This window comes from Pseudoalteromonas shioyasakiensis (assembly GCF_022398475.1).
Lineage (GTDB): Bacteria > Pseudomonadota > Gammaproteobacteria > Enterobacterales > Alteromonadaceae > Pseudoalteromonas.
On record NZ_JAKEVM010000012.1, the window covers coordinates 1 to 55,053 of the forward strand.

At 41.6% G+C, this 55,053-nt stretch carries 50 protein-coding genes; 27 read left to right on the top strand and 23 right to left on the bottom strand.

The features are described from left to right. The first annotated feature begins 61 nt into the window (after window positions 1-61). From L1D51_RS04125 to L1D51_RS04155, 7 genes are read left to right on the top strand one after another with little or no spacing between them, the layout of a single operon-like run. Complete coding sequence (locus tag L1D51_RS04125; protein WP_062564205.1) at window positions 62-832, top strand: DUF3450 domain-containing protein; 771 nt, start codon at window positions 62-64, stop codon at window positions 830-832. 6 nt (window positions 833-838) lie between these two features. Then, entirely contained in the window at window positions 839-2,203 is a 1,365-nt protein-coding gene (locus L1D51_RS04130) for a MotA/TolQ/ExbB proton channel family protein (protein ID WP_054561743.1), read from the top strand. After that, complete coding sequence (locus L1D51_RS04135; protein ID WP_054551558.1) at window positions 2,203-2,727, top strand: MotA/TolQ/ExbB proton channel family protein; 525 nt, start codon at window positions 2,203-2,205, stop codon at window positions 2,725-2,727. Before L1D51_RS04130 ends, L1D51_RS04135 begins: the two co-directional genes overlap by 1 nt. Window positions 2,728-2,741: 14 nt before the next feature. Then, window positions 2,742-3,146: an ExbD/TolR family protein gene (locus L1D51_RS04140; RefSeq protein ID WP_054551557.1), complete on the top strand. Its 405-nt coding sequence runs from the start codon at window positions 2,742-2,744 to the stop codon at window positions 3,144-3,146. Continuing rightward, entirely contained in the window at window positions 3,146-3,763 is a 618-nt protein-coding gene (locus tag L1D51_RS04145) for an energy transducer TonB (protein ID WP_054561742.1), read from the top strand. Before L1D51_RS04140 ends, L1D51_RS04145 begins: the two co-directional genes overlap by 1 nt. A gap of 11 nt (window positions 3,764-3,774) precedes the next feature. Continuing rightward, complete coding sequence (locus L1D51_RS04150; RefSeq protein WP_055021542.1) at window positions 3,775-5,034, top strand: tetratricopeptide repeat protein; 1,260 nt, start codon at window positions 3,775-3,777, stop codon at window positions 5,032-5,034. A gap of 56 nt (window positions 5,035-5,090) precedes the next feature. Then, window positions 5,091-6,095, top strand: a complete 1,005-nt coding sequence (locus tag L1D51_RS04155; protein WP_054561740.1) for a hypothetical protein — start codon at window positions 5,091-5,093, stop codon at window positions 6,093-6,095. Window positions 6,096-6,109: 14 nt separating this feature from the next. Here L1D51_RS04155 and L1D51_RS04160 read toward each other — a convergent pair whose 3' ends face one another. Together L1D51_RS04160 and L1D51_RS04165 are read right to left on the bottom strand one after the other, a co-directional pair. Next, window positions 6,110-6,445 carry a TraR/DksA family transcriptional regulator gene (locus tag L1D51_RS04160; RefSeq protein WP_054561739.1) on the bottom strand — a complete coding sequence of 112 codons (336 nt, stop codon included), beginning with the start codon at window positions 6,443-6,445 and terminating at the stop codon, window positions 6,110-6,112. A 51-nt stretch (window positions 6,446-6,496) separates the two neighbouring features. Then, window positions 6,497-7,474 carry a tRNA-dihydrouridine synthase gene (locus tag L1D51_RS04165; protein WP_062564203.1) on the bottom strand — a complete coding sequence of 326 codons (978 nt, stop codon included), beginning with the start codon at window positions 7,472-7,474 and terminating at the stop codon, window positions 6,497-6,499. A gap of 173 nt (window positions 7,475-7,647) precedes the next feature. Between L1D51_RS04165 and L1D51_RS04170 the strand changes: the two genes are divergently transcribed. The 10 genes from L1D51_RS04170 to adk all read left to right on the top strand — a co-directional run bounded on the left by L1D51_RS04170 (window position 7,648) and on the right by adk (window position 17,066). Continuing rightward, window positions 7,648-8,136: an HvfA family oxazolone/thioamide-modified RiPP metallophore gene (locus tag L1D51_RS04170; RefSeq protein ID WP_058585242.1), complete on the top strand. Its 489-nt coding sequence runs from the start codon at window positions 7,648-7,650 to the stop codon at window positions 8,134-8,136. A gap of 54 nt (window positions 8,137-8,190) precedes the next feature. Continuing rightward, window positions 8,191-9,054, top strand: coding sequence for an HvfB family MNIO-type RiPP peptide maturase (locus L1D51_RS04175; protein WP_054561736.1), 864 nt, complete (start codon window positions 8,191-8,193; stop codon window positions 9,052-9,054). After that, window positions 9,047-9,805, top strand: coding sequence for an HvfC family RiPP maturation protein (locus tag L1D51_RS04180; protein ID WP_338127926.1), 759 nt, complete (start codon window positions 9,047-9,049; stop codon window positions 9,803-9,805). Before L1D51_RS04175 ends, L1D51_RS04180 begins: the two co-directional genes overlap by 8 nt. A gap of 85 nt (window positions 9,806-9,890) precedes the next feature. Further along, a complete protein-coding gene (locus L1D51_RS21720) occupies window positions 9,891-10,013 on the top strand; it encodes a hypothetical protein (protein WP_254907726.1) in 123 nt (40 codons plus the stop codon). A gap of 161 nt (window positions 10,014-10,174) precedes the next feature. Continuing rightward, the gene (gene apt, locus L1D51_RS04185) at window positions 10,175-10,720 is read left to right on the top strand and encodes an adenine phosphoribosyltransferase (protein WP_054551549.1); all 546 of its coding nucleotides are present in this window, start codon (window positions 10,175-10,177) and stop codon (window positions 10,718-10,720) included. 3 nt (window positions 10,721-10,723) lie between these two features. Beyond that, window positions 10,724-13,162: a DNA polymerase III subunit gamma/tau gene (dnaX, locus tag L1D51_RS04190; RefSeq protein ID WP_054561735.1), complete on the top strand. Its 2,439-nt coding sequence runs from the start codon at window positions 10,724-10,726 to the stop codon at window positions 13,160-13,162. A gap of 59 nt (window positions 13,163-13,221) precedes the next feature. Then, window positions 13,222-13,548, top strand: coding sequence for a YbaB/EbfC family nucleoid-associated protein (locus L1D51_RS04195; RefSeq protein ID WP_054551547.1), 327 nt, complete (start codon window positions 13,222-13,224; stop codon window positions 13,546-13,548). A gap of 10 nt (window positions 13,549-13,558) precedes the next feature. Further along, window positions 13,559-14,167: a recombination mediator RecR gene (gene recR / locus L1D51_RS04200; RefSeq protein WP_054551546.1), complete on the top strand. Its 609-nt coding sequence runs from the start codon at window positions 13,559-13,561 to the stop codon at window positions 14,165-14,167. Window positions 14,168-14,328: 161 nt separating this feature from the next. Next, the gene (gene htpG / locus L1D51_RS04205; protein WP_054561733.1) at window positions 14,329-16,242 is read left to right on the top strand and encodes a molecular chaperone HtpG; all 1,914 of its coding nucleotides are present in this window, start codon (window positions 14,329-14,331) and stop codon (window positions 16,240-16,242) included. Window positions 16,243-16,421: 179 nt separating this feature from the next. After that, window positions 16,422-17,066, top strand: coding sequence for an adenylate kinase (gene adk / locus L1D51_RS04210; protein ID WP_036967590.1), 645 nt, complete (start codon window positions 16,422-16,424; stop codon window positions 17,064-17,066). Window positions 17,067-17,142: 76 nt separating this feature from the next. Here adk and tpx read toward each other — a convergent pair whose 3' ends face one another. Then, a complete protein-coding gene (tpx, locus tag L1D51_RS04215; protein WP_239962786.1) occupies window positions 17,143-17,724 on the bottom strand; it encodes a thiol peroxidase in 582 nt (193 codons plus the stop codon). A gap of 205 nt (window positions 17,725-17,929) precedes the next feature. Between tpx and L1D51_RS04220 the strand changes: the two genes are divergently transcribed. Then, complete coding sequence (locus tag L1D51_RS04220; RefSeq protein ID WP_054561731.1) at window positions 17,930-18,934, top strand: response regulator; 1,005 nt, start codon at window positions 17,930-17,932, stop codon at window positions 18,932-18,934. A gap of 3 nt (window positions 18,935-18,937) precedes the next feature. Next, window positions 18,938-19,900, top strand: coding sequence for a sensor domain-containing diguanylate cyclase (locus tag L1D51_RS04225; RefSeq protein ID WP_054561730.1), 963 nt, complete (start codon window positions 18,938-18,940; stop codon window positions 19,898-19,900). 55 nt (window positions 19,901-19,955) lie between these two features. Here the strand turns inward: L1D51_RS04225 and L1D51_RS04230 are convergent, their stop codons facing one another. The 5 genes from L1D51_RS04230 to L1D51_RS04250 all read right to left on the bottom strand — a co-directional run bounded on the left by L1D51_RS04230 (window position 19,956) and on the right by L1D51_RS04250 (window position 26,435). After that, window positions 19,956-20,837 carry a universal stress protein gene (locus tag L1D51_RS04230; protein ID WP_055196816.1) on the bottom strand — a complete coding sequence of 294 codons (882 nt, stop codon included), beginning with the start codon at window positions 20,835-20,837 and terminating at the stop codon, window positions 19,956-19,958. A 6-nt stretch (window positions 20,838-20,843) separates the two neighbouring features. Continuing rightward, window positions 20,844-22,358, bottom strand: coding sequence for a SpoVR family protein (locus L1D51_RS04235; RefSeq protein WP_054561728.1), 1,515 nt, complete (start codon window positions 22,356-22,358; stop codon window positions 20,844-20,846). A 20-nt stretch (window positions 22,359-22,378) separates the two neighbouring features. Continuing rightward, window positions 22,379-23,665 carry a YeaH/YhbH family protein gene (locus L1D51_RS04240; protein ID WP_054561727.1) on the bottom strand — a complete coding sequence of 429 codons (1,287 nt, stop codon included), beginning with the start codon at window positions 23,663-23,665 and terminating at the stop codon, window positions 22,379-22,381. A 26-nt stretch (window positions 23,666-23,691) separates the two neighbouring features. Then, window positions 23,692-25,614 carry a PrkA family serine protein kinase gene (locus L1D51_RS04245; protein WP_239962788.1) on the bottom strand — a complete coding sequence of 641 codons (1,923 nt, stop codon included), beginning with the start codon at window positions 25,612-25,614 and terminating at the stop codon, window positions 23,692-23,694. 239 nt (window positions 25,615-25,853) lie between these two features. Beyond that, complete coding sequence (locus L1D51_RS04250) at window positions 25,854-26,435, bottom strand: superoxide dismutase (protein ID WP_054551537.1); 582 nt, start codon at window positions 26,433-26,435, stop codon at window positions 25,854-25,856. Between the two features lie 264 nt (window positions 26,436-26,699). On the opposite strand from L1D51_RS04250, the gene L1D51_RS04255 reads away from it, so the two are divergent. Then, window positions 26,700-27,038, top strand: a complete 339-nt coding sequence (locus L1D51_RS04255) for a Grx4 family monothiol glutaredoxin (RefSeq protein ID WP_054551536.1) — start codon at window positions 26,700-26,702, stop codon at window positions 27,036-27,038. A 55-nt stretch (window positions 27,039-27,093) separates the two neighbouring features. Here L1D51_RS04255 and L1D51_RS04260 read toward each other — a convergent pair whose 3' ends face one another. The 6 genes from L1D51_RS04260 to L1D51_RS04285 all read right to left on the bottom strand — a co-directional run bounded on the left by L1D51_RS04260 (window position 27,094) and on the right by L1D51_RS04285 (window position 34,311). Next, window positions 27,094-28,386, bottom strand: coding sequence for a sensor histidine kinase (locus tag L1D51_RS04260; RefSeq protein WP_239962790.1), 1,293 nt, complete (start codon window positions 28,384-28,386; stop codon window positions 27,094-27,096). Then, complete coding sequence (locus tag L1D51_RS04265; RefSeq protein WP_209326473.1) at window positions 28,386-29,714, bottom strand: sigma-54-dependent transcriptional regulator; 1,329 nt, start codon at window positions 29,712-29,714, stop codon at window positions 28,386-28,388. Before L1D51_RS04265 ends, L1D51_RS04260 begins: the two co-directional genes overlap by 1 nt. Window positions 29,715-29,795: 81 nt before the next feature. Next, window positions 29,796-31,001, bottom strand: a complete 1,206-nt coding sequence (locus L1D51_RS04270; RefSeq protein ID WP_063527443.1) for an ABC transporter permease — start codon at window positions 30,999-31,001, stop codon at window positions 29,796-29,798. Window positions 31,002-31,012: 11 nt separating this feature from the next. Then, window positions 31,013-32,326, bottom strand: a complete 1,314-nt coding sequence (locus L1D51_RS04275) for an ABC transporter permease (protein ID WP_054561720.1) — start codon at window positions 32,324-32,326, stop codon at window positions 31,013-31,015. Between the two features lie 2 nt (window positions 32,327-32,328). Then, a complete protein-coding gene (locus tag L1D51_RS04280; protein WP_054551528.1) occupies window positions 32,329-33,036 on the bottom strand; it encodes an ABC transporter ATP-binding protein in 708 nt (235 codons plus the stop codon). A gap of 21 nt (window positions 33,037-33,057) precedes the next feature. Then, window positions 33,058-34,311, bottom strand: coding sequence for an efflux RND transporter periplasmic adaptor subunit (locus L1D51_RS04285; RefSeq protein ID WP_239962814.1), 1,254 nt, complete (start codon window positions 34,309-34,311; stop codon window positions 33,058-33,060). A gap of 696 nt (window positions 34,312-35,007) precedes the next feature. On the opposite strand from L1D51_RS04285, the gene gltB reads away from it, so the two are divergent. From gltB to L1D51_RS04305, 4 genes are all read left to right on the top strand, one after another. Further along, window positions 35,008-39,465, top strand: a complete 4,458-nt coding sequence (gltB, locus tag L1D51_RS04290) for a glutamate synthase large subunit (protein WP_239962792.1) — start codon at window positions 35,008-35,010, stop codon at window positions 39,463-39,465. 9 nt (window positions 39,466-39,474) lie between these two features. Then, window positions 39,475-40,890, top strand: a complete 1,416-nt coding sequence (locus L1D51_RS04295) for an FAD-dependent oxidoreductase (RefSeq protein WP_054561717.1) — start codon at window positions 39,475-39,477, stop codon at window positions 40,888-40,890. A 424-nt stretch (window positions 40,891-41,314) separates the two neighbouring features. Next, window positions 41,315-41,527 (top strand): hypothetical protein, encoded by a 213-nt coding sequence (locus L1D51_RS04300; protein WP_235575464.1) that lies wholly within the window; start codon window positions 41,315-41,317, stop codon window positions 41,525-41,527. 13 nt (window positions 41,528-41,540) lie between these two features. Next, window positions 41,541-42,233, top strand: coding sequence for a response regulator (locus L1D51_RS04305; protein ID WP_239962794.1), 693 nt, complete (start codon window positions 41,541-41,543; stop codon window positions 42,231-42,233). Between the two features lie 22 nt (window positions 42,234-42,255). Here L1D51_RS04305 and L1D51_RS04310 read toward each other — a convergent pair whose 3' ends face one another. The 6 genes from L1D51_RS04310 to nadK form a co-directional block, all read right to left on the bottom strand. After that, window positions 42,256-42,717, bottom strand: coding sequence for a hypothetical protein (locus L1D51_RS04310; RefSeq protein WP_239962796.1), 462 nt, complete (start codon window positions 42,715-42,717; stop codon window positions 42,256-42,258). Between the two features lie 66 nt (window positions 42,718-42,783). Beyond that, window positions 42,784-44,826: an ATP-binding protein gene (locus L1D51_RS04315; RefSeq protein WP_239962798.1), complete on the bottom strand. Its 2,043-nt coding sequence runs from the start codon at window positions 44,824-44,826 to the stop codon at window positions 42,784-42,786. A gap of 66 nt (window positions 44,827-44,892) precedes the next feature. After that, window positions 44,893-45,291, bottom strand: coding sequence for a hypothetical protein (locus tag L1D51_RS04320; protein ID WP_239962800.1), 399 nt, complete (start codon window positions 45,289-45,291; stop codon window positions 44,893-44,895). Window positions 45,292-45,338: 47 nt separating this feature from the next. Continuing rightward, a complete protein-coding gene (gene recN, locus L1D51_RS04325; RefSeq protein ID WP_054561711.1) occupies window positions 45,339-47,012 on the bottom strand; it encodes a DNA repair protein RecN in 1,674 nt (557 codons plus the stop codon). 68 nt (window positions 47,013-47,080) lie between these two features. Next, a complete protein-coding gene (locus L1D51_RS04330; RefSeq protein WP_055196799.1) occupies window positions 47,081-47,644 on the bottom strand; it encodes a hypothetical protein in 564 nt (187 codons plus the stop codon). A gap of 94 nt (window positions 47,645-47,738) precedes the next feature. Next, a complete protein-coding gene (gene nadK / locus L1D51_RS04335; RefSeq protein WP_054561709.1) occupies window positions 47,739-48,623 on the bottom strand; it encodes an NAD(+) kinase in 885 nt (294 codons plus the stop codon). Between the two features lie 120 nt (window positions 48,624-48,743). Between nadK and L1D51_RS04340 the strand changes: the two genes are divergently transcribed. Together L1D51_RS04340 and grpE are read left to right on the top strand one after the other, a co-directional pair. Further along, window positions 48,744-49,688: an HrcA family transcriptional regulator gene (locus tag L1D51_RS04340; RefSeq protein WP_055022172.1), complete on the top strand. Its 945-nt coding sequence runs from the start codon at window positions 48,744-48,746 to the stop codon at window positions 49,686-49,688. A 58-nt stretch (window positions 49,689-49,746) separates the two neighbouring features. After that, window positions 49,747-50,355 carry a nucleotide exchange factor GrpE gene (gene grpE / locus L1D51_RS04345; RefSeq protein ID WP_239962802.1) on the top strand — a complete coding sequence of 203 codons (609 nt, stop codon included), beginning with the start codon at window positions 49,747-49,749 and terminating at the stop codon, window positions 50,353-50,355. 67 nt (window positions 50,356-50,422) lie between these two features. Here grpE and L1D51_RS04350 read toward each other — a convergent pair whose 3' ends face one another. Further along, entirely contained in the window at window positions 50,423-51,613 is a 1,191-nt protein-coding gene (locus L1D51_RS04350) for a Bcr/CflA family efflux MFS transporter (protein WP_239962804.1), read from the bottom strand. A 192-nt stretch (window positions 51,614-51,805) separates the two neighbouring features. Between L1D51_RS04350 and L1D51_RS04355 the strand changes: the two genes are divergently transcribed. Further along, on the top strand, window positions 51,806-52,603 hold the full coding sequence (locus tag L1D51_RS04355; RefSeq protein WP_054561706.1) for a M48 family metallopeptidase: 798 nt from the start codon (window positions 51,806-51,808) through the stop codon (window positions 52,601-52,603). Between the two features lie 94 nt (window positions 52,604-52,697). Here L1D51_RS04355 and L1D51_RS04360 read toward each other — a convergent pair whose 3' ends face one another. Further along, window positions 52,698-53,480 carry an outer membrane protein OmpK gene (locus tag L1D51_RS04360; RefSeq protein ID WP_054561705.1) on the bottom strand — a complete coding sequence of 261 codons (783 nt, stop codon included), beginning with the start codon at window positions 53,478-53,480 and terminating at the stop codon, window positions 52,698-52,700. A 92-nt stretch (window positions 53,481-53,572) separates the two neighbouring features. After that, window positions 53,573-54,886, bottom strand: a complete 1,314-nt coding sequence (locus L1D51_RS04365; RefSeq protein WP_239962816.1) for a Na+/H+ antiporter NhaC family protein — start codon at window positions 54,884-54,886, stop codon at window positions 53,573-53,575. Window positions 54,887-55,053: the final 167 nt, after the last annotated feature.

A 55,053-nucleotide genomic window follows, 5' to 3' on the forward strand; every position in this document is an offset into this window, starting at 1 on the left:
GTTGTCCTCTTCGGAGGATAATTAAATTATAAAAGTAACATTACTTAATTGGTTGGGAACTATGTCTGTTAAAATCAGAAAGAGTCTTGTAGCATCAGCGTTGGTTGGCGCTTTTGCATTTGCAAGCAGCAATGTGATTGCAGATCCTTTGAAAGATGTGCAAGATGCAGGTCAACAAATTCAAAAGGCTGCTGTTAAGTCTCAAACTAAAATTGACAATGTATATGGTCAAACTCAAGAGCTAATCGCTGAGTACCGTAGCATTGTTGACGAAACTGAGCTAATGAAGGTTTATAACGATCACGTAGCACGTTTGGTCGCTGACCAAAACGCTTCAATCGAATCGTTTGACCGTCAAATCGCAACTATCGATAACACGAAACAAAACGTTGTGCCTTTGATGTATCGCATGATCGATACGCTTGAGCAATTCATCAAAGCGGACGTTCCGTTCAATCTTGAAAACCGTCTTGCACGTGTTGAAAGACTTCGTGACATCATGGCGTCAGCATCAGTTACTACATCTGAAAAATTCCGCCAAGTTCTTGAAGCTTACACTGTTGAAACTGCATACAGCTCAGCTGTAACTGCTTCTCAAGGTACTCTTGAGATTGATGGTAAGAGCATCAACGTTGACTTCGGTCGTTTAGGTCGTATCACTTACGTAGCTCAGTCTTTTGACCTTAAGCACGCGTGGGTGTGGGATAACAACACTAAACAGTGGAAAGAATTAGGTGAAGAATACCTAAAACCTGTTAAAGAAGTTATCCGTATGGCGCGTAAACAAGCGACATTAGAACTTGTTAAACTACCAATTTTTGGCGCGGAGTAATCAATAATGAAGAAACTATTTAAAGGTTTTGCTGTTGCAGCAGTACTATCTGTTTCTGCAGGTACCGCGCTTAATGCACACGCAAACACTGATGCTTTAGACAAAATTCTTGAGCAAGTTAAGCAAGAACGTATCTCTGAAGGCAAATTAAATAAGCAACGTGAACAAGAGTTCCTTTCAGCTCGTGCTGACAAGCAAGCGTTACTTAACAAAGCTAAAAGCGACCTAGCTGCTGAAAAAGCACGTGGTGACCGTTTAGCTAAAGAATATGCTCAAAACGAAAATACTTTAGCTGAAAAAGAGCAAGCTCTTTTAAACGCTCAAGGTACATTAGGTGAGATGTTCGGTGTTGTACGTCGTGCAGCTGCTGATGCAATCGGTTCAATCGAAGCATCACTTGTTTCTGCTGAAAAACCAGGACGTGCTGAAGTACTTCGCTCACTAGCTGCTGCGAAAGAACTTCCAACTGTTCGTGAACTAGAAGAGCTTTGGATTTCTCTTCAAACTGAAATGACTGAGTCAGCTAAAGTTTCAACTTTCGAAACTGAAGTTGCAGGTCTTGACGGTTCATCTTCTGTGAAGAAAGTAACTCGTATCGGTAACTTCAACTTAGTAACTGACGACGGTTATTTAATCTACTCTCCAGAAACTAAAGCGATTCAACCTCTAGGTAAGCAACCTGATAGCTACATCCTAGCTGGTATCAGCGATTTAGAAGGTACTTCTGCAGATAACTATGCTGGCGTATACATCGACCCGACTCGTGGCGCGATCTTACGTATCAACACGCAGAAGAAATCACTAATGGAATACTACGAGCAAGGTGCTGAAGTAGGTTACATCATCACATTACTATTAATTGTTGGTCTACTTATCTTCATCGTTCGTTTCATTGATCTTGCGCTTACTAGCACTAAGATTAAGAGCCAGCTTAAAAACCTTTCTACTCCGAATACAAACAACCCACTGGGTCGTATTCTTAAGGTATACGCTGACAACAAGAATCAAGACGTTGAAAACCTTGAGCTTAAACTTGACGAAGCAATCCTACGTGAAACGCCTCGCATCGAAGCTGGTATCAACATCATCAAGATCTTGGCAGCAATCGCTCCATTACTAGGTCTACTAGGTACGGTAATCGGTATGATCCTTACGTTCCAAACAATCACATTGTTCGGTACAGGTGATCCGAAGATCATGGCTGGTAATATCTCTCTAGCACTTGTTACTACAGCGTTAGGTCTAATTGCAGCTCTACCACTTATTCTACTTCACTCAATTGTTGCGGGTCGTAGTAAGTCGGTTCTACATGTCCTTGATGAGCAAAGCGCTGGTATTATCGCTGCTCACGCGGAGAAGGAGAAAGCCTAATGCTAGTCCTGATGGAGATCTGGGAATCTATCAGGGATTTTGTTGGCACAGGCGGCCAGGTATTATACGTGGTCGCGATAGCACTCTTTCTTATGTGGGTTTTAATGATTGAGCGCTATTGGTTCCTACTAGCTGAGTTTCCTCGTATGACGAAGAACATTGTAGCTCAGTGGGATGCCCGCCAAGACACTACGTCTTGGTACGCACACAGAATCCGTGAAGCATGGATTTCTGAAGCGTCTGAAAAATTAGATCAGCGTATGTTGTTGATTAAGACATTAGTAGCTGTTTGTCCTTTAATCGGCTTATTAGGTACTGTAACGGGTATGATCGCGGTTTTCGAAACCATGGCTACTCAAGGTACTGGTAACGCACGTTTAATGGCATCAGGTATTTCAATGGCAACAATCCCAACAATGGCTGGAATGGTTGCGGCACTATCTGGAGTATTCTTTAGCTCACGTCTAGAAGCGAGAGCGAGAATGGCGAAAGCTAAACTTGTAGATAGCATGCCTCATCACTAGAGAGAGAATTAAATATGGCACGTAAACAACGTTTTCGTGAAGAAGAAGAAGCAGCGGTTGACATGACGCCAATGCTTGACATCGTATTTATCATGCTTATTTTCTTTATCGTAACTACATCGTTCGTTAAAGAGGCTGGTATCGAAGTCAATAAACCTAAAGCAGCTGCAGCTACGAAGCAAAAAAATGCAAACATTTTTGTTGCTATCCGCGCTGACGGTGCGATCTGGATTGATAAACAACAAGTAGACGTTGAGCGTGTATCAGCTAAGCTTGAAAGTTTATTAGCAGAACAACCTACTGAAGTTGTAATTTTGCAAGCTGATAAAGAAGCAAAACATGGCGTAGTAGTTAAAGTTATGGACCAGATCAAAGCGACGGGTGATAACCTTAAAATTTCAATAGCTGGAGATCAGTAATGATTCGTTTTCTGTTTTCACTGATTGCAGGTGGGGCAGTTACTTTCGGCTTGTTCTACTTCATGGCGTACCTCATCTCCGGTGGAGCTGATCGTGCGACTGAACAAAAAGAACAGATTGTAGTCGAAATTATGACGAATCCGCCTGAATCTAAGGTGCAGGAGAGGAAGCGTGTTCCGCCTCCGCCTCCGCCACCGCCAAAGCAGCCGCCTAAGCCGCAGCCGCCTCAGCCGGAAAACAGCAACCCGAACACTGGTGGTTTGTCATTTAATATGCCAAGCATCGATGTGGGTAGCACAGCTGGTGGCCTAAGTGGTCCAGGTGCATTTGGACGTGATGGTGACGCGACACCTATCGTTCGTATTGAACCAAAATACCCTACGCAAGCAGCGCGTGATGGTAAAGAAGGTTGGGTACAACTTTCATTCACTATCAATGAAGTGGGTGGTGTAGAAGATGTTCAAGTGATCGACGCAGATCCTAAACGTATCTTCGACCGCGAGGCTAAACGTGCGCTACGTAAGTGGAAATACCGTCCGAAAATCATCGATGGTAAACCACAGAAGCAATTTGGTCTTCAAGTACAATTAGACTTTAAACTTAACCAAGGCAACTAAGGAGGCGAGTAATGAGAAATTTATCTAAAGTAACTGCACTTGCGCTTCTTATGTCTCTATCAGGTGTAGCTTTCACTGCACCTGCTTTAGCGGCGCCAGATTACGCGAAAATTGAAGCGCGTAAAAAAGCAAAAACTAAAGTTATGGGCGAGCGCGTTGGTAAGAAAGTTATTAAAGCGTTTGACTTGTACAATGAAGATAAGCTTGATGAAGCGATTGCACTACTTAAAGAAATTGATCCTTCAGATGATTTCGATAAGGCAACAGTTGATCGTTACTTAGGCCAAATGTACGCTCAAAAAGAGCAGTACCAATTGGCTATTAAGCACATCTCAGCGGCAGTTAAGCCTGACGTTTTAAACTTTGCTGACCAAGAGCAAGGCCTAAAACTTCTAGGTGATATGTACGCGGGTACTGAGCAATATGCAAAAGCAAAAGAAGCTTATGCAGCTTGGATGGACTTCACAGGTGAGGAAGACGACAAAGTTTATACACGTATTGCGCAAGCAAACTACGAGCTAAAACTTTACAAAGACGTACTTCCTGCTGCAGACAAAGCAATCGAATTGGCAAAAGAACCTGCTAAAGCTTCTTACCAATTAAAGTTAGCTGCCTATTTTGAACTTAAACAGTACAAAAACATGGTAGCAGTAGCTGAAGAGATTGTTCGTGTTTGGCCTGAAGACAAAAAAGCCTGGGTTGGTTTAGGTAAATACTACCTACAAACCGAAGACTTCAAGAAAGGTCTAGCGACCATGGAAGTTGCCTACAAAAATGGCTATTTTGAAAACGAAGTTGAATACAAAGTACTTTCTAACTTCTATTCGTTAAATGATATTCCTTACAAAGCAGCAGTCGTGCTTGAAAAGGCAATCAACGAAGAAAAAGTTAAGCGTAACAAGCAAAATATCAGTGCAGTGGCATCTAACTACCACCGTTCTAAAGATATTGAAAAAGCAGCTAAATACTATGAAGAAGCGGCTAAATTTGATGACGATGCAGAGCTTTATCGCAAAGCGGGTTCATTACTTTTACAATCGCAAAACTATAGTGCAGCCGTTGTTCGTTTGAACAAGGCATTAGAGTTAGGTTCTGACAAAAAAGGAACTATCTACTCTGATTTAGCTGAAGCTTATTACTACCAAGAGAAGTACAAGCAAGCTTACAACGCTATCACTAAAGCAATGGATGATCCGCGCACGCGTCGTTTCGCGAAGAGCTGGTCAACCTTCATCAAAGATAAAGCCGCTCGTAACGGTGTAAAAATCTAATTGATGTTGTTTTAAATTAAAAAGCCCCTCTGGGGCTTTTTTTATGGAATTTTAAAATGCTAAGACAGATCGTATTATTAGTTGTCGCAAGTGTGATGCTGATAGCTTGCTCTGAGCAAACATCAGGTTTCAAAACATTTCGTGAAGGGCAGCAAGCGCTGCAAACTATTAATAATTTATTATCGACTCAAGAACAGCAAAGTGAAGCTGCTAGCTGGCCTTTCTCAGAAAGTTATTTGCAAGCGCGTCATCAAGCTTATCAAGGACTAAAAGCGATTAAGTTAGATGTGTCACAACAGGCGCAATTAAATTATTTAATTATTGCTGAGCGTTATCCTGAGCGTTACTTTGTATGGCCTGTACAACGTGATGTTATTAGCCAAGCTCGTTCATTAGATGACTACTCAGTAAATGCACTAGCTAACTGGCTAGAGTTAGTTGAAACGCAGTTAATTGCAGCTGAGCAAAGCAATCTGAAATTAAATAAAATCGAATTAACGCTTTTACATAATATGGTCAAATCGCACCTTGATAATAGCGATGACAGTGTACAAGCAGCACTAAACAAACTTAATCAATATTTAACTCAGTATAAACCGCGTACAAAACTTGGTTTAGTTGGTTTGGCAAACGGTAAAGATTGGTATCAAAGTAAACTTAATTACTTTAGTGGTGAAACTAAGCCACCTTTAAATTGGTTAAGTGAGATACAGGCTTCGTTAAAGCAATCGCAGAGTGCAGATTTTGTATTACCTGTATCAGACTCTCACGCTAAACCATTAGTAATGAATTATTTTGTAGAAAATCATCAGCACACAGGCCTTGATTGGCAGCTTGATTATCTTGACCCGCTCAAAAGTAAGCGTAAATTAACACAAGGGGAGCAATACTTCTGGCAAGTTATGATGGAAACTGACTTAGGTATTCATTATCACACGTGGAGTGAACAGCAAGCACGTGTCAACTTGATGAAGCGTTTAGGTGTAGATCAGCAGCAAGCTGATTGGTTAATTGAGGATATCGTGCTTTATCCTGCGATGAGCTTTATTTTTATAAATTAGTACAGCGCTGCGCTCTATGGAGCGCAACGTCGACAGCGTTGGCTTGCAGGATCTGCAAGTAAACGTTCGTCATCAATTTTTTCTTCACAATCACAGCAATAGCCATACTGCCCAATATCGATTTGGCATAGTGCTGCTTCTAACTTTTCTATTCGAGCAATCAATATTTGATACTCAGAACCGAGATTATTTGCTGTCAGCTCTAACCAGTCTGAAGGGGGATTATCCTTGAGTTGCGATAGCAGTTGCTGATGATAGGCTTGATCAGAATTAGCCAGCATATCGAGTAAACGTTGTCTAACCTGCGCAAGTTCCGCAGATAACTTTGTTTGAATTTCAGTATTGTTCATCGCTTTTCTTCCAAGTGGGCAATACTGGTATTATCAAACAAAATCGATTTGCTAATTATGATTTGTATCAATACTCGGCGCTTTCGCGTACTTTCTTAGTACATCTGCAACTTCATCTTTGGCTTTTAGACGGCGGATCTCATCAAAAAGTGCGTTAGCTTGTGGGTATTGGCGTTTTAAATAGCCGAGCCACTGCTTAGTACGAGAAGCAAAATACTTTTCACATTTGCTTTCGTCTTGATGCATAGATGAATGAATAATGTGGTATATCACATGCTCCCATAACATCGGAGTGTAATGCTCGTTTTCTGCATGAGATTTTATTTGTTTTGCTAAATCAGGCATCGCTAATGCACCACGACCAAGCATTAAATCTTGGCAATGACTGCGCTTTTGACAAAGCATGGCATCTTCAACTTGCCAAATTTCGCCGTTAGCAACGACCGAAATATTTTTATCTTTGATCAATGGCGGGATTTTTTCCCAGTATGCCGGTGGGTTGTAACCATCTCTTTTAGTTCTGGCATGAATAGCAAGACTTGAAGCACCCGCGCTAACAACAGCATCAACAATTTCTTGGCTATTACTATCATCATCAAAACCAAGCCTAATTTTGGCACTAACTTCGTGGCAAGGGTCAACAGCATCACGTACGGCTTTAATAATTTCGTACATGTGTTCAGGATCTTTTAACAGTACCGCACCACCTTTACTTTTGTTCACTGTTTTAGCTGGGCAACCAAAATTTAAGTCGATACCATGCGAGCCTAGGCGTATTGCTTTGACGGCATTTGCTGCCAAAGCATCGGCAACTTGACCTAGCAACTGAATACGCACTGGCGTACCTGCACGGGTATAGCCTCCTGTTTTTAGCTCAGGACAATAGCGATGAAACACGCGTTCGGGCAGTGTGTCTTCAACGACACGAACAAACTCTGTTACGCATAAATCAAATCCACCTAAATCAGTTAGGAGTTGTCGCATTTTAAAATCCACAACGCCTTCCATCGGTGCTAAAACTAGTCGCATGATACCTGTTAACTCATCAAAAATTAGGACGCGTATTCTAGCTGTTCTGGATTGTTTTATAAATCGTAATTTGCATTCTTGGCACTTTCAGAAAATAATTATAAAAATTTTGAAAGTAATTTTTAGTTCTCGGGTCTTGTTTAATAACCCTTTATAAAAAAGAGAGTCATCGAATGAACACAGTTAAGAAAAATTCAATTGCATTAACATTAGGTGCGGTTGTAGTAGGTGCGTCAAGTTTTGCAGCCACTGATGCCAGTGCAAACCCATTTGAATTTCAGCAAATGCAAGCAGGCTATCAACTAGATGCCGCAGAAGGTAAATGTGGTGAAGGTAAATGCGGCGGCGATAAAAAAGCCGAAAAAGAAGGCAAATGTGGCGAAGGTAAATGCGGCGCAGACAAAAAAGCAGCTAAAGAAGGCAAGTGCGGCGAAGGTAAATGTGGCGCAGACAAAAAAGCAGCTAAAGAAGGCAAGTGCGGCGAAGGTAAATGTGGCGCAGACAAAAAAGCAGCTAAAGAAGGCAAGTGCGGCGAAGGTAAATGCGGCGCGGACAAAAAAGCAGCTAAAGAAGGAAAGTGCGGCGAAGGTAAATGTGGCGCAGACAAAAAGAAAGCTAAAGAAGGTAAGTGTGGTGAAGGTAAATGTGGTTCTAACCACTAAACGCTTATTTAGCTTTTAAAAGGGCCGTAAAGGCCCTTTTTAGTAGGAGGTAGTATGTTAAAAGAATCAGTAGCTGATTTTGGGCAGGTTGGTTTAGGTTTGCGCCGAGAAATGCTTGATGAAATGCTCATTGATGTTCCAAAACCCATTGAGTTTTTAGAAGTTGCACCAGAAAATTGGCTCAAGCTAGGCGGGCGTTTTGGAAAGCAATTTAAACAGCTTACCGAACAACATGCCTTTGTATGCCATGGTTTATCGTTATCAATTGGCTCACCAGCAGCGCTTGATATTGACTTTGTGCAATCGCTTAAAACTTTCTTTAAAGAGCATAATATTCGTTTATTCAGCGAACACTTAAGCTACTGCTCGGGCGAAGGGCATATGTACGATTTAATGCCCATTCCGTTTACTGAAGATGCAATTAAACATGTGGCCTCTCGTATTAGGCAAGTACAAGATATTCTAGAACAGCCAATTGCCATCGAAAATGTCTCTTACTATGGCGCGCCCGGCCAACAAATGACTGAACTTGAGTTCACTAATGCGGTGTTAGAAGAAGCGGATTGTAAACTACTGCTCGACGTGAATAACATTTATGTTAATTCGATTAATCATGGTTATGACGCAGAGCAATTCTTAGCGGCGTTACCAACAAAACGTATTGCCTATGGGCATGTTGCGGGCCACTACACTGAGGCAGAAGATTTACTGGTTGATACCCATGGTGCGCCAGTTATCGATCCTGTTTGGCAATTACTTGAAAAAGCTTATGAAGTTCATGGGGTATTTCCCACCTTGTTAGAACGAGATTTTAATATTCCGCCGATGAGTGAGTTATTAGCTGAACTGAAAACCATTGAAGCACTACAGCAAACAGCCAACAAACAAAACCAAGCAAGGGTGAAACACAGTGCCTAATCATTTTACCCAAGTGCAGCAAGCGTTTATGGCGCATATCCGCGACCCTCAGCAACATGCTAAGCCTAGCGATGTTGAAGAGTGCCGTATGGCGATTTATCGCGACTTATTTTTTAATAATGTGGATGGCTTTGTTAGCTCTGCGTATCCAGTACTAAAAAGTTTATATTCAGAGCAAGCTTGGCATGGCCTTGTTAGACAGTTTTTTAGCCAGCATGATTGTAAATCACCTTATTTTTTAGATATTGCAGGGGAGTTTTTGGCTTTTCTTGCTAATGACTATGAAGTGCAAAGCGATGATCCCGCGTTTATGTTAGAGCTAGCGCACTATGAATGGGTTGAGCTTGATGTATCGGTTGCTCAAGAGGTGGCAGAAGAAGTGAGCTTATCGGCTCATCAAGTGACAAGCTCTGCATTATTCTTAAGTTCACTTGCGCGTAACTTGAGTTACAGTTTTCCTGTTCATACCATCAGTACAGATAATCAACCAAGTGAACCGGCAGCACAACCAAGTTACTTTGTGGTTTATCGTGATAGCGATGACGAAGTACAATTTTTATCGACAAATGCGATGACTGCATTACTTCTTAATATCATAGAATCTCAGCCGGGTGCAGTTTTAAATGATGTATGCCAAGCAGTTGCAGAGCATGCGCCTCAATTTAGCCAGGAGCAGCTGTATCAGGGAGCGCTCAATACCTTAAGTGCCATGGCAGAGCGCGGCATTGTGGTGACTAATACATTGGTTTAAAAATCGGCTAAAGCTCTTTATTGATGAGGGCAGTTCGACTATTATGTGCGCCTTATTTTGTCGTGCTTAAATAAAGGTAGTAACTATGTCGAATGATAAAGACTTTAAAGATCCGTTCAATGCAACTTATTTCATTGCGTTTTTAGCTGTATTCGGTGGCATTGGCTGTCTAAACGCTATTCTTGGTTGGATCACTTCTTTATCTTAATCTGCGTAAGCAAATTTAAGACAATAGGCTGCATAATGCAGCCTTTTTTATAGTTGATATTTCTTGTTAAGTGATTAATTTCGAAACTTGCTACCGACTTTCTACTAAGGTGGTGTTATACTCTCGAGCTTTGTTAGATAAACTTTTTGAGCAGTATAATTATGACTCAAGCAACTTCAACGCTCATCAAACAGAGCATTGCAACGATCGCTGATTACCCAAAGCCGGGCATTATGTTCCGCGACGTAACAACTTTAATGGCTAATGCTGACGCATTTAAAGCAACTATCGACAGCTTTATTGCAGCATATAAAGACCAAGGTTTTACAAAAATCATCGGTACTGAATCTCGTGGTTTTATCTTCGGTGCACCACTTTCTTATGCACTAGGTATTCCATTCATTCCAGTTCGTAAACCAGGCAAACTTCCTCGCGAAGTGATTTCACAAAGTTACCAATTAGAGTATGGTGAAGATATTCTTGAGCTTCATACAGACGCAATTGTCCCTGGCGATAAAGTGTTACTGGTAGATGACTTACTGGCGACAGGTGGCACAATCGAAGCAACTGCAAAATTAGTTGCTAAACTAGGCGGTAACGCAACTGATGCCGCATTTGTTGTTTCTTTACCAGAGCTGGGTGGTGAGCAACGAGTTGCTGATATGGGCATCAAAATCTTAAAGTTGGTTGAATTCGAAGGCGAATAATTAATGAGTTATCAGGTTCTGGCAAGGAAATGGCGACCACAAACCTTTCATGAGTTAGTGGGGCAGTCTCATGTTAAACAGGCATTAGTCAATGCATTAACACAAAATAGACTCCATCATGCTTATCTCTTTACTGGAACCCGTGGGGTGGGTAAAACAACCATAGCACGTATATTCGCAAAAAGTCTCAACTGCGATAAGGGTATCTCTGCTGAGCCATGCGGCCAATGTTCAAGTTGTACTGACATTGAAGCAGGCCGTTATATCGATTTGTTAGAAATCGATGCGGCATCACGTACCAAAGTAGAAGATACCCGCGAAATCCTTGATAACGTTCAATACGCACCAACACGTGGTCGTTACAAGGTATACCTAATCGATGAAGTTCACATGCTGTCAAAGCACAGTTTCAATGCATTACTAAAAACATTGGAAGAGCCGCCAGAGCATGTGAAGTTTTTATTAGCGACAACCGATCCGCAGAAACTGCCAGTGACGATTTTATCGCGTTGCTTACAGTTTAATTTAAATGCTTTGTCGCAATCAGAAATTCATGATCAGCTTGCCCATGTTCTTAATCAAGAGCAGCTAAGTTTTGATGATAAATCATTGTCTATTTTAGCTAAGGCAGCCGATGGTAGTATGCGTGATGCACTGAGTCTTACAGACCAAGCAATTGCGCAAACCAATGGCAATATTAATCATCAGGCTGTGCAAACTATGCTTGGCTTGATGGATACTCAATATAGCCAAACCATGTTAGCAGCGTTATTGTGCCAAGATGGCGATGCATTACTTCAAGAAGTAAAAGCGGTCGTTAGCCGAAACCCTAACTTTGTAGCTTTGCTCGACGATTTAATTGCCCTGACGCATCTTATTCAGCTTGTGCAACTTGTGCCTAGTGCAGCGGCACTTGATGATACTAACCGAGATTTTATTGAGCAGGTGGCACAAACCACTGATGCACAGCAGATGCAGGTTTACTACCAATTGCTATTAAATGGTAAAAAAGATTTGCAATGGGCACCCGATGCTAAACTTGGCTTTGAAATGATCATGTTGCGACTGCTTGCATTCCAACCTACGCAATTTGCACAAAGCCAAACACCAACGAATACCCAGCAACAGGTTAAGCCAAGTGGTGCCGGTGCACTGCGTGATATTTTGAAAAAATCTACGGCGCAACGTGAACAAGCCGCTTCAGAGCAAGCACCAGTTGCACATAGCTCTGCACAGACAACTGCTGTTCCTTCAGAGCCTCAGCCAACACAAGCTGAGCCTATTCAAGCAGCCAAGGCAGAAACGGTACATAGCCATGAGCCTGCCCAGCAAGTTGAAGCAACAGCAGAAGAGCAGCCTGATGTTGGTCAACAGCCTCAGCAATCAGTTGAAACTGCAATGGCCGCTGAAGTTCAACCAGCGCCTCAACACCAAGAGCAAAGCCACTCAGAGCAAGTGCCTGCAGCTGAGTACTCATCACCAGAGTATTCTTCGCAAGATTATATGGACGATCATGATGCGCAAATGGACCCATCACTTGCTGCGCAATACGATGATGTGATGAATAGCGCCTATGATCAGGGCTTTACTGCCAATGAAGCATCTGCGCCTCAGCAACAGCAAACTGCACCTGCACAATTACAACAGCAGCAAAGTCAGGCGCAGTCGGCCATTGCTCGTATTTTACAAGACCGCAATATTTCAGGTGCCGGACGTTTAAGTGGTGCACCAACGCAAACTCATGCTAAAGCAGAACCACAGCCTGAAGCAAAGCCCAAAGCAGAGCCGCCAGCGCAACAAAGCACAGCCACGACCAATATTCAGTCTCAGCAGCAAGCAATGGCTGCTGAAGTAAAAAAGCCCATCCCCCAGCAAACGGGAGAGAGCAGTAGTAAAGTAAAAAAAGTCGACTTTCGAGAAAAGCATCAAACAATCACCGAAAACTTAGCGCCAGAGTTACTTGAGCAGATCAATCCACAAAAAGCGCCAGAGCCAGTAGTTGAAGAAGCCAGTATTCCGATACCTGATGATTTTGAAAGCCCGATCAGCAGTATTAAATTTGCACACGAACAAGACGAATGGGCGTATTTAATTAAACGCATGGGACTGGGTGGTCGCATGCGCCAATTTGCGCTGCATTCAATCTTTACCAAGCAGAATAATCAGCTACACATTGAAGTTGATTCATCACAGCGCCATTTAGATAGCGCAGTGCTTAGACAAAAGCTCAATGCCGCATTAAGTGAAATTTACGGCCATAATGTTGAGCTTAGTATCGAGTTTGCTGATGGCGTAATTGATTCACCGTATTTAATTCAACAAAAAATTGATGCGGGACGTCATCAACAAGCGATTGATGTAATAAATAGCGATGAAAATATAGTGCAATTTCAACAGTTATTTAGCGCTATAATCGATGAAAACAGTATTCAGGCATTGTAATTAGTTACAATAGCCCTTATCTTCATGCCAATTAAAGTAGTTTAGAAAGAGAGACAGTTATGTTTAAAGGTGGAATGGGTAACATGATGAAGCAAGCGCAGCAAATGCAAGAGCGCATGCAAAAAGCCCAAGAAGAAATCGCAAACCTTGAAGTTGTAGGTGAAGCAGGTGCAGGCCTAGTTAAAGTAACTATGCTTGGTAACCACAATGTTCGTCGTGTTGAATTAGATGACAGCCTAATGGAAGACGACAAAGACATGATCGAAGATTTATTAGCGGCAGCGTGTAATGATGCTGTTCGTCGTGTTGCTGAAGAAACTCAAGAGCGCATGAGCAAAGTAACTGGCGGTATGCAATTACCACCAGGTATGAAAATGCCATTCTAAGTGATTTTGTATGCAACTATCTCCTAGTTTAACACAGCTAATTGAAGCGCTACGATGCCAGCCGGGCATAGGTCCTAAGTCGGCACAGCGCATTGCTTTTCATTTGCTTGAGCGTGACCGTCAGGGTGGTAAACAGCTTGGTCATGCATTAACCAAAGCAATGGATGAAGTAGGGCACTGTCAATCTTGTCGTACTTTTACAGAGCAAGCTGTATGCGATATTTGTTCAAGTGTTAAACGCCAAGATAGTGGTTTATTGTGTGTGGTCGAATCACCAACCGATGTACTCGCTATTGAGCAAACTGGTCAATACCAAGGTCTTTACTTTGTTTTAATGGGTCACTTGTCGCCAATTGATGGCATAGGACCAAAAGAAATTGGCCTTGATATTCTTGAAAGCAAGTTGCAACAAGGCGGCATTAATGAGGTGATCCTCGCGACCAATCCAAGTGTTGAAGGTGAAACCACAGCCCACTACATTGCTGAGCTTTGTCATAAGTATCAGGTAGGTGCATCTCGTATTGCTCACGGTGTCCCTGTTGGTGGTGAGCTCGACTTACTCGATGGTATGACATTGATGCACGCATTTAGCGGACGACGCGCCGTAAACCAAAACTAATACCGAAAATGGTATCAAAAGCCTGCTTTAAGCAGGCTTTTTTGTGTATAGCCCCCCAATTTAGCCGTAAATTTAATTTTTTGCCTTGAAGTTCAAAAAGCCTGCCCCATATAAAGAGTCATAGTGCAGATTAGACACTTTGTTAATTGGAGATTTACACAATGACTGCAGCACAAAAAGAAACATTAGGCTTTCAAACAGAAGTCAAACAATTATTAAACCTGATGATTCATTCTCTTTACTCTAATAAAGAGATTTTCCTACGTGAGCTTGTATCAAACGCGTCAGATGCGGCAGATAAATTACGTTTCCTTGCGCTTTCTAATGGCGATTTATACGAAAACGATGCGGAACTAAAAGTACGTATCAGTGCCGATAAAGAAGCAAACACGGTCACCATTACTGATAATGGTATTGGTATGAGCCGTGAAGATGTGATCAATTCACTAGGTACAATTGCAAAATCAGGCACCGCAGAATTTTTCCAAAACCTAACTGGTGACCAAAGCAAAGATTCACAATTGATTGGTCAATTTGGTGTTGGTTTTTACTCAGCGTTTATCGTTGCTGACAAAGTAACAGTACGTACGCGTAAAGCAGGTGAAAGCCAAGGTATTGAATGGCAATCTGCAGGTGAAGGTGAGTACACATTACAAGAGATTGATAAACCATCACGTGGTACCGAAATCATTCTTCACCTTCGTGAAGACGAAACAGAGTTTGCTGATGAGTTCCGTCTACGTAGCATCGTAACTAAATATTCAGACCATATTTCTATTCCAGTAGAAATGTATAAAGCAGAAGTACCTGAATCTGAAGGTCCTGACGGCGAGAAAATTCCAGCACAGCCGGGCGAGTGGGAAGGTATTAACCGCGCAACAGCACTATGGACTCGTGATAAGTCAGAAGTAACAGACGAAGAGTACAAAGAGTTTTATAAGCACATCGGTCATGATTGGGAAGAGCCACTAAGCTGGGCACATAACAAGGTTGAAGGTAAAACAGAATACACGAGCTTGTTATACATCCCGAAAAAAGCACCTTTCGATTTATGGAACCGTGAGCGTCAATCTGGTTTAAAACTGTATGTACAACGCGTTTTCATTATGGATGACGCTGAGCAGTTCATGCCAAGCTATTTACGTTTTGTGAAAGGTTTACTTGATTCAAACGACTTACCACTTAACGTGTCACGTGAAATTTTACAAGACAACAAAGTAACGCAAGCAATCCGTAAAGGTTGTACATCGCGCGTACTTAAAATGCTTGAGCGTATGGCGAAAAACCGCGAAGAAGATTACCAATCTTTCTGGAATGAGTTTGGTCAGGTGTTAAAAGAAGGCCCAGCTGAAGATGCGGCTAACAAAGAAGCTATTGCTAAGCTATTGCGTTTCTCTTCTACACATACTGATGAAAGCACACAAAATGTATCGCTTGAGCAATATATTGAGCGTATGAAGCCAGAGCAAGACAAAATCTACTATGTAGTTGCTGATTCATTCGCTGCAGCGAAGAACTCACCACATTTAGAGATCTTCCGTAAGAAGGGCATCGAAGTATTGCTTCTAAGCGACCGTGTTGATGAGTGGATGATGAGCTACTTAACAGAGTTCAACGAAAAATCATTCCAGTCAATTACCCGTGGTGACTTAGATTTAGGCAACATGGATGACGAAGAAACGAAAAAAGCGCAAGAAGAGTCAGAAAAAGAAGTTGCTGGCCTAGTCGAGCGTATTAAAACAGCACTAGGTGATAACGTTAAAGACGTACGCTTTACGCACCGTCTAACTGACTCGCCTGCATGTGTTGTTGCTGATGAGCACGATATGAGCTCGCAAATGCAAAAGTTAATGGAATCAGTTGGTCAAACAGTGCCTGAGCAAAAGCCAATTTTTGAGCTTAACCCAGAGCATCAGCTTGTTAAACACCTAAATGTTGAACAAGACGAAGACAAGTTTGCTCAGTGGTCACAAGTACTTTTAGATCAAGCATTACTGGCTGAGCGCGGTACTTTAAAAGACCCTGCAGGCTTTGTAACTCGTTTGAACAAACTTATGCTAGATTTAAGCAAATAAGCGTTTTAGCTGAATGAGTTGGAAAAGGGAGCAAGGCTCCCTTTTTTATTGCCGCTAATATAGGCAATTGGTATAAGTTACTTGAGGTATAGCCTTAGTTGTGGAAGAATTCAGGCTCTAAAAACAAAACTCCACTGATCGACCATTTTTAAGATTAGTATCACACAGAGGACAATGATATGCGCATTATTCTTTTGGGCGCGCCGGGTGCAGGTAAAGGTACTCAAGCTCAGTTTTTGATGGACAAATACGGTATTCCACAAATTTCTACGGGCGATATGCTGCGTGCAGCAATCAAAGAAGGTACACCACTTGGTCTTGAAGCTAAAAAAGTAATGGATGCAGGTCAATTAGTATCTGACGAAATTATTATCGGTCTAGTTAAAGAGCGCATTGCTAAGCCAGATTGTGAAAAAGGTTTCTTACTAGACGGTTTCCCTCGTACTATTCCTCAAGCAGATGCAATGAAAGAGAATGGCGTGGTAGTTGATCACGTTATCGAATTTGACGTTGCTGATGAAATTATCGTTGAGCGTATGGGCGGCCGTCGCGTTCACCCTGGCTCTGGTCGTGTTTATCACGTTGTTTATAATCCACCTAAAGTTGATGGTAAAGATGACATCACAGGTGAAGACCTAATCATTCGTGATGACGACACTGAAGAAACAGTTCGTAAGCGTTTAGGTATTTACCACGACCAAACTAAACCATTAGTTGATTACTACCAAGCTGAAGCGAAAGCAGGCAACACTCAGTACCACAAATTAGACGGTACTCAAGCTGTTGAAGCTGTTAGCCAACAACTTGGTGAGCTTTTAGGTTAATAGCCTAATTGTTGACATAAAAAACCGCCGTTGGGCGGTTTTTTTGTGTCTGTCTCACTGCAAGTTAAATTGCGCTTTACAGTTTCTTTAATGCCGCAATAGCACTGTCGTAATCAGGCTCTTTTGAAAGGTTATCGACAAGCTGCTTGTAAACGATGTTATGTTCTTTATCGAGCACAAATACGGCGCGGGTTAACAAGCCCATATCTTTGATAATCAAACCGTAGTTCTTACCAAAGTCACGCCATACTGAGTCAGATAAAGTCACTACTTTGTCTATATTCTCCGCTTTACAAAAACGCTTCTGTGCGAACGGTAAGTCTGCGCTTAAGGTTAGCATTGCCACACTTGGGTATTCTGAAGCTACTTTTTCATTAAAGTGTTTGGTTTGAATACTACATACGCCAGTGTCTAAACTTGGCACAACGCTTAAAAGCACTGCTTGGCCTTGATAGTTGTCTAATGTGACGGGCGTAAAGCTGCCATCTACTACTTTAAAATTAGGCGCTTTTTGACCAATTTCAACACCTTGCCCTAGTAAAGTGACCGGCTTAGATTGGGCAGAAACCTTACCAGCATCTAAACTATTTTCTGATAAATCACCTGCATAACTAAACGTGCACACTGCACTTAATGCAAATATAAGTGGACGTAACATAATAAGATTCCTTCAAATTAACGCATTTAACATCAGTGTATTATACTCATGGGGTGGCTCCAAGGATTAGTACAATTTAAAATTGTAAATAACCAGTAGTTTGATTAACATGTGTTCGTGACCCTATTTTTTATATATAAAAATAAGAATAAAGTTGCTAGGCTAATTTGTGTCTAGTTAAAAAGTACGGATTTAGAGAGAGAGTATGTCAACATCGGTATTAGTTTGTGATGATTCAAAGTTAGCTCGTCGACAATTAGCACGCTCTTTACCCGATGATTGGGATATTAAAGTTGAGTTTGCTGAAGACGGTGTTCACTGTATTGAGCAAATCAAAAAAATTCAGCCTGAAATACTGTTTCTCGATTTAAACATGCCTGAAATGGATGGCTACGAAGTACTTCAAGCTATTCAAGAACAAGACCTACATGTTCTCACCGTGGTTGTATCTGGCGATATACAACCTAACGCTCACCAACGTGTGCTTGAGTTAGGCGCTATCGACTTTATTCAAAAACCTTGCTCTGCAGAAAAGCTTGCAAATATCATCGAGCACCATGGTATTAAAGATAAAGCCATGCGTGAGCGCCTTGCTAATAAGCTAGGTGAGCAAGTTGACCCTGATGTGCGTGACATCTATCAAGAGCTCACAAACGTGGCTATGGGGCAAGCAGGGGACTTATTAGCGCGTCTTCTTAATGTATTCGTAAAGCTTCCTATTCCTAATGTAAATGTATTAGAGGTAAATGAGCTCGATATGGCTTTACGCTCGATTGATGCGAATGCCACTACATCTGGTGTGTGCCAAGGTTTTATCGGTGGTGGTGTATCTGGTGAAGCCTTATTACTGTTAAATGATTCAAGTTTTAAAGAAATTGCGTCACTTATGAATTACGAAGGCGAGCTTAACGATAAAGTTGAGCTTGAGCTGCTGATGGATGTCAGCAATATTCTAATTGGCGCGATTTTATCAGGGCTTTCTAAACAGCTCGATATGCGTTTTAGCCAAGGTCACCCTGTGGTGCTAGGACAACATTGTGATGTGACCGATTTAGTAAAAGCCAATAAATCTCGCTGGCAACGAACGCTGGCGATTGAGATCAGCTATGGCATCGAAAATCACAATATTAACTGTGATTTGATGTTGCTGTTCACCGAGGACTCATTAAAAACCCTTAAGTACAAAGTAGCTTATTTATTAGAAGACTAAACTATGCCTGCAGCCGATTTTAATATGAATGAACTCCATTGGTTAATGGATATGTTTAATACCGTTGATGTAGGCCTAGTGGTGCTCGATAGAGACTACAAAGTATGCATCTGGAATGGGTTTATGGAAAACCATTCCGGCTTATTGCCAAGCGCGGTAAAAGATAAAGACCTGTTTGACTTATTTCCATCAATCGATGAAAAATGGTTTCGCAGCAAATCTGAGTCTGTGTTCATTCTAAATAATCGCTCATTTACTATTTGGGAGCAGCAGCCGTATATTTTCCGTTTTAAAAATTACCGTCCAATTACCGGTAAAGCGGATCATATGTATCAAAATGCCACTTTTATTCCGCTGACGACGACCACAGGTGAAGTATCGCATATCTGTATCATTATCTATGATGTAACCGATGAAGCGGTGAATAAAAAAGAGCTAGAAGAAGCCAACAGTAAGCTTGAACAAATGAGCCGTACCGATGCACTTACTAAGCTTACTAACCGTGGTTATTGGGAAGAAAAGCTACGCAAAGAATATATGCGCATTGTGCGCAGTGGCGGATGTAGCAGTTTGTTGATGTTTGATATTGACCACTTTAAAAAGGTTAATGATGAGCATGGCCATCGTGGCGGTGATGAGGCACTGCGTCATATTGCAGACTTACTACGTAAAACTCTGCGTGAAACAGACTTAGCAGGTCGCTATGGTGGTGAAGAGTTTGCGGTAACCTTGCTTGATACTGATCATGAGGGTGCGCATATCTTTGCTGAGCGATTAAGAACACTGATTGAGAACTCATCAATTTACTTTGATGGCAAACAAATTCAACTGACGGTCAGTATTGGTTTTGCCTGCTTCGACGAGAAGTTTGATCGCTACGAAAAGTGGGTTGAAGCAGCCGATAAAGCCTTATATCACTCAAAAGAAAACGGCCGTAACAAGGTCACAGCTTATACAGATTTATAAACAAACAAGGGGCAAATAAGCCCCTTTTTGATATTTATTTGATTAAGTTTGCGGATTAAACCCCAAGTGGCGGTAGAACAAGAATATCTGTTTTAAGTAGCTTCATGACTTTTTCGGCAGTATTACCAATTAAATGACCTTTAATACCCGTATTACCTACCGAACCCATAATCACTAAGTCTGCATTTAATTTAGCTGCAACACTTGGGATCACTTGCTCAACGACACCGGCTTTGATTTTAAGCTTGTCTTTTAAGTCGTGGGCTTCGATTAAGGTACGCTGTGCTACGGGTAGCTTTTCAAAGGCGTTAATTACTTGCTCGTCTGAAAAGACAATGCCTAAATCACGTAAAAACGGCGATACATGTACGGTATAACAAGCGTAAAACTCGCTGTCGTAGTCTTTAGCATAGGCTAAGCCTGCTTTGATAATTGCTTCGTTTAAACAGTATTTAGTCGCCTTTTCGCTGCCTAAATCAAGGGCTGCCAGTACATTGGTATTGTTACGCCACTTGTTATCGGCGGCCAAATAAAGCGGTAGTGGACTAAAGCGAATAAGCTGCCAGTCTAGCTCTGTAAATTGCGTTTCTTCGTCGATGTGGCGAGTTTTAATCACCATTTCATAGTCTGACGTATCAAGCTCATTGGCTAGCCACTGTACTGGGCTTTCATGCCACAGGGTTTGCAAAGTATAGCTACCATCATTTAAATGCTCACTGATAAGTGGACCAAGTGCTGCACGGACTTTAGCGAGCTCTTTGTCTTGAATAGCGAGCGCTTCATCAGGTGGAATAGAGAATAAAATGTTATTGGTGTCTTCGTAGCTAAAAGCAACAATATCAATATGCTTCACGCCTTTGGATTTTTGCTTTGCATGTAATATAGACGTTTTAGCATCGGCTGTAGAGTCGATGATCACCAGTATTTTTTTATTCATTTTTGGCTACTCTGTTGTGTGTCGGGTATCACTGCTTGGGCATTCACCCAATAATGAAACTTCACCTGTTGCGGTTTCTTGTTCCAGTTTTACCTTAAAGCCCCATAGCCTGTAAAGGTGTTTTAACACTTCATCTTTTGATTTAGCTAACGGAATATTGTTATGCGGTACATAACGCAGAGTGAGTGAACGATCTCCTCTAATATCAACATTATAGACTTGAATATTTGGTTCGTGATTACTTAAGTTGTATTGTGCCGACAGGGTTTCACGAACCTGGTGATAGCCCATTTCATCATGGATGGCACCGACATTGAGGGTCGGCTCTTTTTCATGATCAATAATGGTAAACAACTTAAAATCACGAATAATTTTTGGTGATAAAAACTGGCTAATAAAGCTCTCGTCTTTAAAGTTTTGCATTGCAAAGTGCAGGGTTTCTAACCAATCACTGCCGGCATACTCCGGAAACCATTTCTTGTCTTCTTCTGTTGGATTTTCACAAATACGGCGAATATCAACCATCATGTTAAAGCCAAGAGCATAGGGGTTGATCCCTGAATAATAATTGCTGTTATAGGGCGGTTGGTACACCACATTGGTGTGACTTTGTAAAAACTCAAGCATAAAGGCATCGGTGAGCTTACCTTCGTCGTACAGGTGGTTCAAAATGGTGTAATGCCAAAACGTAGCCCAGCCCTCATTCATCACTTGAGTTTGTTTTTGTGGGTAAAAATATTGCGAAATTTTACGCACAATACGAATTATTTCTCGTTGCCATGACTCAAGTAGTGGGGCATTTTTTTCTATGAAGTACAAAATGTTTTCTTGTGGCTCTTCTGGAAAACGACGCTCACGCTTTTTCGACTCTTGCTGCGAAGTAGGGATTGTGCGCCACAACTCGTTGACTTGCGATTGTAGGTAGTCTTCACGTTCTTGTTGGCGTTTTTGTTCTTCAAAAAGTGAAATACGTTGCGGGCGTTTGTAGCGGTCGACACCATAGTTCATTAACGCATGGCATGAATCAATCAGGTTTTCGACCTCTGTAATACCGTATTTCTCTTCGCACTTGGCAATGTAATTTTTGGCAAATAATAAGTAATCGATAATTGAGCTGGCATCAGTCCAGGTTTTAAATAAGTAATTGCCTTTAAAAAAAGAGTTGTGACCATAGCAGGCGTGGGCCATTACCAAGGCTTGCATAGGCAGTGTGTTTTCTTCCATTAAATAGGCAATACACGGGTCTGAGTTAATAACTATTTCATAAGCAAGGCCCATTTGCCCACGTTTATAATTTTGCTCTGTTTGAATGAATTTTTTACCATACGACCAGTGGCTATAGCCAATCGGCATTCCCACACTCGAATAGGCATCCATCATTTGTTCAGCAGTGATCACCTCAATTTGATTTGGGTAGGTATCGAGTTTATAAATTTTCGCTACCCGTTCAATTTCAGTTTGATACTCTGTTAATAGATCAAATGTCCAATCAGGACCGTCGCTAATACGTTTATCGGCCATACTTTACCTCACTGGCAAGGCTATGCGGCGCCTTGCTGCTGACGATTCTTTTTAAATAATTCACGGAAAATAGGGTAAATGTCCTCAACGCCACGAATGTGCTGCATGGCAAAATTGTCGTGGGTTTGCACTATTGATTGATACTCTCGCCATAAACTTTGATGAGCACGAGCGGTAATTTCGATATAGGCGTAATAGCGCACCGCCTTTAACAGCTTATTACGTAAAATTTCGCCACAGTTTGGCGAATCATCAGCCCAGTTATCACCATCAGAGGCTTGCGCTGCGTAAATATTCCACTCTTCAGGGTTATAGCGTTCAGCGATTATTTCGTTCATCAGTTTTAATGCACTAGATACTATGGTGCCACCCGTTTCTTGAGAATAGAAAAACTCTTGCTCATCGACTTCTTTCGCTTGGGTATGATGGCGAATATAGACAACCTCTATATTTTTGTAGCTACGAGTTAAAAATTGATAAAGCAGAATATAAAAGCGTTTTGCCATGTCTTTCGTTGCTTGATCCATCGAGCCAGACACATCCATTAAACAAAACATGACTGCTTTGCTTGTTGGGTGTGGTTGCTTTTCATAATTACGAAAACGTAAGTCGTAATTATCAATAAAAGGCACTGCTTTAATGCGGTTTTGCAACTCCTCAATTTGGCGTTCAAGTAAGGCAATTGCCGCCTTGTCTGGCTGCTGTTCAGCTTGTAGCAGAGCGAGCTGGCCTTCAAGCTCAGCAAGGTGACGTTTTTTGCCTGCAGTCATCGCCACTCTGCGAGCAAGAGAGCCTTGTAATGAGCGAACAATATCAATATTGCTTGGCATGCCGTCGTTACAAAAACCAGCGCGATGGGTTTTCATTTGCACCAGTTTATCGAGCTGGTTTTGTTGCAGGTTAGGCAGCTCAAGATCTTCGAACAATAAGTCTAAGTATTCATCTTTTGAAATAGAGAATACAAAGTCGTCTTGTCCTTCACCAGAGTCACTGGCTTCACCTTCGCCACTACCACCACCTTGACCGCCCCCTTGCGGGCGCTTGATTTTGTCGCCCGTAGAAAACTGGTCATTGCCTGGGTGGATCTGTTCACGGTCGCCACCACGTCCTTGATGAAAAATAGGCTCACTGATATCACGTTGCGGAATAGAGATACTCTCGCCGCTGGTGGTATCGGTTACGCTGCGCTTATTAATGGCATCAGATACCGCTTCTTTAATCTGTTTTTTATAACGCCTGATGAACCGTTGACGATTCAAGGTACTTTTGTTTTTTCCATTCAGGCGTCGGTCAATAAAATGCGCCATAACAACCCCCTTAAAACAAACGTTTTTTACTGCGATTTTCTAACGCGTAAATACCATTCAGAAAGTAAACGTACTTGTTTTTGGGTATAGCCTTTCTCAACCATACGATTGACAAAGTCTTCGTGTTTTTTCTGATCTTCTGCAGAGGTTTTCGCATTGAAGGAAATAACCGGCAGCAGATCTTCGGTATTTGAGAACATTTTCTTCTCAATAACTGTGCGAAGTTTTTCGTAGCTGGTCCAAAGCGGATTCTTGCCTTGGTTGTGGGCACGCGCCCGCAGTACGAAATTAACTATCTCATTACGGAAATCTTTAGGGTTTGAAATACCCGCAGGTTTTTCAATCTTCTCAAGCTCTGCGTTAAGCGCAGCACGGTCAAATAACTGGCCAGTATCTGGGTCGCGGTATTCTTGATCTTGGATCCAGAAATCTGCATAAGTGACGTAGCGGTCAAAGATGTTTTGCCCATATTCTGAGTAAGATTCTAAATAGGCTGTTTGTAACTCTTTCCCGATAAACTCTACATACTGAGGAATAAGGTATCCTTTTAAGTGGCTTAAGTAACGCTCTTCAACATCGGCGGTAAATTGCTCTCGCTCAATTTGCTGTTCAAGAACATAGAATAAGTGCACTGGGTTGGCTGCCACTTCAGTGGTATCGAAGTTAAATACCCGCGATAGGATCTTAAACGCAAAGCGGGTAGAAAGCCCTGTCATGCCCTCATCAACACCCGCGTAATCGCGGTATTCTTGATACGACTTCGCTTTAGGATCGGTGTCTTTTAAGCTTTCGCCGTCATAGACCCGCATTTTTGAATAAATACTTGAGTTTTCTGGCTCTTTAATACGCGAAAGAGTGGTAAATTGTGCCAGTGTTTTTAATGTCCCCGGTGCACAAGGGGCATCATGTAATTCACTGTTTTCGAGTAGTTTATTGTAAATTTTAACTTCTTCAGATACACGTAAACAATAAGGCACTTTGACGATGTAAACACGGTCTAAAAATGCTTCATTGTTTTTGTTGTTCTTAAATGTTTGCCACTCAGATTCATTTGAGTGAGCTAAAATCATGCCATTGAACGGCAGGGCACTAATGCCTTCTGTGCCGTTGTAATTGCCTTCTTGCGTTGCTGTAAGCAGTGGGTGTAGCACCTTGATTGGCGCTTTAAACATTTCCACAAATTCCATTAAGCCTTGGTTTGCTAAACAAAGTGCACCTGAGTAGGCATACGCATCAGGGTCGTTCTGTGCAAAGTGCTCAAGCTGGCGAATATCTACCTTACCAACTAACGCTGAAATGTCTTGATTGTTTTCATCGCCGGGCTCAGTTTTCGCAATCGCAACTTGATTTAAAATAGATGGGAAGCGCTTAACCACTCTAAATTGGCTAATATCACCATTAAATTCACTTAAGCGTTTTGCGGCCCACGGTGACATCACTGTTTTTAAATAACGCGGTTTAATGCCGTATTCTTTTTCTAAAAGCTCTGCGTCTTCATTTGGGTCAAATAAGGCTAAAGGGTGGTCGTTAACAGGCGAGCCTTTGATTGAGTAAATAGGTACCTGCTGCATTAAGTATTTTAGCTTTTCAGCAATGGATGATTTACCGCCACCTACTGGGCCAAGTAAATACAGTACTTGCTTACATTCTTCTAAGCCTTGCGCAGCATGTTTTAAATAAGAGACGATTTGCTCAATGGCATCTTCCATACCATAAAAATCGTGAAATGCAGGGTAGCGTGCGACTACGCGATTAGAAAACAGCCTGCTTAAGCGCGCATCGGTTGAAGTGTCGATAATCTCCGGCTCACCGATGGCCATTAATAGTCGCTCAGGTGCGCTGGCATAAGCTGATTTATCCTTCTTACAGATCTCGAGAAATTCCTCAATACTGTATTCTTCTTCTTGCGTTGCTTCGTATCGTGATTGGTAATGCTCAAAAATACTCATAGAGACCTCCGAAAACCCGCTAAAATGACGTGTAATTAGATTAAGAGAAAAGCAAAGGCTAATTAAAGCTTAGTCACGATTTTGAATTTTTGCGCAAGAAAATTAAGAATTTAATTGAAAAAAGCTCATCTTGATTACGCTTTTTGGCTTAGGGCTTGGCTGCGACTTAGAAGGGGCGTGCACTGGCAATAAAAAAGACGCCGAAGCGTCTTTTTTTGATTACTGCTAGTAACAGAAGATTAAGCGAAGTTAGCGTTCGCGAAGTCCCAGTTAACTAATGCCCAGAAACCTTTTAGGTAATCTGGACGAACGTTACGGTAATCGATGTAGTAAGCGTGTTCCCAAAGATCCACTGTTAGGATTGGAGTAACACCTTCATCAGTTAAAGGCGTTGCAGCATTTGATGTGTTAACGATATCAAGTGTGCCGTCAGCTAGTTTAACTAACCAAGTCCAGCTTGAACCGAAGTTGTTTACTGCTTTGTCGTTTAACGCTTCTTTGAATGCGTCGAAAGAACCCCATTTAGCGTTGATCGCGTCAGCGATTGCGCCTGTAGGCTCGCCACCGCCGTTTGGAGATAGGCTGTTCCAGTAGAACGTGTGGTTCCAGATTTGTGCAGCATTGTTAAATACGCCACCTTCTGAAGAACATACGATTTCTTCTAGAGATTTGTTTTCGAATTCTGTGCCTGGGATCAGACCGTTTAATTTCACAACGTAAGTGTTGTGGTGTTTACCGTGGTGAAACTCTAGAGTCTCTTTTGAAATATGTGGCTCTAATGCATCGATTGCGTATGGTAGTGACGGTAGTTCAAATGCCATTTTTTATCTCCATCTTCTTGGTTGATAGTCCACTCAGTTATAGGTAATAGCAAGGTAAACAGCGTACTTCCCTATACCAAGTGGTATTATAGTGTTACTATAATTGTTGAGTATTTTACTCAAGTTTTAGCAAACAGCAATGCTATTGCTAAAGACTATTTAAAATTGTGGCTACGAATGCCGATTTTAAGTTATATATCTGAGGCCACAGTGAAACTTTTTCAAGGCCAATGTAGTAAGCCAATGTCTTTTTTGAGGTTGTAAATGGAAACCATCGATAAAATTAAACAGCAAATTTCTGAAAATCCTATCCTTCTTTACATGAAAGGATCACCAAAGTTACCTAACTGTGGTTTTTCTTCACAAGCATCACAAGCACTTATGGCGTGTGGTGAGCAGTTTGCTTACGTTGACATTCTACTTAACCCAGATATCCGTGCAGAGTTACCTGCATACGCAAACTGGCCAACATTCCCACAGTTATGGGTAGAAGGCGAGCTTATTGGTGGTTGTGACATTATCATCGAAATGTTTCAACGTGGTGAATTACAGCCACTAATCACTGAAACAGCTGCAAAGTACAAAGAAAAAGACGCTGAATAATTATATTTAGTGTAGAAAGAAGCCGCTAAATGCGGCTTTTTTTATATCAAATTTATCAAGCTGGCAGCAAAACATGGACGCTTAATCCACCTTGCTCGCGGTTATGCAAGCTAATTTGCCCGTGGTGCGCTTCAACTATTTCTCTGCAAAGTGCTAACCCTAGGCCACTGCCTGTTGCTTTGGTTGAGTAAAAGGGGATTAGTGCGTTAGCCATTACAGCTTCACTCATGCCTTTGCCTTTATCGCTCACTGTGATGTGTGTGCCACTTGCTTCTTGTAGAACTGTTAAGCTGACATCTCCGGGGTTTGAACCCGATTCATAGGCATTTTTTAATAAGTTTATAAGTAATTGTTCGAGCTGAGTGTGATCAGCGTCAGTTGTCACTCGCTCATCAAGTGATACTTCAACCTGCCACTGACTTTTTAATTGCTCAACCAGCGTCGGCCAGTTAATCGTTGATAGTTGAGGGGTGGGTAACTTGGCAAATTTACCATAGCCTTGCACAAACTCATTAAGGTGTTTTATGCGGTCTTCAATGGTGGTAAATACCCGTTTTAAACGTGGTTCATCGACTTCTTTCGTTAATAGTTGCGCGCTATGAAGCATCGACGACATTGGCCCTAGGGAGTTGTTAAGCTCATGGCTAATAATACGAATAACTTTTTTCCATACTTCTACTTCTTGGCGGCTTAGTTCACGGGTCAGTTGTTTAAAAACATAAAGTTGATGAAACTGATTATTAAGTAATAATCGGCCTGTTGCCATATGCCAAGTTTGTGATTCTTGATCTGCTTTGTCGAGGGTAAATAAACCATCAACGCCTTTGTGAATCGCACGCGTTAATTGCTCGCAGCTTGAATCTAATAAGTTCTCTAGCTTGGCGCCTTCAAGGGCTGATTTAGCATCAAGTAAGCTGCGGGCACTGTGGTTGCTATAAACAATAAAGCCTTGGTCGTTAGTCAAAAGCACAGCTTGTGGGGAGCTTTGCAGTACTTTGTCGAGCATCAACTCACGCTGATAAATCCATTGTTTTTCTTGGCGAAGCTGTTTTGCAGTTTGGTTATAAAGCCGGCATAAATCACCTAGCTCATCACTGCCATCATAGGCTAATAATGTAGCCAGCTCACCATCTTTAAAATTAAGCAGCCCGGTTTCCAGCGAGTTCATGCCATCAATGAGCGGAGCTGATAATTGCGCGGCAAAAAATCCGCTTATCAAGGTGCAAGCGAGTAGGGCTAATAGGCTGTAAAGCAAGCTTATGCCCGCAAAATAACAAACCAATATAAGCGGCAATGCAGAAGCAGCAATACACAAAGTTATGATTTTATATCGAAACGAAAAACGCATTAGTATTCAATCTTAAATTTATCAAGCCTGCGATAAAGCGCTTGGCGGCTTAAGCCAAAATGGCGAGCCACTTTAGCAATCACACCTTTGTACTCGCGCATGGCAAGTTCAATCTCTTGTTTGTTAGGCTCTGCTCTTGTTTGTGTTGGGCTGTTTGTTTCAACTTGTAAGCCAAAATCAGCAAGCTCAATCACCCCTGTGGGTTTTAAAACTGCAGCACGTTTACAGGCATTTTCAAGCTCACGAACATTACCCGGCCAGCTATGGGCGAGCAGGGCTTTTTCTGTACTTAGTGACAGTGTGCGCTCAGGTAAAAAGTGTGCGACCAAAGCTAAAATATCATCTGGGCGATGGGCAAGGCTTGGTAAATTTAACTCAATTACATTTAAGCGGTAGTAAAGGTCTTCACGAAATTGACCTGTTTTAATTGCATGGCTTAAATCTTCATTGGTTGCTGAAATCACCCGCACATTCACTTTACGTGTTTGTGTTGAGCCTAAACGTTCAAATTCACCAGTTTGTAAAATGCGTAATAATTTCATTTGCCCAGAAAGTGGTAAGTTACCAATTTCGTCTAAAAATAGGGTGCCACCATCGGCCGCTTCAAAACGACCAATACGCTGTTTAGTAATACCTGTATAGGCGCCCGCTTCTGCACCAAATAATTCAGCCTCAATAAGCTCGCTTGGTAAAGCACCGGCATTAACAGTGATAAAGGGTTTATCTGCTAATAATGAATTGGCCTGTATTATTTGCGCAATGCGCTCTTTACCACTGCCGTTAGGGCCTGTGATCAGCACTGAAATATCTGATTTAGCAACTTGAATCGCAAGATTAACAATGTGCTCCATAGCGGTACTTTTATAAACCAAGCCTACTAAATTTGCTTGTTGTACAGATGCGTCACGTTCTTGCTGGTGGCGGGTAAAGGTTTCGTTTTGCTGTTTTGCTTTACCCAGTTCGATTAGGTTATTTACACAAGTAAGTAGCTTTGCATCGTCCCATGGTTTTGGTAAATAATCAGCAGCCCCTGCTTTGACAAGTTCAACGGCAGTAGAAAGCTCTGTCCATGCGGTGATCAAAATAATCGGTAGGTGAGGATTAATGTCTCGTAAGGCATAAAAAAGTTCTTTGCCTTCTTCGCCTGAAGTGGTGTCGGCGGTAAAGTTCATGTCTTGAATAACAAGCGCTATGCGTTGGTATTGTACGGCTTGAATTGCCTCAAACGGGTTACTTGCTGTAACAACATCAAAACCGTGAATTTCGAGTAATAACGACAAAGCATCCAAAATGGCTGGGTTATCGTCGACGATCAGTATTTTTTCCATATTATTGTTTTAGTTATTTTCCTAATAAGGGTGCAAGATGAATGCTACACTGTAAATCCAGTGTAGCATAGGTTGGGAGAACTAAATTGTTCGAGTTGCAATGCTCGGTGAGATATTCGCAGCCCGTTTTGCAGGGGCAAGTACCGCTAATAAACTCATAACAAACACTGCCAGCGCAGTAGCAAGTACGTAGCTAATATCAAGCTGAGCAATTGAAAAGTGCTGCATGAGCAACTGGCCTAAATACACGGCAGCAATCACACCAATCACTAAACCAACTATACATATCATGGCGTTTTCAACTAAAAAGTAGCTGATGATGGCCGATTTTCTGGCCCCTAAAGCGCGGCGAGTACCTATTTGTTTAGTACGCTTGCTAATATTGAACAGCGTTAGGCCGAAAATACCCAGGGCCGTCACCAACACTAAAATAGTAATAAGTACAATCAGCATGCGCATCATTAATGTATCTTCAGCCATGTATGACTCTTTATCGTCATCTAAGCCACGAATGCGAGAAATAACACGTTTGTTGTAGTTTTTCAGCATGGCTTCTTCAACACGGTTCATGACCGATTGACGTTGACCAGGCTCTGTTCTAACCACAAAGCGTGCATTTGTACCAGGTTTAATAAAAGGCAGCAGTGCTACGTTATCTGGGCGGCTGTCTTTAAGCCATGGGCCCTTCATAAGATCAATTACACCAATTATTTTCATTGGAATATCACCAAAATAGACTGTTTGCCCTAAACCATTGCCGTCAGGGAACAGCTCATCGAGTAGAGTTTTAGTGACAACGGTTACTTTTGAAAGCTCATCATAGTTATCGGTGACGATCACTTCGTCTTCGGTATAGTTACGCCCAGCAATGAGTTTAACGCCATAGGTATTGATACCATGCTCATCGATAAACATGTATGAAGTACGGGCTGATTTACTCTCTTCAGGTGCTGGTTTTAAGCTAAAATCTGACGAAGAACCACTGCCCGAAAGCGGTGTGTTACTCGAATAAGCAGCATCGACTACCCCAGGTATTTGACGAAGCATGGCTTCATCAAGCTCATATTGCTGAGACGGTGACACATCTTTGCCAAACATCATGACATTAAAGACGAAAATGTCTTGTTCAGGGTAGCCGGTTTCTTGGCTTAAATAGCTAACTCTGTCTTGGATAATAAACGCCGCATTACTAACAATGGCAGTGGTGATGGCAATTTGGATCAGTAATAAAATGGCGCCAACTTTTGAGCGGCATAAGGCGTGAAAGATAGGTTTAATTTCTAACATAGGTGTCTTCCTTATTGGCTCTTAAGATAAATAGCAGGGTTGGTTTTACATACCAGCCAAGCAGGGTATAGACCCGCTATCACACAGGTGCTAATTGCAATCACCGGTGCGCTAAGTAGCATGGTTAAGTCCATTGTTGCTAAGCTTTGGTAGTAGCTATAGCTTTGACGTACGCCTAACAAACCTACTTGCGCCAATATAATACCCAAGATGCCACCTAAGAAACCTAACATGGCTACCTCAACAATATGTTGAAAGAATATTTGACGTTTACTGGCACCTAATGCACGGCGCACACCGACTTCAGGAGCACGGCGTAAGAATTTCGCTAGTAATAAACCTAAAATGTTGGCAAGGCATACCGCTAAAAACATAAAGCTAAGGCCAACCAGAATTTCGTTGTCTTCGCTAACGACATTGTTGTACTGCATCCACTCATTTACATCGCGTAAGGTGGCAGTTAATTTTTCACGGTTAAAACGACCTAGCTTTTGTTGCTCTTGCATATAGGCCATTAAAAAGTCTTGGTAAGCTTGCTTTTCTGCAGGAGTTTTTAGTTCAACCCAAAATTGTAACCACACCATTTCTGAATTGAGTTTATCGTTAAAGGTATTGGTTTTTTCGTGCTTCCAACCATTAGTATTACCCCAGTTTTCAAGCTCTCGGGCTTTCATTAGGCTAAATGGTAAAAATAGTTGCTCGGTCTTATTAAATGCACCGTTGTTCAGATCATAATATTTGGTGGTGATATCCCAATCATCAATCACGCCAATAACTTCGTAGCTGGCATCATCAAGGTACACCATTTTGCCTACTGGGTTTTCACCAGCAAAGAGCTTGTCGTTTAATTCTTTATTGATCACTACAACAGGTGCTGCGTCGGCTTCTTGTTGCGCGCTCCAAACCCCACCGTAGATAAAGGATAGGTTAAACATCTCGAAAAAATCAGGCGTGGTTAGGCGTGCTTGACCAATAAATGGTTTTACTTTGTCTGAGTCTAAATAAACCGAAAAACCCGTTCTAACCATAGTGACACGTTTACCACCTGCTTTGGCCTGATTAAGGTTAACGGCATCTTGATAGGTTAATTGCAGTGGCATATTATCGACTGTCCACCACGTACGGCCTTCATCCATGGTTTGTAACTGAACAGAATAAAGGTCACTACTTTTTTCAGGAATAGGGTCTGCCGACATCATGTGATACACAGATAAACTTGTCATGGTAACGCCAATACCAATGGCTATGGCCAATACCATTAAAAAGCTCACAAGTGGCGTGCGCTTAAAGCTGCGCCAGCTTAAATCTAAATAATGAAGGAACATGGTTACACTCCAGCCGCTTTAAGGTTTTGAGTGCCTTGATACAAGGTGAAGTCAGCTAGTTGGCCATCAACAACTTGGATGTTACGTGGTGCTCTGCGGGCAAGCTCTGGATCATGGGTAACCATGATGATAGTTGCGCCATCACGGTTGATTTGCTCAAGTAGCTCCATCACTTGACGGGCCATTAAACTATCTAAATTACCAGTTGGCTCATCGGCAAGTAAAAAACGCGGTTCACCAGCAAGGGCTCTGGCAATGGCCACACGTTGTTGTTGGCCACCAGAAAGTTGTTGCGGTAAGTGCTTAGCGCGTGATGCTAAACCAACTTGCTCTAGGCATTGCTCAATACGGCGCTTACGCTCGGCGGCCTTAATACCACGATAACGCAGTGGTACTTCAATATTTTCATAGAGGTTCAAATCTGGAATTAGGTTGAATCCTTGGAAAATAAAACCAATTTTTTGATTACGAAGATCTGCACGCTGGTTGTCGTTGAGCTTACCCACATCAATACCGTCTAACATGTATTGGCCTTCGCTAAATGGTTCTAACATACCGGCGATGTTTAAAAATGTGGTTTTACCTGAGCCACTTGGGCCCGTTACGGCAATAAATTCACCTTCTTCAACTTGTAGATTAAAGTCGCGAAGGGCATGCGTTTGTACCATATCTGTTTGATACACTTTGCTGATGTTGTTCATTGTAAGCATGTTGATTATTCCTTTTATTTGTTAGCGTAAAACCAGTGTGGGTGCTTTTTTATAGCGATCGTAGTTTGAGATAATTAATTTATCGCCAGGCTCTACACCTTCAATTATCTCGACAGCATTGATACTGCTTGCACCGGTTTTTATATCGATTAAATAAGCCATGTCACCATCAACTTTATAAGCATAGGTGCCACCTTGTTGTAAGAATGCGCCGCGTTTCACTTGCAATACATCGTCGCGATTCTCTAGTAAAATACGTGCGGTTAAGCGTTGGTTTTGGCGAATGCCAGAAATCTCATTGTCAAAGCGTACGCGGGTTGTGACCTCGCGATTATTTACTTCAGGTGATATAGCCGATAGCGTGCCTGTGACATGACGAGCACCTAAAGTAAGCTCAACTTGCATACCAAGACCCAGCTCATTGGCGTAGCTTTCTGGTACTTGCAGTTCTGCTTCAAAGTTACTTAAATCGACCAATGTCATTAATGGTTGGCTTTGTGTGACCGCTTCTTTTTGTTGCACTAATAAGTTACCCACAATGCCGCTTACACTGGCAGTGATAGTAAGCTCATTTACTTGTCTGAGTAAGTCATCCACAATTAGTTGTTGACGTGCCAGATCACGCTCTGCTGCTTTTAGCTCAAATGCGAGGGTATCTTTAGCTAAGCTGACTTCTTGCTCGGCGTGCTTATATGAAAGCTTGGCACGGGCTAAGTCATCAACCGCTTTTTCTAAATCTATTTGGCTAATTAAATGTTTTTCGATTGAGATTTTAGCTCGGCGGTTCTCTCTATCTGCGGCATTGAGTTCAACTTGCGCTAAATCGAGCGCTTTAGTTAGGCTTAGTTTTTGTCTACGCGCTTCAAGTTGCTTGCGCTGTAATTCGCCTTCTAATCGCGCTAATACTGATTGTTGTTGTTTTAGCTCGTTGGTTAGCTCAGGGCTGGTTACGGTTGCGATCACTTCATTTACTTCAACGCTGTCACCGGCTTTTACTTTCAAATCGACAAAGCCGCGTTCAGGGCTGTAAACCTTTGGCGCATTAGCTGCAACGATTTTACCGCTTGCTGCCACATCTCTGGTGAGTGTCTTTTGGCTTACTTCACTAATTTGTAGGCTTGCTGCATCAACCGAAATGCTGCCATCGTTACTGGCAAACAATGCTTGAAAGCCGAGCGCACCAACAAGTATTACACCTGCAGCTATTATAAGTGGCTTTTTAATGGTGTTTTTCTTAGCCACGGTAATATCTTGGGCACTGGTATCCTTAATCATCATAACTCCTTACGATTCTCAAAACACACAATCATGAAGCCAACGGCAAGCATGGTAAGTGGAGAAGCCATAAACAAACTGATAGTGAACATTTTGAAATCCTCAATTTCGCTGATGTCTTATCTATACCAGTAGCGTGCCAATTTTTAATTTTTTGATTTTTAATGGTTTTATGTTTAATCAGTGAATTGATGCCTGTCCGCGGACAGAAAAAGTGTCCGCAGCGGACACTTTTAGATTGCTGATTGTTGACGCAAGGGTAAAGAAACTCGGTCATTGCGACTAAGGTAGTCTGCTCAGATACATAGTTTGTAACTATGCTAAAGCCAAGAGTAAATAATGATGCAGTTAGGCTAAGCGAGACCCCGTAAAAAACTGCATTGATATTCATATTGTGAATAATTATTCAAAATAAAGCGCAGTTTACGTTAACGTAAAGTGGCGAGTTTTTAGATTGTTTTTTTACAAGTTGTTAAATTTGACACCAGTGTCATAAAAAAATAACGGGTAAAATGCGACTAAATGTAAAAAAATAGCATAGAATTTAAAAAGTGCTTTAAGTGAGAAATATTCATGAATATGAATATGTATTCAAAACTCTATTGACTCATGAGGTATTTGGCGATAGTTTTGTTCGTCTGCTAGCACTGTCACAAAAGACTGAACCGCTAGTCGTTGTAGCAAGGGGAGGGGTCTATGTTATACGACTCAAAATTAGAAAAAGATAATTGTGGCTTTGGCTTAATAGCCCAGGTCAATGGTCAGGCGAGTCACCGCTTGATTCGAACAGCAATCACTGGCTTAGATCGCATGGAACACCGTGGTGGTATTTCTGCTGATGGTAAAACAGGTGATGGCTGTGGTTTATTAATGCAAAAACCTGATAGCTTCTTTCGTGCTATTGCCAGCGAACATGATTGGCATCTAGGAAAGAACTACGCCGTTGGCATGGTATTTTTAAATGCTGATCCTGTACTTGCGCAAACAGCTAAAGATGTGTTGAGTGAAGAACTCGAAAAAGAAACCTTGAGCATTCAAGGCTGGCGTGTAGTACCTACCGATGCATCATGTTTAGGGCCAATTGCAAAAAAACAACTACCCGGCTTTGAACAAATTTTTGTAAGCGCACCAGAAGGCTGGCGTCCAAAAGATTTAGAACGTCGTTTATATGTAGCGCGTCGTCGTGCTGAAAAGCGCCTCGTAAATGATGAACATTTTTATATTGCCAGCTTATCTGGTTTAGTTACTGTCTATAAAGGCTTAATGATGCCTGTAGACTTACCTAACTTTTATTTAGACCTAGCTGACATTCGCATGACCAGTGCGATTTGTGTATTTCACCAACGTTTCTCTACTAATACACAACCTCGTTGGCCACTGGCGCAACCATTCCGCTATTTAGCGCATAATGGTGAAATTAATACGATTCAAGGTAACCGCCAATGGGCTCGTGCCCGTGCGTATAAGTTTGCCTCACCACTTATTCCTGATTTGCAATCAGCAGCACCATTCGTTAACGAAAGCGGCTCAGACTCTTCTAGCTTAGATAATATGCTTGAGTTGTTCTTAGCCGGTGGCATGGATTTATTCCGTGCAATGCGTATGCTTGTGCCGCCAGCTTGGCAAAAAAACCGTGCTATGGATGATGACCTACGTGCATTCTACGACTTTAACTCAATGCATATGGAACCATGGGATGGCCCAGCTGGTATTGTAATGTCTGACGGTCGTTTTGCCGCTTGTAACCTTGACCGTAACGGTTTACGCCCTGCGCGCTATGTCATCACTCAAGATGGTTTTATTACCCTTGCCTCAGAAGTAGGTATTTGGGACTACGCGCCAGACGAAGTGGTTGAGAAAGGCCGTGTTGGCCCTGGTGAGTTATTAGTTATTGATACTCATCAAGGTAAAATTTGGCATTCAGATGAGATTGACCAAGATCTTAAGTCACGCCATCCATATAAAGCATGGCTTGAAGCTAACGTTAAGCGTTTAACGCCATTTGAACAGTTATCTGAAAAAGATGCGGGTAACCGTTCATTTGATGACGAAACACTGCTTAAGTATCAAAAAATGTTTGGCTACACCAACGAAGAGCTTGATAGCGTTATTCGTGTAATGGGTGAAAATGGTCAAGAAGCAACGGGTTCAATGGGTGATGACACACCATTTGCGGTACTGTCAGAAGGTCATCGTTCACTGTTCGATTACTTCCGACAAAAATTTGCGCAAGTAACTAATCCACCGATTGACCCACTTCGTGAAAATCACGTTATGTCACTGGCAACTTGTATTGGTAGTGAGCAAAACGTATTTAACGAAACAACCGGCCACGCTAAGCGTTTACAGTTTGAGACGCCGATTTTGATGTACGCTGATATGCAACAGCTGATCAATGCTGACGATGAGCATTACAGCTACTGTAAAATTGATATCACTTACACGTTGGAAGAAGGCTTAGAAAACGCAATCACACGTATTTGTGATGAAGCACAAGAAAAAGCAGCGTCAGGCTGTGTCATGCTTATTTTAAGTGACCGTAACTTTAGCGAAACGTATTTACCGATCCCGGCTGCGATGGCGGTTGGTTCAATTCAAAAGCGTTTAGTCGATAATAACTTACGTTGTGAATCTAATATCATCATCGAATCGGGCAGTGTCCGTGATGCGCATCAATTTGCGGTATTACTTGGTTTTGGTGCAACGGCAATTTATCCGTACCTTGCTTATGAATCATTAGTTGCAATGAGCGACAAAAAGACCCTGAACAAGAGCTATTGCGAAGTAACGCTTGCTTATCGTAATGCAATTAATAAGGGTCTGTATAAAATCATGTCGAAAATGGGTATCAGTACTGTCGCTTCGTACCGCTGCTCAATGTTATTTGAGGCAGTTGGATTATCAGATGCGGTTGTAGAAACCTGTTTTAACGGTGTAGCTAGTCGTATTAAAGGGGCGTGTTTCACTGATTTTGATGATGACCAACGTAAACTTCATAAGTTGGCATTTAGTAAACGTAAGTTATTAAGCCATGGTGGCTTACTAAAATATGTTCACGGTGGTGAGTACCATGCTTATAACCCAGATGTAATTCAAACACTACAAAAAGCAGTGCGCTCTGGGGATTATAAAGACTACTTGGCATATGCTGATTTAGTAAATAACCGCCCGATCACCAATTTACGTGACATGCTGGCGGTTAAAATTCCTGATACGGGTGTGAGTGTTGACGACGTAGAGCCTGCAACTGAGCTGTACAAACGTTTTGACTCAGCCGCAATGAGTATTGGTGCATTATCGCCAGAAGCGCATGAAGCACTCGCGATTGCAATGAACCGCTTAGGTGGTTGTTCAAACTCTGGTGAAGGTGGTGAAGACAAACTTCGCTACGGTACAGAGAAAAACTCACGTATTAAGCAAGTTGCTTCGGGCCGTTTTGGTGTTACACCACATTACTTACGCAGCGCTGATGTCATTCAGATTAAAGTGGCGCAAGGTGCAAAACCAGGTGAGGGTGGTCAATTACCGGGTGAAAAAGTAACGCCTTACATTGCAAAATTACGTTATTCAGTGCCAGGTGTGACCTTGATTTCGCCTCCGCCGCATCACGATATTTACTCGATTGAAGATTTAGCCCAGCTTATTTTCGATTTAAAACAAGTAAACCCAGATGCACTGATCTCGGTGAAACTCGTTTCTGAGCCGGGTGTAGGTACTATCGCAACAGGCGTAGCTAAAGCCTATGCAGATTTAATTACCATTGCTGGTTATGACGGTGGCACAGGTGCAAGCCCGCTTACTTCTGTTAAGTATGCAGGTAGCCCTTGGGAGCTTGGTCTTGCTGAAACCCAGCAAGCGTTGGTAGAAAATGGTTTACGTCACCGTATTCGCCTACAAACAGATGGTGGTCTGAAAACTGGCTTAGATATTATTAAGGCGGCTATTTTAGGTGCTGAAAGCTTTGGCTTTGGTACGGGCCCTATGGTGGCACTAGGTTGTAAATACTTACGTATTTGTCACTTAAATAACTGTGCGACCGGTGTTGCAACGCAAGACGATACGCTGCGCCAAAAGCATTATCATGGCCTGCCAGAAATGGCGATGAACTACTTCAAGTTTATAGCCGAAGAAGCACGCCAAATTATGGCAAGTTTAGGTGTAACTCGTTTAACAGATTTAATTGGTCGCTTGGACTTACTTGAAGCAATTGAAGGCAACACAGAGAAACAAAAGAAAGTAGATCTGTCGTCTGTTATTTCAGTACCAAACAATCCAACGGGTGAAACCTTGTATTGTAGTGTGCCTAATAGCTCGCACTACTTAGGCCAGCTAAATGAAACCTTGCTTGAAAAAGCCAAGCAAGCAATTGACGAAAAATCGGGTATCTCACTGGTTAACCGTATTTGCAATACTGATCGCTCAGTGGGCGCTATGTTGTCTGGCTATATCGCCTCTAAACATGGTAACCAAGGTATGGCTGCTGATCCTGTCTCTATTGAGCTTCATGGTACAGCGGGTCAATCATTTGGTGTGTGGAATGCGGGTGGCCTTGAAATGACACTTGTTGGTGATGCCAATGACTATGTTGGTAAAGGCATGGCTGGCGGTAAGCTAGTAATTCGCCCACCGCTGGGTTCATCGTTCGAAAGCCACAAAGCAACTATTGCCGGCAATACCTGTTTATATGGTGCAACGGGCGGTAAATTATTTGCTGCAGGCTGTGCTGGTGAGCGCTTTGCAGTGCGTAACTCAGGCGTGCAAGCGGTTGTAGAAGGTGTTGGTGACAACGGCTGTGAATACATGACAGGTGGTGTGGTTTGCGTACTTGGCAAAGTAGGTATCAACTTTGGTGCAGGTATGACAGGTGGTTTTGCTTATATTCTTGATGAAGGCAATGACTTTGAAAAACGCATTAACCCTGAGCTTGTTGAAATTGTTACGCTTGAAGGGTTGGCGTCACACCAAGAACATTTACGCGGACTCATTGCTGAGCATTTAGAGCTTACAGGCTCAAACCGCGCTGAGCAGATTTTAGCTAACTTCGATTTATATATGCCAATGTTTAAATTAGTTAAGCCAAAATCTAGTGATGTAAAAAGTTTACTCGGACACCGAGCGCGCAGCAGCGCAGAGCTTCGTGTTCAGGCTCAGTAAGGGGGTAGTATGAGCGAAAATGTATACCAGTTTATCGATGTACAACGTGTTGATCCGCGTAAAAAGCCAATTTCAGCACGTAAACAATCTTTCGTAGAAATCTACGAGCCGTTTTCTGAGACACAAGTTAACTCACAGGCGGATCGCTGTTTAGATTGTGGTAACCCGTACTGTGAATGGAAATGCCCAGTACATAACTATATTCCACAATGGTTAAAGCTCATTCGTACTGGCCGTATTTTAGAAGCGGCAGAGCTGTCTCACCGTACAAACAGCTTACCAGAGGTGTGTGGACGAGTTTGTCCACAAGATCGCTTGTGTGAAGGCTCGTGCACACTTGAAGAAGAGTTTGGTGCTGTCACTATCGGTAATATCGAAAAGTACATCACTGATACGGCATTTAAGATGGGCTGGAAACCAGATATGTCGTATGTGGTTTGGTCTGACAAAAAAGTGGCTATCATTGGTGCAGGCCCAGCTGGTTTAGGTTGTGCGGATATTTTAGTTCGTAACGGTGTTAAGCCTGTGGTGTTTGACCGTCACCCAGAAATCGGTGGTCTTCTTACGTTTGGTATTCCTTCATTCAAACTTGAAAAAGAAGTAATGCAAAAGCGTCGTGAAATTTTCACTGAAATGGGTGTCGAGTTTCAGCTAAACACTGAAGTTGGCGTTGATATTACGCTTGATGAAATCTTAGCAGAATATGATGCCGTATTCTTAGGTGTTGGTACTTATCAAAGTATGCGTGCAGGCCTTGAAAACGAAGATGCTGATGGTGTGTTTGATGCACTGCCGTTCTTAATTGGTAACACAAACCGAGTAATGGGCTATGCAGAAGATAAGCAAACTTATATCGATATGGCGAACGAAAAAGTCGTCGTGTTAGGCGGTGGTGATACAGCAATGGACTGTGTGAGAACCTCTATTCGACAAGGTGCTGCAAAAGTAACCTGTGCTTATCGTCGTGACGAAGAAAACATGCCAGGCTCAAAACGCGAAGTTAAAAATGCCCGTGAAGAGGGCGTAGAATTTACCTTTAACGTTCAACCTAAAGGCATTGTGGTTGACGAGCAAGGGAAAGTTGCTGGCGTTAAGATGGTGAAAACGCAACTTGGTGAGCCGGACGAAAATGGTCGTCGTCGTGCTGAAGAAGTAGCTGATTCTGAGCATGTTATTGAAGCAACCAAAGTGCTCATGGCGTTTGGTTTTAAACCTCATAAAATGGATTGGTTAGAACCGTACGGTGTTGAAATCAATCATTGGGGTGGTATCAATGCACCAGAAAAAGGTGAGTTTACTCACCAAACAACTAACCCGAAAATCTTTGCTGGTGGCGATATTGTCCGCGGCTCAGATTTAGTGGTAACGGCTATTTTCGAAGGCCGAAATGCCGCTGAAGGGATTATGGATTACTTAGACGTTTAATTCTAAAGCGCCATTCAACATTTTTAAAAGCAAGCTGCCTAGCTTGCTTTTTTATTGCCTAGTTTTATACCAATCCGCAATAATACTTAATCATTTAGAGGGATTAAACCTGTCGCTATCTGCGTTAAAAATATCTGATTTAGAACAACTAAATAACGAAATTTTTGCCTTGCTATCAACGAGGTTTTATTGCCTCAAAATAGATCACTTAATTAAGCGAAATGGTATTAGCTGTTTTGAGAATCAAATCAAGATTCAGAAAAATAATGAAAAAATAACGCTTATTACCTACAATCTACGAATGAATTTTACAGTTAAATAGAAAAAATTCATTATTTCGTACTAGCTCCATATTTGCTCCATATTGTTGCGTTTTAATGTTTATCAGAGGCAGAAGCCCATCTGAATATTTGATGCTAACAACATGGATAAAAAGAAAATGTTTTGCGAACACACAAATAACGAGCAGTTAAGCTTTTTTCAGCCAAGTTCAAAATCTGAAAATGATTTACTCAATGAGGTCATGAATAGTGAAGACCTGCACGATATTCTGACTATGGTTTTACTAGATGAAACCTTATCAGACGCCCTTAAAGCGATGGTGAAGCAACAACTAAAAACAATAAAAAAAATATAAAACGGAAATAAAAATGCCGCAGATATTAGTCGTTGAAGACGACTTAGATATTGCAGAACAAGTGCTGTTGTTCTTCAATGCATCTGGCTTTACTACTCACCACATCACTGATGGCAGTGCTGTGGTGTCGTGGGTTAAAGAAAATAGTCCAGATGCAATAATTCTAGATGTAATGTTACCCAATTTAGATGGCGTGGAGTGCATGAAGCAGATCCGCGATTTTTCTATGGTGCCTATTATTATGGTAACCGCTAAAGTCGAAGAGGCTGATAGGTTAAAAGGGTTAGAACATGGTGCTGATGACTATGTCTGTAAACCTTTTAGCGGTGCAGAGCTAGTGATGCGTGTTAAAGCTATTTTAAGGCGCTGCGCGCCGGTATCTAATAGCAATGAAACTGTTGAAACGCCAGCTACTATTTGTTTAAACGAAGATGCGCTTGAAGTTGAGATTAAAGGCGTGTCTTTGGGTTTAACTAAAGTGGAATTTGACGTATTTAAGCTTTTGTATAAAGCCCCTAAGCGCGTTTTTTCAAGACAGCAGATACTTGATCATATCCAACCCAATAACTTTGATATTACCGACCGCGTAATCGACAGTCATATCAAAAATATTCGTAAAAAACTAAAGAATTTACAGTTCTCTCCTAAGATAGTCGCTTCCGTTTACGGTGCAGGCTATCGCTATGATGAACGTCAAATCAATTGATTTGGCGTTCATCGCTTTCATATCAGTTACACAAAGTACGTTCACCTTTTCGAATAGAATGGCTGAACACATACACTGATAATTCTCTTGCTTGAATATCTTGCCAAATGCGTTTGCTAGGACTAGGGCACAACGCATAATGTAAATATTGACTTAACGCCTCACCTTCAAGGGCTATCGCGGTAGGTGTTTGTACATAGACCTGAATCGCATTAGTTGAGTACTTTATTTGATTTAAGCGCCACTGGCCCATTAAGAATTGCTTTGCAAAGAACTGGGAGATACGTTGTTTAGCTGCTTCAGATAGTGGAGGGTACTCTATTGGCTTTTCGTAGCTTGCATAATAGAGCCCTGCACTTAACAGTATGCTGGCAAGGGCCGCGTAAATTGGCAGTGGCGACTTTTTGGCTTTTTTAACTTTGCTTTGGTGGTGTTTACGCTCAACAGATTTTGCCCATTGAGCGTGCTTTAATGACTCTGACATGGTTCCATTCCACTGTAGTTTATAGTGCTATTTAAGCAATAAAATGTGGTGGAAAAATGGAGAGACTTATTTATTGCCTAAAGGCAGTAATATTCTGATACATAAGCCACCTGACTTACCTGGTAATGCGTTAATAGTACCTGACATCAATTCGACAAAACTCTGGCAAATTGACAGTCCTAAACCAGACCCCCCCGATGCGCGGCTACGAGACTCTTCAACACGATATAAACGGTCAAAGAGTTTACCTATATGAGCTTTACCGACACCCGGAGAAGTATCATCGACTTGAATAAACAGCTCTTGCTTGTTGGTCCGAACTTTAAGGCGGACATGGCCTGGCGTGTCTGTGTATAGACACGCATTAGTAAAAATATTGTTGAGGATTTGGTCTAGTTTTTGTTTATCTACCGTGACCTCAACATCATTAGCAATAACAATGTCAGCAAAAAATGTGAGCTGATGACTACAAACATAACGGCGCATGTCTTGCTCATATTCAGCAAAAATTTGCGCGGCATTATATTGTTTAAGGTTCAATGTCAGGGTTTTGTTTTCAGCTTGAGATAACTGGTACACATCTGAAATTAAGTTATTAAGTTGCGCTATCTTGCCATTAATTTTGCTGTAGGCGAGATCGCGGTTTTCCTGAATATCGAGCTCAAGCGCTTCTATATGCAGTTTCAATACACTCAGTGGAGTGCGTAATTCATGAGAGATATCAGCAAGCATTTTGTCTTTTTCAATTAAGTTATATTGATAAAGCTTGGCTTTAAATAACGCTTTTCGATGCTTGAAGTAATAGAGTACTAACGCAAGGGTACTAAACAACAAAACAATACCAGCAGATAACAACCAAATTTGTTTTTCTAGTCGCTGGTTATTCATTTGTGCAGTTGCGAGTTTGTTTTTTTGAATTTCATCATCAATACGTTGCTGTTGCTCGATTGCTGTTAATTGCTTTTTATTCTTTTCCACGGCTTTATTTAAATGCTCTTCAAATAAAGACTCGGCCAGTTTATTTTCAAGCTTTAGCTGCTCAGCAGCTAGCTTGTAATCACCGATAAGTTCAGCATAAATTGCGGTATAGCCGTGCTGTTTTTGATTCAATAAGCGGTTATCAATATCAGTTAACAACTCTTTTGTTCGACTTAAATAGAGACCAATTAGCTCAGAGTTTTTAAGTGCTAAATGTAATTCAACTAAGTTAAAGTAAGAGTAAATTTTACTTAAAGCCGAGCCAGATTTAAGCGCTGCGTTAAGCCCAGACTCAGCACTACTCAATGCCATATGCTGGTTGCCTATTTTCAAATACAATTGCATCAACGTATGCTTCGCCGTCGCCATATTCTCATAGGCATTGACGTCGGCTAATCGTGTATAGGCGGTATTTAATAAGGGAAGAGCCTGCTCTAAATCGCCTCGTTTATACACCAGCTTGGCTAGCTGTAAGCTGGTATCTGCAATATTCATTTGGTTTTTGGTTTTAATATCAAACTCGAGTGCTTTTTTATAGAAGTACTCAGATTGCGAGAGGTCATCAAGCCTGTGAGCAAGGTTTGCTAAGTTATAAAAATTAGTGGCAACTAGTTCATAATTATCGCTGTTTTCCAATAACGCTTGTGCTTTTACTTGATGATGCATTGATTGTTCAAGATCATTAAGCGTGTCGTATAGTGAACCCAAATTGCTATGGCTTTGTGCTTGTAGGTTTTTTTCTTCAAGCTCATTTGCAAGTGCTAAGGCTGCCATATAATGATTTTTTGCTTCTATTGTTTTTACTTGGCGACGGTAGTTGATCCCTAGCTCTTTTTGAATGTGGTATTGGTCTTTTTTACTCAAACTAGCAAGCTTTTGTAATGGCGATAGCAGTTCTATCGCCTCGTTATAATGACCTTGTTTACGTAAAAGAGGCGCTTGTGCCATAGCAATTTCGGTGGTCGATGTAGCGGTATTACTATCTTTGTATTGCTCAAGAATAGTGAGTGCTTCACTGAGCTTGCCTTGGTTCTCAAGGTCAGTGACTTGATTTAATAGAGAGCTGGGCAGTGAGGTTGCTACACACGAAAAAGACAGTAAACACGTAGCGATAAGTAAAGAGTATTTCATTTGTGGTTAGAATAAGCTTAATGTGTTCTTATACTAACCAGCAATTGTGTGCAAATTATGGAGCGGCTACCAACAGCCTGTCAGAGAGCTTTTCACTCTATTAGTGTGCTGTTTAAGCAATAAATAACTAATACCAACAAGTAATGTATGGCCTATTGCAAATACAATTAACCATGACGAAAAGTCGAGTGTTAATTGATTAACAGCTAGCATGCTAATTAACATTAATACTAAAGATGAATTTAACACAGTTTGTAGTAACTGCTTAAAACGTAAATGCTTCCAACGACTCCAAATAACCAACAAAAATGCGGTAGTAGGGAGGGCAATTAAAATACATTCAAATAAAATAACGATTAATTGCGCACCTTGATAAGCTGAATCAGCTGTTGAACCCTGTGAATGGCTTGAACTCAGTGCAATCAAGCCAAGCACTAAAGCGGTACCCATATTTTTAATATTCATTTCTAAACTCTAACCAACTTAAACTCTCAACAGTATTAACTATTAAATTATGCATGTGCGCTAATAAGCTCTTTGGCATTCGCTCTTGCCATTTTACTGATATTGTCACCAGCGAGTAGTCGGGCAATTTCATCGATACGACCATCTTTTGAAAGTTTATTCATTTGCGTAAAGGTTTCGCCGTTTGCAATTTCTTTGGCTACAAAAAATTGCTGATGTCCAGAGCTTGCAACTTGTGGCAAGTGAGTTACACAAATAACTTGGGTCGATTTACCTAGCTGGCGTAATAGCTTGCCGACTGCAGAGGCGGTAGGGCCTGAAATACCCACATCAACTTCATCGAAAATGAGGGTCGGGGTAGTAACTCGCTGAGCAATAATGACCTGAATAGCTAAACTAATGCGAGATAATTCACCACCAGAGGCCACTTTAGATAGTGCTTGTAGCGGTTGACCTGGGTTGGTCGATACTAAAAACGACACAGTATCAAAACCCATTGCACTTGGTGCTTTATCGCTAGCTTGTTGAATATCAATAGCAAACTTGCCGTTTTCCATCGATAAATTTGCCATGCTATCACTAATTAACTGATTAAGCGTATCTGCATAACTATGGCGGCTTTCACTTAATAGTTGAGCTGCTTGTTTGTATTGCTCAAGGGCATCGCTGATTTCGCTTTCAAGTGCCACAAGGCGGTCGCTGTTATAACTAATTGATGCTAATTCTTCAGAGATTGACTGGTGAAACTCAACAAGCTCTTCTGGCTTTATGTGATGTTTACGGGCAAGATCCATAGCACCTGTTAAACGAGTTTCAACTTCGTCTAAGCGTGCTGGGTCTAAGTCGGTAACATCAACATAGCTGCGTATCTCGCGGCTTGCTTCTTCAACTTGAACGGCAGCTTCACTCAGTAGTGATGCTATGCTAGATAAGCTCTCATCGTAGCTTGCTAGTTCTGCAAATTGTTGAGCACTATGTTGCAATAATGAACACGCACTTTGCTCATCACTTTCGTATAAGTGTTGTAGCTCACGTTGGCATGACTCTAAAATAGTCTGGCTATGGCTTAGTTTATGATGCTCAGCTTCAATCTCTTCAAATTCACCCGGTTGCAGAGCAAATTCATCAAGTTCGGCTACTTGATACTCAAGTAATTGCTTTTGAGCTGCCTGTTGCTGCTGTTGTTGTTCAAGCTGGTTAAATTCTTTGAGTAAGGCTTGGTAGGCTTTAAAGCGTTCTTTAACATCAGCTAATAACTGATTATGGCCAGCATAGGCATCAAGCAGATGTAGCTGGTGTTCAGCTTTTAATAAATGCTGATGGGCATGTTGGCCGTGAATAGAAATTAAGTACTGACCTAACTCTTTTAACTGTGCAGCGGTAACTGAGCTGCCATTAATATAGCTTTTGCTACGTCCATTTTTGCAAATAACACGGCGTAGTAAACATTCGCCTTCGTTGTTTGAGAGTAAATGTTGCTCTAAAAAGTGTTGGGCAAGAGGGAGTTGGCTAATATCAAATTGTGCGCATATTTCTGCACGATCAGTACCAGGGCGAACGGCACCAGCATCAGCGCGTTCACCTAAACATAAAGAGAGGGCATCAATTGCAATTGATTTACCCGCACCTGTTTCACCTGTAATGGCTGTCATACCATTGTGCCACTCAGTACTTAAATTACTTACAATGGCAAAGTTTTTAATTTCTAACCCGATTAACATACTGTTTATCCATCCAGCTAACTAACTGTTAATTTATACAGTGTTTTCGGGTTTTGCAAATTAAATTTTTAAGCTTTGCTTAATTCTGACAATTGATTTTCTGGTGTGGAATCGTCTGACGCTTGTGTGCTCTGGGCTGACGGCTGATCGTCTTGTAAATCGGCGGGGGGCTGATATTTAATTACTTCAATCAGTGATGGAAGGGACTCTTGGTAAAACGCTTTGTTATATTCAATACCATTATAAGGTAATTCAGCCATGAAATACTGTAATCTGTCTGCAAGCTGATCAATCTGTTCTGGGCTTTGTGCTTTACTGGCTTCCATAATTATTGTGTTGAGCAGTAAATCACTAACGTATTCAAGATATGTGAGGTTTTCTTCGTTATGGGCTTGTACAACAAAGTAATTGCTAGTGATCATGCTCAAACGCGAGATGTTCTTCGGACGAATAATTTTACTCTCGCTGAAATCAATTAACTTATCTTTAAAATCATTATTGATTTCTTTAACTCGTTGATTAAAACGTTTTTTTTCAGCTTCAATAGCCTTGCGACGGTTGCTCTCAACCATCCAGTAACAACCTAGCAAGGTGATCAGTAATAACAGAGCAAGAAAAACGATATAGCTCATTTCGCCTTAGAATCCTTAAAAAAGTACAGCATTAAGTTTGATTATTTTGCGCTATTCAATGTGCCTTGGCAATCAATTGAGATAAAAAAGCCGCTTAAAATAAACGGCTTCCCCAGTTTAATTTTTTTCTTAATACATTGTAGTAAGAGTATTCTTTAGGGTGGATCAAGCGCAGACGCTTATCTGCTTTTTTTATCACCACTTCATCGCCAGGTAATACAGCTAAAACCACATGGCTGTCACAACTGACTTGCAAGCTATCAGTATTTTCAAGACTGAGCTTTAAACGCACTTCGTTATCAGCATCAACCACAAGAGGGCGGCTTGATAATGTGTGCGGGAACATAGGCACAAGTGAAATCGCATTAAGCTCTGGCGTCAAAATCGGCCCGCCACCAGATAATGAATAAGCAGTTGAGCCTGTAGGTGTTGAAACAATTAAACCGTCTGAGCGTTGCGAGAATACAAAATCGTTGTTAATAAAGGCCTCAAACTCAATCATATGAGCAACTTTATCGGCATGAAGTACTGCTTCATTCACTGCCAAGTTTGCACTTTTGAGTTCGGCATGGCGATATACTTCAACTTCAAGCAAGAAGCGTTTTTCTTCGAGGAACTGGCCACTTAATACTTGTTCAAGGCTGGCTTCGAAACCTTCTGGGTTTAAATCAGTTAAAAAGCCTAAATTACCACGGTTTACACCAATTACGGCAACATCAAAACGCGCTAAAACTCGAGCTGCGCCAAGCATATTGCCATCACCGCCGACGACTATGGCTAAGTCTGCACGTTCACCTAAATCTACCAATTTAACAAGGTTTTCTCGAGGAAGGTCTTCAAGTTGGCGGCCGGTGCGCTGTTCTACTAGCACTTCAAAACCCAAGGCTCGCAAAAATGTGTGCAGGCGAGCAAGTGTGGCAGCTGCTCCGCTGTGATTAGGTTTGCCAATTAAACCTATGGTTTTAAACGGTGAATCCATGTTATTTGCACTTAAACTTTCATATCGCTAGATTACATTAAAAACTAATGCTTTGAAAATAACTTGAAATAAACTTGCTGCGCCCAAATATCCACTGGCAAGTACCAAGATGTATTAATTATGAAATTAAATCCGCGTGACCAACAAATTTTTTCAGCTGTAATGAGCCTTTACTGTAACGGTGAAGGTCAGCCTGTTGCCTCTACCCGTATTGCCAAGCAAAAAGGCATGGCGGTATGTTCAGCTACTGTGCGCAATGCAATGGCTCGGCTAGAAAAAGTGGGCTTACTCTATTCGCCACATACTTCTGCTGGCCGCGTACCTACCAATGCCGGGTTTGATTATTGGCTTACTGAGTTTTTTGCTCTGCCTGAAATTGCAACATATTGGCAGCCCGAGCAAGCACAATTAGTTGAGCTCGCCCATGGTTTGAGTCAGCGCTATAAAGTGTGCTGTTGTGTGGGCTTACCTCAAGTCAGCTCTCAGCTGGTCTTTCGAGTAGAGGTGCTTGATTTTGATGGTAGTAATTGGCTTATTCTACTCATCGATAGAGCAGGGCAAAGCCATAACATTTGCATTACCAAACCTGAAGATTCATCTGATGCCGTTCGTTACCAGTTTGCTACTTGGCTTAATACGGTGTTTAGCCAGCAAACCTTAATGGAAGGCTTATATCGAATGCAAGCAATGGCAGCCACTGCACCACATAATTGCCATGACTCTTTAACACAATGGACTCGGCAATTAAGTCAAAAACTCGGTTCAGATAACAGCATTGTGGTAGGTGAAAATTACCTTTACCGCCAAGTTGATTGCCAAACCAGTTTAAACATTGGTGTATCGTTTTTAAATTTTGTTGAAGATAAACTCGCATTTAAAAATGGGTTATCAGTGTTAAACACAGAACAATTGCCATTTACAGACTGTAATGAGTTGATGGTGATCAGCGTTCCTTATTTTAATAACCATGAATACCAGAGCCGATTTTGTGTAATTTGTCCAAAATCAGCGCAAATAGAAGCAATCATCCAAGAATTTAAGTTAATCGGCTCATCAGCCTCTTGAATCTTTTAATTCAATCCCCATAATTACCGCAGTTGTAAAGAATTGGAGCATGTAAGCTATGTCTGAGCAGACAAAATCACCAGAGCAAGAAGTTGAACTAAACGAAGAATTTGAACAAATGCAAGCTGAAGTAGAAGCTGCAGAAAAAGCGGCTGAACAAGTTGACGGCGAAGAAATGAGCCCTGAAGCTGAAATCGCACTACTACACAGCGAATTAGAAGCGGCTAAACAAACGATCAACGATCAAAAAGACAGTGTTGTTCGTGCTGCTGCAGATGTTGAGAACATGCGTCGTCGTGCCGCTCAAGATGTAGAAAAAGCGCATAAGTTTGCACTTGAAAAGTTTGCTAACGAATTACTACCTGTTATCGATAACCTAGAGCGTGCGATTGAGTTTTCTGATAATGAAAATGAGCAGCTTAAGCCTGTGCTTGAAGGTATCGAAATGACTGTTAAGAGCTTTAATGATGCGGTATCAAAATTCGGTGTTGAAATTGTTAACCCACAGGGTGAACAATTTAACCCTGAATTCCATCAAGCAATGTCAATTCAGCCAAGCAATGATGTAGCGCCAAATACTGTTCTTGCAGTAATGCAAAAAGGTTATACATTAAATGGCCGTTTATTACGCCCTGCAATGGTTATGGTATCGAAAGAAGCTGAATAAGCTTTAAAGAGATATAAAAAATGCCTGTTAATTACAGGCATTTTTTTATTACAATTGTGTTCAATATTTAAGTCGATTGGTATCGTTTTCGATGCCAAAGCTGTACAAGTAAGATCAGTATCAGTGCGCTGAACATCATAGCAGAAAATGGAATCGCACTTTGTGGGTGAACAAAAGCAAGGATAGGCCCAACTAAAGCGCCACTGCCGAATCTCAGGGTACCAATAACAGCTGTTGCAGTGCCTGACTTTTCCTCAAATTGCATCAGTATTAATGAGTCTGCATTACTCGCGACAATACCCAAGCTCATCATCAGTGGTGCGATGGTGGCAACGATAAAATACAGCGATAAATGCATCACACTGAATAACAACAATGCCCCGCCAGACACAAAGCCAATACCTAGCCCAATAAATAACAGTTTACGAGAACCCAAGCGCGGCACTAAACGTGTATTCATAAAGTTACCGAACATTAAAGCCAGCACGTTAAAGGCGAATAACACACCGAACAATTGCTCATCTACTTTGAAGAAATCGAGATATACATAAGGTACCGATGTTAAAAAGCAAAAGAATGCGAATGAGGCAAACATTGAACTGGCAATATCGGCAAGGGCACTACGACGAGAAAATACCGTTTTATAACTATTAAAGAACAGTGCCAAACCACGTTGCTGACTCTTAAAGATTGGAATATCGATTAAATGAATTTGCACCAAAGCTAAAATGGCAAAACTATAAGCAGCTAATGCGATGAAAATGACCTGCCATGTCGAAATTCCCATGATTAATGAGCCTAGAGTAGGGGCAATTAACGGGGCAACCATCATAATCATCGAGACATAAGACATGCCCTTGGCGGTGTTCTCTCGGTAAATGTGGCGAATAATACCCGGCACTACGACGGTTGCAGCAGCGCCAGTGAATGCTTGCACGGCTCTTAAAGACCAAAATAATTCGATGTTGGTACAAAATGCCAGTGCTAATGAGATGATGCCAAATAGCGCTAAACCCACCTTAGCGAGTAATCGCCTACCAAGCTCATCGGCTATCGGGCCAAAGAACAACATACCCAGGGCATAACCCGCCAAATAAATACTGAGCGAGATTTGCACATTTGGCATGGTAGTTTGTAAGTCGTTGGCAATCACCAACATCGCCGGTAAATATAAATCAATTGCTAAAGGCGTAATTGCGACAATACTTGCCAGTAAAGGTAATAAAATGCGTTTATTTAAAGTCTCAGGGGAAGGCATTGTTTACTCATTCATCAAACATTAGGTCACTATTGTAGCAGTGTGAGTTACTGTGGTGAACTTAGTTTGCCTGCTAAGTAAAAGAATTAACTAAATGATAACAACTGAGCGGGTGATTGTTCATTTTCATATAAAATTAATCAATGCTTTGCTATATTAGCCACAATTACACTAAGTATTTGAAGGACTAGTATGAAAAAGTTAATCATGGCAGTGTTAGCCACCGCTGTTTTAGCTGGCTGTAAAACCTCTCCAACAGGGCGTACACAAATCGCACTTTATTCAGACCAACAAATGAGCCAAATGGGTCAAGCAAGCTTTGCTGAAATGAAAAAAACACAGCCTGTTAATACCGACCCTGGCGTCAATGCTTATGTGAAATGTATTGCCGATGATGTTATTGCCGTTTTACCTAATGAGTATGCAAAGCAGTCTTGGGAAGTTGTTGTGTTTGAAGAAGACTCAGCAAACGCATTTGCATTACCGGGGGGTTATATTGGCGTTCATACAGGTTTATTAAAAGTTGCTGTAAATCAAGACCAACTGGCAACGGTACTAGGTCACGAGGTTGCACACGTTATTGCTGAGCATTCTAATGAACGTGTATCACAAAATGCATTGTTACAAACAGGTCTGCAAGTTGGTGGTGCAGCACTTGATATGGGGAATGTGCAATATCGCGGCGAAATAATGCAAGCCTTAGGCTTAGGCGCACAGTATGGTGTTGTTTTGCCATTTAGCCGCTCACATGAATCAGAAGCAGATATTGTTGGCTTAGATTTAATGGCAAAAGCAGGGTTTAACCCAGAGCAATCAGTGTCGCTTTGGCAAAATATGAGTGCAGCTGGTAGTAGCGGTACCCCAGAGTTTATGTCGACTCACCCTGCACCAGGTAACCGTATTAAAGAGCTACAAAAGCATATGTCGGACGCATTAAAAGCCCAACAAGCCGCTAAAGCAAAAGGCAAAACACCACAGTGTAAACTGTAAAGAGTATCTATAGAAATTAAAAAGCCTGTACTCAGTGATGACTACAGGCTTTAATTTTTCAGCTTTCAGCTTTCAGCTTTCAGCTTTCAGCTTATTAGAACGTCCACTCAACGTGAAGTTGTGGTACTGACTCAGTTGTGTCTGTACCTAGCTTGTTGTGCCAATATTGCCATTCAAGGCCTAGCAGTAGAGTATTTTCTTTCATGCTCATTGCGTGACCTAAATCCCAGGTGATGATTGGCTGCGCTAAAATCCATGCTTTAACGTCTTCACCAAATTCATTTTCACGCTCTGCAATATATTCAACATGGCCTGTTACGTTGAACTTTTGTGAGCCAATAGTGAATGGGTAGCCCCAAGCAACATCAATCATCCAGCTGTTTGTTTCAGTTGGTGCACCACCGCGTGCTACGCCTTCACTGTCATCGATGTAAGCGGTAAATAAAGTAGATAAAAAGCTAAAGCCCGGTGCTTGCCAGCTAAGCTTTACACCAGGTAAATACTTAAGAACTTTCGAGTCACCTGCGGCATTAAAACCTGCCGTTAAACCCACATCAGCAATTGCGCCGTATGAAAAATCACTGCCAGAGATTTTTGATAAGCTAAATGTTGAATACCACTCGCCGTAAAAGTCTTTATCTTGATAGCCATCTTGACGGTCGTCATTGCTGTAATCAATAAAAAAGAAATTGTCGCCATAGTCATAACCAGAGGCATGCTGTAGTGATACAACTGTGGTATTTGACTTAGTTAATGAAAACGGGTTTTTGTGTTCACCGTTATTAACGTGTAATTGCGTAGAGCTCCAATTAGCGGCATAGCTCGAAGTACTTACTGCACAAAGCGCAGCAACAGAAAGGATCTTTTTCAAGTTCATATCTCAATATTGATGGTGTAAAGGGGGATACAAAGGTTGGATTATAGCAGATACGCCCATATTTGGGCGTATCTTGAGAAAAATTATTTAACTTATGCTTTATTTCTGCGTAAGCAAATTACTGCAACGGCAGTAAAGGCAAGAATAAAGCAGTAGTAAGAAGAGGTAGAGACTTCCCATGGGCTAATTTTGAATGTTGCGCCGAGTAGAAGTGCTTGTGCGCCATACGGCAATGAGCCTTGCGTAACACAAGCAAAAATATCAAGTAAGCTTGCTGAACGCTTGCCTGTAATTTCGCCATCATCTGCTAATTTTTTAGCAATTGGGCCTGCAACAATAATAGATACGGTATTATTGGCAATACATAAGTTACTAGTCATAACCAGTGCAGCAATACCTAATTGATCTGCTACTTTACGGTGCCATTTTGCAATGATTTTTGTAATTGCCTGAATTTTGTTAGCAATATAATCAAGACCGCCATTAATACGGATAAACTCTGAAAGACCGCCAATAAACATCGATAGCAAGAAAATTTCCTGCATATCAGTAAAGCCTTTATAAACATCTTTTACAAAGCTTGCACCTTCATAGCTGCCAGTAAAGCCCATAAGTGCAGCGAAGATTATACCGCTAAACAGCACCACGAATACGTTAAAGCCCATTACCGCGAGCACTAAGATAAAGGCATAAGGTAATACTAGTAAGATATCGAAGTCTTGTGTCTCTACAGCTTCTGCTGCAGGCGTTAAGAAGAATAACAAGCCGATAGTTAATGCCGCAGCAGGTAAGGCGATTTTTAAGTTCTCACGAAATTTATCTTTCATTTCACAGCCTTGCGTGCGGGTTGCAGCAATAGTTGTGTCAGAGATGATTGATAAGTTATCACCAAACATGGCACCTGATACAATCGTGCCTGCCATCAGAGATGGATCAATGCCTGTTTTTTGGGCGACGGCATAAGCAATCGGGCCAATCGCACCGATAGTACCCATTGAAGTACCCATCGCAGTCGACACTACCGCAGCAATTAAAAAGAACCCTGGTAGTAACAGAGCAGGTGGAATAAGTGATAAACCGGCATTAACTACGGCATCAACACCACCGGTCGCACCAGCAACCGCAGAAAACGCACCTGCCAGCAGATAAATCAAACACATAGTGATAATGTTGCTGTGGCCAGCACCTTTAATAAAGGTTTCAACACTGTGGTTGATGGTATTTTTATTTAAAATAAACGCCAGCATGATGGCTGGCAAAATTGCAACAGGAGCAGGCAATTGATAGAAGGCGTAATCGACACCTTGAGACTGTAAGTATAAGCCAGCGCCTAAAAATAAGCCGACAAACACCAAAAGCGGCAGCAAAGAAAGTTTTGCTTTTGTTTTATTAAATGATGGCTGCATCATATTCCTCGTTAGATAACCAATAACACAGCCAAACACTTCTTTTAGCTGTATTTAGTTGTGTCTAAAAGACAACAACAGCGCCCGCAAGCCAAAGACCAAATCGGCGCAAAGGAAGAAGTTTAAATGTATGGATGGCTAAATGCAAAGACTATCTGTTATTATTG

Bases quoted from the DNA above. Each gene is read 5' to 3' on its own strand.
- L1D51_RS04125 (WP_062564205.1), top strand. From the start codon at position 62: ATGTCTGTTAAAATCAGAAAGAGTCTTGTAGCATCAGCGTTGGTTGGC.
- L1D51_RS04130 (WP_054561743.1), top strand. From the start codon at position 839: ATGAAGAAACTATTTAAAGGTTTTGCTGTTGCAGCAGTACTATCTGTT.
- L1D51_RS04135 (WP_054551558.1), top strand. From the start codon at position 2,203: ATGCTAGTCCTGATGGAGATCTGGGAATCTATCAGGGATTTTGTTGGC.
- L1D51_RS04140 (WP_054551557.1), top strand. From the start codon at position 2,742: ATGGCACGTAAACAACGTTTTCGTGAAGAAGAAGAAGCAGCGGTTGAC.
- L1D51_RS04145 (WP_054561742.1), top strand. From the start codon at position 3,146: ATGATTCGTTTTCTGTTTTCACTGATTGCAGGTGGGGCAGTTACTTTC.
- L1D51_RS04150 (WP_055021542.1), top strand. From the start codon at position 3,775: ATGAGAAATTTATCTAAAGTAACTGCACTTGCGCTTCTTATGTCTCTA.
- L1D51_RS04155 (WP_054561740.1), top strand. From the start codon at position 5,091: ATGCTAAGACAGATCGTATTATTAGTTGTCGCAAGTGTGATGCTGATA.
- L1D51_RS04160 (WP_054561739.1), bottom strand. From the start codon at position 6,445: ATGAACAATACTGAAATTCAAACAAAGTTATCTGCGGAACTTGCGCAG.
- L1D51_RS04165 (WP_062564203.1), bottom strand. From the start codon at position 7,474: ATGCGACTAGTTTTAGCACCGATGGAAGGCGTTGTGGATTTTAAAATG.
- L1D51_RS04170 (WP_058585242.1), top strand. From the start codon at position 7,648: ATGAACACAGTTAAGAAAAATTCAATTGCATTAACATTAGGTGCGGTT.
- L1D51_RS04175 (WP_054561736.1), top strand. From the start codon at position 8,191: ATGTTAAAAGAATCAGTAGCTGATTTTGGGCAGGTTGGTTTAGGTTTG.
- L1D51_RS21720 (WP_254907726.1), top strand. From the start codon at position 9,891: ATGTCGAATGATAAAGACTTTAAAGATCCGTTCAATGCAACTTATTTC.
- apt (WP_054551549.1), top strand. From the start codon at position 10,175: ATGACTCAAGCAACTTCAACGCTCATCAAACAGAGCATTGCAACGATC.
- dnaX (WP_054561735.1), top strand. From the start codon at position 10,724: ATGAGTTATCAGGTTCTGGCAAGGAAATGGCGACCACAAACCTTTCAT.
- L1D51_RS04195 (WP_054551547.1), top strand. From the start codon at position 13,222: ATGTTTAAAGGTGGAATGGGTAACATGATGAAGCAAGCGCAGCAAATG.
- recR (WP_054551546.1), top strand. From the start codon at position 13,559: ATGCAACTATCTCCTAGTTTAACACAGCTAATTGAAGCGCTACGATGC.
- htpG (WP_054561733.1), top strand. From the start codon at position 14,329: ATGACTGCAGCACAAAAAGAAACATTAGGCTTTCAAACAGAAGTCAAA.
- adk (WP_036967590.1), top strand. From the start codon at position 16,422: ATGCGCATTATTCTTTTGGGCGCGCCGGGTGCAGGTAAAGGTACTCAA.
- tpx (WP_239962786.1), bottom strand. From the start codon at position 17,724: ATGTTACGTCCACTTATATTTGCATTAAGTGCAGTGTGCACGTTTAGT.
- L1D51_RS04220 (WP_054561731.1), top strand. From the start codon at position 17,930: ATGTCAACATCGGTATTAGTTTGTGATGATTCAAAGTTAGCTCGTCGA.
- L1D51_RS04225 (WP_054561730.1), top strand. From the start codon at position 18,938: ATGCCTGCAGCCGATTTTAATATGAATGAACTCCATTGGTTAATGGAT.
- L1D51_RS04230 (WP_055196816.1), bottom strand. From the start codon at position 20,837: ATGAATAAAAAAATACTGGTGATCATCGACTCTACAGCCGATGCTAAA.
- L1D51_RS04235 (WP_054561728.1), bottom strand. From the start codon at position 22,358: ATGGCCGATAAACGTATTAGCGACGGTCCTGATTGGACATTTGATCTA.
- L1D51_RS04240 (WP_054561727.1), bottom strand. From the start codon at position 23,665: ATGGCGCATTTTATTGACCGACGCCTGAATGGAAAAAACAAAAGTACC.
- L1D51_RS04245 (WP_239962788.1), bottom strand. From the start codon at position 25,614: ATGAGTATTTTTGAGCATTACCAATCACGATACGAAGCAACGCAAGAA.
- L1D51_RS04250 (WP_054551537.1), bottom strand. From the start codon at position 26,435: ATGGCATTTGAACTACCGTCACTACCATACGCAATCGATGCATTAGAG.
- L1D51_RS04255 (WP_054551536.1), top strand. From the start codon at position 26,700: ATGGAAACCATCGATAAAATTAAACAGCAAATTTCTGAAAATCCTATC.
- L1D51_RS04260 (WP_239962790.1), bottom strand. From the start codon at position 28,386: ATGCGTTTTTCGTTTCGATATAAAATCATAACTTTGTGTATTGCTGCT.
- L1D51_RS04265 (WP_209326473.1), bottom strand. From the start codon at position 29,714: ATGGAAAAAATACTGATCGTCGACGATAACCCAGCCATTTTGGATGCT.
- L1D51_RS04270 (WP_063527443.1), bottom strand. From the start codon at position 31,001: ATGTTAGAAATTAAACCTATCTTTCACGCCTTATGCCGCTCAAAAGTT.
- L1D51_RS04275 (WP_054561720.1), bottom strand. From the start codon at position 32,326: ATGTTCCTTCATTATTTAGATTTAAGCTGGCGCAGCTTTAAGCGCACG.
- L1D51_RS04280 (WP_054551528.1), bottom strand. From the start codon at position 33,036: ATGCTTACAATGAACAACATCAGCAAAGTGTATCAAACAGATATGGTA.
- L1D51_RS04285 (WP_239962814.1), bottom strand. From the start codon at position 34,311: ATGATTAAGGATACCAGTGCCCAAGATATTACCGTGGCTAAGAAAAAC.
- gltB (WP_239962792.1), top strand. From the start codon at position 35,008: ATGTTATACGACTCAAAATTAGAAAAAGATAATTGTGGCTTTGGCTTA.
- L1D51_RS04295 (WP_054561717.1), top strand. From the start codon at position 39,475: ATGAGCGAAAATGTATACCAGTTTATCGATGTACAACGTGTTGATCCG.
- L1D51_RS04300 (WP_235575464.1), top strand. From the start codon at position 41,315: ATGGATAAAAAGAAAATGTTTTGCGAACACACAAATAACGAGCAGTTA.
- L1D51_RS04305 (WP_239962794.1), top strand. From the start codon at position 41,541: ATGCCGCAGATATTAGTCGTTGAAGACGACTTAGATATTGCAGAACAA.
- L1D51_RS04310 (WP_239962796.1), bottom strand. From the start codon at position 42,717: ATGTCAGAGTCATTAAAGCACGCTCAATGGGCAAAATCTGTTGAGCGT.
- L1D51_RS04315 (WP_239962798.1), bottom strand. From the start codon at position 44,826: ATGAAATACTCTTTACTTATCGCTACGTGTTTACTGTCTTTTTCGTGT.
- L1D51_RS04320 (WP_239962800.1), bottom strand. From the start codon at position 45,291: ATGAATATTAAAAATATGGGTACCGCTTTAGTGCTTGGCTTGATTGCA.
- recN (WP_054561711.1), bottom strand. From the start codon at position 47,012: ATGTTAATCGGGTTAGAAATTAAAAACTTTGCCATTGTAAGTAATTTA.
- L1D51_RS04330 (WP_055196799.1), bottom strand. From the start codon at position 47,644: ATGAGCTATATCGTTTTTCTTGCTCTGTTATTACTGATCACCTTGCTA.
- nadK (WP_054561709.1), bottom strand. From the start codon at position 48,623: ATGGATTCACCGTTTAAAACCATAGGTTTAATTGGCAAACCTAATCAC.
- L1D51_RS04340 (WP_055022172.1), top strand. From the start codon at position 48,744: ATGAAATTAAATCCGCGTGACCAACAAATTTTTTCAGCTGTAATGAGC.
- grpE (WP_239962802.1), top strand. From the start codon at position 49,747: ATGTCTGAGCAGACAAAATCACCAGAGCAAGAAGTTGAACTAAACGAA.
- L1D51_RS04350 (WP_239962804.1), bottom strand. From the start codon at position 51,613: ATGCCTTCCCCTGAGACTTTAAATAAACGCATTTTATTACCTTTACTG.
- L1D51_RS04355 (WP_054561706.1), top strand. From the start codon at position 51,806: ATGAAAAAGTTAATCATGGCAGTGTTAGCCACCGCTGTTTTAGCTGGC.
- L1D51_RS04360 (WP_054561705.1), bottom strand. From the start codon at position 53,480: ATGAACTTGAAAAAGATCCTTTCTGTTGCTGCGCTTTGTGCAGTAAGT.
- L1D51_RS04365 (WP_239962816.1), bottom strand. From the start codon at position 54,886: ATGCAGCCATCATTTAATAAAACAAAAGCAAAACTTTCTTTGCTGCCG.